The sequence below is a fragment of the Mariniluteicoccus flavus genome, assembly GCF_054776655.1.
The window spans coordinates 1-57671 of sequence record NZ_BAAHBN010000008.1; the positions used below are offsets into that span (position 1 = coordinate 1).

48 protein-coding genes and 2 tRNA genes (1 of these 50 running past the window's edge) are annotated in these 57671 nt (G+C 71.9%); 25 read left to right on the forward strand and 25 right to left on the reverse strand.

Going from position 1 to position 57671, the window contains the following annotated elements; genetic code table 11:
- From ACYVAG_RS13000 to ACYVAG_RS13015, 4 genes are all read right to left on the reverse strand, one after another.
- The coding region (locus ACYVAG_RS13000; protein WP_460770292.1) for a hypothetical protein at window positions 1-707 on the reverse strand (707 nt) is incomplete at its 3' end.
- The gene (locus tag ACYVAG_RS13005; protein ID WP_460770294.1) at window positions 704-1870 is read right to left on the reverse strand and encodes a DUF58 domain-containing protein; all 1167 of its coding nucleotides are present in this window, start codon (window positions 1868-1870) and stop codon (window positions 704-706) included. The genes ACYVAG_RS13000 and ACYVAG_RS13005, both read right to left, overlap by 4 nt.
- Before the next feature lie 13 nt (window positions 1871-1883).
- On the reverse strand, window positions 1884-2855 hold the full coding sequence (locus ACYVAG_RS13010) for an AAA family ATPase (RefSeq protein WP_460770296.1): 972 nt from the start codon (window positions 2853-2855) through the stop codon (window positions 1884-1886).
- A gap of 55 nt (window positions 2856-2910) precedes the next feature.
- Entirely contained in the window at window positions 2911-3528 is a 618-nt protein-coding gene (locus tag ACYVAG_RS13015) for a TetR/AcrR family transcriptional regulator (protein ID WP_460770298.1), read from the reverse strand.
- Between the two features lie 135 nt (window positions 3529-3663).
- Between ACYVAG_RS13015 and ACYVAG_RS13020 the strand changes: the two genes are divergently transcribed.
- Together ACYVAG_RS13020 and ACYVAG_RS13025 are read left to right on the forward strand one after the other, a co-directional pair.
- The gene (locus ACYVAG_RS13020) at window positions 3664-5154 is read left to right on the forward strand and encodes a glycoside hydrolase family 3 N-terminal domain-containing protein (RefSeq protein WP_460770299.1); all 1491 of its coding nucleotides are present in this window, start codon (window positions 3664-3666) and stop codon (window positions 5152-5154) included.
- Window positions 5151-5879, forward strand: a complete 729-nt coding sequence (locus tag ACYVAG_RS13025) for a GDSL-type esterase/lipase family protein (protein ID WP_460770300.1) — start codon at window positions 5151-5153, stop codon at window positions 5877-5879. The genes ACYVAG_RS13020 and ACYVAG_RS13025 overlap by 4 nt, the downstream gene beginning before the upstream one ends.
- Window positions 5880-6040: 161 nt before the next feature.
- Here the strand turns inward: ACYVAG_RS13025 and ACYVAG_RS13030 are convergent, their stop codons facing one another.
- From ACYVAG_RS13030 to ACYVAG_RS13060, 7 genes are all read right to left on the reverse strand, one after another.
- Entirely contained in the window at window positions 6041-12052 is a 6012-nt protein-coding gene (locus ACYVAG_RS13030; protein ID WP_460770302.1) for an Ig-like domain-containing protein, read from the reverse strand.
- Window positions 12053-12132: 80 nt separating this feature from the next.
- Complete coding sequence (locus ACYVAG_RS13035; protein ID WP_460770303.1) at window positions 12133-13887, reverse strand: FHA domain-containing protein; 1755 nt, start codon at window positions 13885-13887, stop codon at window positions 12133-12135.
- A complete protein-coding gene (locus ACYVAG_RS13040; RefSeq protein WP_460770305.1) occupies window positions 13884-14705 on the reverse strand; it encodes a PP2C family protein-serine/threonine phosphatase in 822 nt (273 codons plus the stop codon). The genes ACYVAG_RS13035 and ACYVAG_RS13040 overlap by 4 nt, the downstream gene beginning before the upstream one ends.
- A 29-nt stretch (window positions 14706-14734) precedes the next feature.
- Window positions 14735-15508 carry a siderophore-interacting protein gene (locus tag ACYVAG_RS13045; RefSeq protein ID WP_460770307.1) on the reverse strand — a complete coding sequence of 258 codons (774 nt, stop codon included), beginning with the start codon at window positions 15506-15508 and terminating at the stop codon, window positions 14735-14737.
- Between the two features lie 196 nt (window positions 15509-15704).
- Window positions 15705-16907 carry a globin domain-containing protein gene (locus ACYVAG_RS13050; protein ID WP_460770309.1) on the reverse strand — a complete coding sequence of 401 codons (1203 nt, stop codon included), beginning with the start codon at window positions 16905-16907 and terminating at the stop codon, window positions 15705-15707.
- 518 nt (window positions 16908-17425) lie between these two features.
- Window positions 17426-20074, reverse strand: a complete 2649-nt coding sequence (gene ppdK, locus ACYVAG_RS13055; protein WP_460770311.1) for a pyruvate, phosphate dikinase — start codon at window positions 20072-20074, stop codon at window positions 17426-17428.
- 100 nt (window positions 20075-20174) lie between these two features.
- Complete coding sequence (locus ACYVAG_RS13060; RefSeq protein ID WP_460770313.1) at window positions 20175-21053, reverse strand: pyruvate, water dikinase regulatory protein; 879 nt, start codon at window positions 21051-21053, stop codon at window positions 20175-20177.
- Window positions 21054-21096: 43 nt separating this feature from the next.
- Between ACYVAG_RS13060 and ACYVAG_RS13065 the strand changes: the two genes are divergently transcribed.
- The 3 genes from ACYVAG_RS13065 (at window position 21097) to ACYVAG_RS13075 (ending at window position 26049) form a co-directional block, all read left to right on the forward strand.
- The gene (locus ACYVAG_RS13065; RefSeq protein WP_460770315.1) at window positions 21097-22179 is read left to right on the forward strand and encodes a class I SAM-dependent methyltransferase; all 1083 of its coding nucleotides are present in this window, start codon (window positions 21097-21099) and stop codon (window positions 22177-22179) included.
- Window positions 22180-22303: 124 nt separating this feature from the next.
- Window positions 22304-24757, forward strand: coding sequence for a sodium-translocating pyrophosphatase (locus ACYVAG_RS13070; RefSeq protein WP_460770316.1), 2454 nt, complete (start codon window positions 22304-22306; stop codon window positions 24755-24757).
- A 35-nt stretch (window positions 24758-24792) separates the two neighbouring features.
- On the forward strand, window positions 24793-26049 hold the full coding sequence (locus tag ACYVAG_RS13075) for an amidohydrolase (RefSeq protein WP_460770318.1): 1257 nt from the start codon (window positions 24793-24795) through the stop codon (window positions 26047-26049).
- Between the two features lie 515 nt (window positions 26050-26564).
- On the opposite strand, the gene ACYVAG_RS13080 is transcribed toward ACYVAG_RS13075, so the two are convergent.
- Window positions 26565-26984 carry a DoxX family protein gene (locus tag ACYVAG_RS13080; RefSeq protein WP_460770319.1) on the reverse strand — a complete coding sequence of 140 codons (420 nt, stop codon included), beginning with the start codon at window positions 26982-26984 and terminating at the stop codon, window positions 26565-26567.
- A gap of 16 nt (window positions 26985-27000) precedes the next feature.
- A complete protein-coding gene (locus tag ACYVAG_RS13085) occupies window positions 27001-27468 on the reverse strand; it encodes a class I SAM-dependent methyltransferase (RefSeq protein ID WP_460770321.1) in 468 nt (155 codons plus the stop codon).
- Here ACYVAG_RS13085 and ACYVAG_RS13090 point away from each other — a divergent pair.
- The 6 genes from ACYVAG_RS13090 to ACYVAG_RS13115 all read left to right on the forward strand — a co-directional run bounded on the left by ACYVAG_RS13090 (window position 27445) and on the right by ACYVAG_RS13115 (window position 34777).
- Window positions 27445-28113: a class I SAM-dependent DNA methyltransferase gene (locus ACYVAG_RS13090; protein WP_460770322.1), complete on the forward strand. Its 669-nt coding sequence runs from the start codon at window positions 27445-27447 to the stop codon at window positions 28111-28113. The two genes, ACYVAG_RS13085 and ACYVAG_RS13090, sit on opposite strands and share 24 nt — an antisense overlap.
- Before the next feature lie 37 nt (window positions 28114-28150).
- Window positions 28151-29044 (forward strand): phosphoserine phosphatase SerB, encoded by an 894-nt coding sequence (gene serB / locus ACYVAG_RS13095; protein ID WP_460770324.1) that lies wholly within the window; start codon window positions 28151-28153, stop codon window positions 29042-29044.
- Window positions 29041-32034: an arabinosyltransferase domain-containing protein gene (locus ACYVAG_RS13100; RefSeq protein ID WP_460770326.1), complete on the forward strand. Its 2994-nt coding sequence runs from the start codon at window positions 29041-29043 to the stop codon at window positions 32032-32034. The genes serB and ACYVAG_RS13100 overlap by 4 nt, the downstream gene beginning before the upstream one ends.
- 44 nt (window positions 32035-32078) lie before the next feature.
- Window positions 32079-32972, forward strand: coding sequence for a D-hexose-6-phosphate mutarotase (locus ACYVAG_RS13105; RefSeq protein ID WP_460770328.1), 894 nt, complete (start codon window positions 32079-32081; stop codon window positions 32970-32972).
- Window positions 32973-33008: 36 nt separating this feature from the next.
- On the forward strand, window positions 33009-33659 hold the full coding sequence (locus ACYVAG_RS13110) for a lysoplasmalogenase family protein (RefSeq protein ID WP_460770329.1): 651 nt from the start codon (window positions 33009-33011) through the stop codon (window positions 33657-33659).
- Between the two features lie 110 nt (window positions 33660-33769).
- Entirely contained in the window at window positions 33770-34777 is a 1008-nt protein-coding gene (locus tag ACYVAG_RS13115; protein WP_460770330.1) for a carboxypeptidase-like regulatory domain-containing protein, read from the forward strand.
- Here ACYVAG_RS13115 and ACYVAG_RS13120 read toward each other — a convergent pair.
- From ACYVAG_RS13120 to ACYVAG_RS13135, 4 genes are read right to left on the reverse strand one after another with little or no spacing between them, the layout of a single operon-like run.
- Window positions 34731-35798, reverse strand: a complete 1068-nt coding sequence (locus ACYVAG_RS13120; RefSeq protein ID WP_460770332.1) for an ATP-binding cassette domain-containing protein — start codon at window positions 35796-35798, stop codon at window positions 34731-34733. The genes ACYVAG_RS13115 and ACYVAG_RS13120 overlap by 47 nt on opposite strands.
- Window positions 35795-36586 (reverse strand): ABC transporter permease, encoded by a 792-nt coding sequence (locus ACYVAG_RS13125; RefSeq protein ID WP_460770333.1) that lies wholly within the window; start codon window positions 36584-36586, stop codon window positions 35795-35797. The genes ACYVAG_RS13120 and ACYVAG_RS13125 overlap by 4 nt, the downstream gene beginning before the upstream one ends.
- The gene (gene modA, locus ACYVAG_RS13130; RefSeq protein WP_460770335.1) at window positions 36583-37323 is read right to left on the reverse strand and encodes a molybdate ABC transporter substrate-binding protein; all 741 of its coding nucleotides are present in this window, start codon (window positions 37321-37323) and stop codon (window positions 36583-36585) included. Before modA ends, ACYVAG_RS13125 begins: the two co-directional genes overlap by 4 nt.
- Before the next feature lie 30 nt (window positions 37324-37353).
- Window positions 37354-38139, reverse strand: a complete 786-nt coding sequence (locus tag ACYVAG_RS13135; protein WP_460770337.1) for an SGNH/GDSL hydrolase family protein — start codon at window positions 38137-38139, stop codon at window positions 37354-37356.
- Here ACYVAG_RS13135 and ACYVAG_RS13140 point away from each other — a divergent pair.
- The 3 genes from ACYVAG_RS13140 to ACYVAG_RS13150 all read left to right on the forward strand — a co-directional run bounded on the left by ACYVAG_RS13140 (window position 38138) and on the right by ACYVAG_RS13150 (window position 41117).
- Complete coding sequence (locus tag ACYVAG_RS13140; protein WP_460770338.1) at window positions 38138-38617, forward strand: acyl-CoA thioesterase; 480 nt, start codon at window positions 38138-38140, stop codon at window positions 38615-38617. The two genes, ACYVAG_RS13135 and ACYVAG_RS13140, sit on opposite strands and share 2 nt — an antisense overlap.
- 163 nt (window positions 38618-38780) lie before the next feature.
- Entirely contained in the window at window positions 38781-39986 is a 1206-nt protein-coding gene (locus tag ACYVAG_RS13145) for an ATP-binding protein (protein ID WP_460770340.1), read from the forward strand.
- A gap of 108 nt (window positions 39987-40094) precedes the next feature.
- Window positions 40095-41117, forward strand: a complete 1023-nt coding sequence (locus tag ACYVAG_RS13150) for an alpha/beta hydrolase (RefSeq protein ID WP_460770341.1) — start codon at window positions 40095-40097, stop codon at window positions 41115-41117.
- A gap of 393 nt (window positions 41118-41510) precedes the next feature.
- On the opposite strand, the gene ACYVAG_RS13155 is transcribed toward ACYVAG_RS13150, so the two are convergent.
- From ACYVAG_RS13155 to ACYVAG_RS13175, 5 genes are all read right to left on the reverse strand, one after another.
- The gene (locus ACYVAG_RS13155) at window positions 41511-41699 is read right to left on the reverse strand and encodes a hypothetical protein (RefSeq protein ID WP_460770343.1); all 189 of its coding nucleotides are present in this window, start codon (window positions 41697-41699) and stop codon (window positions 41511-41513) included.
- A 244-nt stretch (window positions 41700-41943) separates the two neighbouring features.
- On the reverse strand, window positions 41944-42888 hold the full coding sequence (locus tag ACYVAG_RS13160; protein WP_460770344.1) for a cation diffusion facilitator family transporter: 945 nt from the start codon (window positions 42886-42888) through the stop codon (window positions 41944-41946).
- On the reverse strand, window positions 42888-43436 hold the full coding sequence (locus ACYVAG_RS13165; protein WP_460770346.1) for a DUF1697 domain-containing protein: 549 nt from the start codon (window positions 43434-43436) through the stop codon (window positions 42888-42890). The genes ACYVAG_RS13160 and ACYVAG_RS13165 overlap by 1 nt, the downstream gene beginning before the upstream one ends.
- 4 nt (window positions 43437-43440) lie before the next feature.
- Window positions 43441-44259, reverse strand: a complete 819-nt coding sequence (locus ACYVAG_RS13170) for an NUDIX hydrolase (protein WP_460770347.1) — start codon at window positions 44257-44259, stop codon at window positions 43441-43443.
- 38 nt (window positions 44260-44297) lie between these two features.
- On the reverse strand, window positions 44298-45482 hold the full coding sequence (locus ACYVAG_RS13175; RefSeq protein WP_460770349.1) for a glucosaminidase domain-containing protein: 1185 nt from the start codon (window positions 45480-45482) through the stop codon (window positions 44298-44300).
- A 276-nt stretch (window positions 45483-45758) separates the two neighbouring features.
- Between ACYVAG_RS13175 and ACYVAG_RS13180 the strand changes: the two genes are divergently transcribed.
- Together ACYVAG_RS13180 and ACYVAG_RS13185 are read left to right on the forward strand one after the other, a co-directional pair.
- Window positions 45759-47219 (forward strand): MFS transporter, encoded by a 1461-nt coding sequence (locus ACYVAG_RS13180; protein WP_460770351.1) that lies wholly within the window; start codon window positions 45759-45761, stop codon window positions 47217-47219.
- Window positions 47185-47697, forward strand: coding sequence for a phosphotransferase (locus ACYVAG_RS13185; RefSeq protein ID WP_460770352.1), 513 nt, complete (start codon window positions 47185-47187; stop codon window positions 47695-47697). Before ACYVAG_RS13180 ends, ACYVAG_RS13185 begins: the two co-directional genes overlap by 35 nt.
- A gap of 61 nt (window positions 47698-47758) precedes the next feature.
- Here the strand turns inward: ACYVAG_RS13185 and ACYVAG_RS13190 are convergent, their stop codons facing one another.
- The 3 genes from ACYVAG_RS13190 to ACYVAG_RS13200 form a co-directional block, all read right to left on the reverse strand.
- On the reverse strand, window positions 47759-48409 hold the full coding sequence (locus ACYVAG_RS13190; protein WP_460770353.1) for an LPXTG cell wall anchor domain-containing protein: 651 nt from the start codon (window positions 48407-48409) through the stop codon (window positions 47759-47761).
- Window positions 48361-49227 (reverse strand): hypothetical protein, encoded by an 867-nt coding sequence (locus ACYVAG_RS13195; protein ID WP_460770355.1) that lies wholly within the window; start codon window positions 49225-49227, stop codon window positions 48361-48363. The genes ACYVAG_RS13190 and ACYVAG_RS13195 overlap by 49 nt, the downstream gene beginning before the upstream one ends.
- A gap of 154 nt (window positions 49228-49381) precedes the next feature.
- A tRNA-Gly gene (locus tag ACYVAG_RS13200) sits at window positions 49382-49452 on the reverse strand.
- A gap of 182 nt (window positions 49453-49634) precedes the next feature.
- On the opposite strand from ACYVAG_RS13200, the gene ACYVAG_RS13205 reads away from it, so the two are divergent.
- From ACYVAG_RS13205 to ACYVAG_RS13245, 9 genes are all read left to right on the forward strand, one after another.
- Window positions 49635-51146 (forward strand): acetyl-CoA hydrolase/transferase family protein, encoded by a 1512-nt coding sequence (locus tag ACYVAG_RS13205; protein ID WP_460770357.1) that lies wholly within the window; start codon window positions 49635-49637, stop codon window positions 51144-51146.
- Window positions 51147-51235: 89 nt separating this feature from the next.
- Complete coding sequence (locus ACYVAG_RS13210) at window positions 51236-51832, forward strand: TetR/AcrR family transcriptional regulator (protein WP_460770358.1); 597 nt, start codon at window positions 51236-51238, stop codon at window positions 51830-51832.
- A 41-nt stretch (window positions 51833-51873) separates the two neighbouring features.
- Window positions 51874-52374: a type II toxin-antitoxin system PemK/MazF family toxin gene (locus ACYVAG_RS13215; RefSeq protein ID WP_460770360.1), complete on the forward strand. Its 501-nt coding sequence runs from the start codon at window positions 51874-51876 to the stop codon at window positions 52372-52374.
- Window positions 52375-52427: 53 nt separating this feature from the next.
- Window positions 52428-52501 (forward strand) — tRNA-Gly (locus tag ACYVAG_RS13220).
- Window positions 52502-52605: 104 nt separating this feature from the next.
- Window positions 52606-53292: a DUF1707 SHOCT-like domain-containing protein gene (locus tag ACYVAG_RS13225; protein ID WP_460770361.1), complete on the forward strand. Its 687-nt coding sequence runs from the start codon at window positions 52606-52608 to the stop codon at window positions 53290-53292.
- 180 nt (window positions 53293-53472) lie between these two features.
- Entirely contained in the window at window positions 53473-53976 is a 504-nt protein-coding gene (locus tag ACYVAG_RS13230) for a PH domain-containing protein (RefSeq protein ID WP_460770363.1), read from the forward strand.
- Complete coding sequence (locus ACYVAG_RS13235) at window positions 53973-55409, forward strand: PH domain-containing protein (protein ID WP_460770365.1); 1437 nt, start codon at window positions 53973-53975, stop codon at window positions 55407-55409. The genes ACYVAG_RS13230 and ACYVAG_RS13235 overlap by 4 nt, the downstream gene beginning before the upstream one ends.
- Window positions 55406-56203 (forward strand): polyphosphate--glucose phosphotransferase, encoded by a 798-nt coding sequence (ppgK, locus tag ACYVAG_RS13240; protein ID WP_460770367.1) that lies wholly within the window; start codon window positions 55406-55408, stop codon window positions 56201-56203. Before ACYVAG_RS13235 ends, ppgK begins: the two co-directional genes overlap by 4 nt.
- Window positions 56204-56341: 138 nt before the next feature.
- A protein-coding gene (locus ACYVAG_RS13245; protein WP_460770369.1) for a cation:dicarboxylate symporter family transporter crosses the window boundary here: on the forward strand, window positions 56342-57671 show its 5' portion. It continues 5 nt past the right edge of the window; 1330 of the gene's 1335 nt are visible here — the first part of the coding sequence; its start codon is at window positions 56342-56344; the stop codon falls past the right edge of the window.

The following is a 57671-nucleotide window of genomic DNA, read 5'->3' on the forward strand; positions in this document are numbered from 1 at the left end:
CCCGCGGCCAGCGCGATGACGGCGGCGCCCGCGGCCGCCCGCAGCCACGTCACGCGCGGCGGCCGGCCGACGAGCGCCTGGCGCAGGAACGAGCGCCGGTACGCCGTCCAGATCGGCACGCCGAGCGCGAAGCCGAGGCCGACGAGCAGGGGGTACGCGGGATCGTGCAGCCCGAGCAGCGTGCCGACGACGGCGGCCCCGGCGAGCGGCGTCCAGGCCAGCGTCGCACGCCGCCGATCAAGCGCGAGGCGGCCGGCGGCAGCGGTCGCGACGAGCAGCACGGCGTACGGGATGGCGAGGAGGGCGCCCAGCTCGCCGATCGGCGGGGCGACGGTCAGCGCGGTCTTCCAACCGGTGACGATGCCCGTCGCGAGGCCGGCCAGCGTGGTCGGGTTGGGCAGCAGCCCGGCGGTCACGGTGGACGGCATGGCGAGGGCGCCGCCGGCCAGGAAATAGACCGCGACGAGGGCGAGGGCCAGCAACCAGACGGGCCAGCGGCGCAGGGCGGCGACGATGCCGAGCGCGGTCCCGAGGGCGGCGCCGCCGAGCGCGGCGCGCCACACCGGACCCCCGTACGCCGGGGCGAACGTCACGGTGGCGAGCGCCGCCATGACCATGATCGCGGCGGCATCGGTGGCGATCCAGAGGTGGCGCGAGGTGCTGCGTACGGGCTGGGGGCGGCGCCGCGACGAGATGACGGTGCTCACCAGGCGGCCGCCCTGCGGACGACCGACGGGAGCTGCGGCAGTCCGCCGAGCACGCCGGTGGTGACGGTGCCGACGGTGCGTACGCCGTCGCCGCGCGCGACGCGGAGCGCGAGCACGCGCACGTCGGGGCCGAACGTGGCGCAGGCGCGGCGGAGTTCGGGCTCGCGGACCTCGCCCCCGGTGACGACCACGACGACCGAGGCGCCCGGGGCGACGCGGTCGACGCGGCGCAGCAGGGGGCCCACCTCGCCGCCGGCGCGCTCACCACGGAGGATGCCGGAGAACCCGTCGAGCACGCGCTGGGGCGTGACGGCGGCGAGGCGCTGCTCGCCGGCGAGGACGACGAGGTCGTTGTCGTCCCGCAGCGCCTGGACCGCGAGCGAGGCCGCGACCTCGACGCCGCGCTCGAACTCGTCGTCGTCGGTCCAGGCGGGGGCGTGGAGGTCCAGCGCCACGGCCACGAGCGAGCGGCGGGTCTCCTCGAACTGGCGCACCATCAGCGAACCGGCGTGGGCGGTCGAGCGCCAGTGGACATAGCGGCGGTCGTCGCCCGAGACATAGTCGCGGAGGGCGTGGAAGCTGACGTCGGAGTTGGAGACCTGGTCGGTGACGCGGCCCTCGAGGTCGCGGACGAAGCCGGCGCCGCTGGAGGGGACGCCGGCCGTCCGCGGATGGACGAACACCTCGGCCGTGCCGGTCCACACGGTCTCGCGGGCGAGCAGGCCGAAGGGGTCGGCGCGGACGGTGCGGGCGGGCCCGATGTCGAGCCGGGCGCGGCGGTCGGTGGGGAGCGCGAAGACCTCGCGGTGGACGCCGCCGCGGGCCAGCGACGGCAGCTCGAAGGTGGCGGTGTCGGGGCCGACGGGGAGGTCCATGCGGGTGGGCAGGACGCGGCGGTCGGACGCGTTGGTGATGGACAGGTCGCCGGTCGCGGGCTCGCCGACGACGACGCGGCGCGTGCCGACGGCGAGGTCGACCGCGAACGAGCGCCGGCCGACGACGAAGGGGATGGCGCAGACCATGATCACCAGCCCAGCGGCGGCCGCGACGAGCAGCTCGACCCAGCCCAGCGCGAGGCCCGCGACGACGCAGCCCACGACGCCCGCGGCGACGGCGAGGCCGGCGGGGGTCAGGCCGAGGGCGGCGGCGCGGCGGAGGATCACGGGCGGCAACGACCTACACCGACGCCCGCTCCGTCGGCGACGCCACGTTCGCCAGCACGCGTGCCAGCACCTGCTCGGCCGTCACGCCGTTGAACTCCGACTCCGGGTCGAGCACCACGCGGTGGGCCAGGCACGGCACGGCCAAGGCCTTGACGTCGTCGGGCACCACGTAGTGGCGGCCCTGCGACGCGGCTCTGATGCGACCGGCCCGGACGAGCGCGAGCCCGCCGCGGACCGACGCGCCCACGCGTACGTCGGGGACCTGGCGGGTCTCCTCGCACAGCCGGGCGATGTAGTCGAGCACCGACCCGTCGACGTGGACGGTCTGACCCAGCACCGCCATCTCCCCCACGGCCTGGTGGGTGATCACGGGTTTCAGCGGCTCCGACTGGGGGCGCGATCCGCCGGACGCGAGGATGCGTACGGTGCCCTCGCGGTCGGGATAGCCCAGCGACGTCTTCATCAGGAAGCGGTCGAGCTGGGCCTCGGGCAGGCGGTAGGTGCCGGCCTGCTCGATCGGGTTCTGGGTCGCGATGACCATGAACGGCGTGGCGACGGGGTGGGAGGTGCCGTCGACCGTGACCCTGCCCTCCTCCATGACCTCGAGCAGCGCCGACTGGGTCTTCGGCGAGGCGCGGTTGATCTCGTCGGCCAGCACGATGGAGGCGAACACCGGGCCTCGGTGGAACTCGAAGTTCTTGGCCTGCTGGTCATAGATCGTGACGCCGGTGACGTCGGACGGCAGCAGGTCGGGGGTGAACTGGATGCGGCTGTGGGAGCCCTGCACCGTCTGGGCCAGCGCCCGCGCGAGCGTGGTCTTGCCCGTGCCGGGCATGTCTTCGAGGAGCAGGTGGCCCTCGGCGAGCAGGCAGGTGACGGCGAGGCGGACGACGTCGGTCTTGCCGATGACGACGCGCTCGAGGTTCGCCACGACGGACGCGAAGGTCTCCGAATACCAGCGCGCCTGCTCGACGGTCATCACCATGGGGGATCTCCTCGGGGGTCGGTGCAGATCAGAATGTACGCGGGGCAGCGTCCACTCACGCGGGCGGCGGCGTCGGCTCCGCGGTGGCGTCGTCGCCGGTGAAGAAGTGGGCCGCGAACGCATCCCACTGGTCGACGATGTCGATCGTCGGGTCGCGCAGCCAGTGCAGCTGCAGGCCGTCGAGGTGGGCGATCACCTGGAGGGCCGCCGCGGGCGGGTCGGCGTGCCAGGCCACGACCTTGGCGGCGAACAGGTCCTGGACGCGACGCTGGCGCGTGCGGAAGTACGCGTACGCGGGGTGGTCGGGCGACAGCGCCTCGGCGGCCAGGATCGTGTAGAGCCGCGTCAGCTCGGGGCGCTCGGCGTTCCAGCGCACGAGCGCGTGCGTGATCTCGCGCGCCTCGGTGGGCGTCCCGGCGGGTGAGTCCCGCTGCAGCGCCTCGAGCGTGTCGCCGTCGCGCCGCGTGAGGACCGCCTCCAGCAGGGCCTCCTTCGAGGGGAAGTGGTGGAGGAGCCCGGGGCGCGAGATCTGGGCAGCCGCCGCGAACTGGTCGATCGTGGTGGCGTTGAACCCGACCGCCGAGATCAACTCGGTCGCCGACGTGAGGATCTCCGAGCGCCGCTCGGCGGGGAGCAGGCGTCGACGCGGGCGGGTGGTGGCGGGGTCGCCCATCACGCCTCCTTCCGACGGTGCGCTCGGTCCATGACTGGCGGCCAGTCAACCAGATGCCGGCTTTCCCTTGCGCTATTTACATTTCTGTCGATAGGGTGTGGGCGTCACCCAACGACGCCGACGGGAAGTGCCCGCATGTCCGCTGCGCAGACGCCGCCCACCCCGGTCAGCGCGCTCACGCTGGCCGAGAAGGTCGCCCTCCTCTCCGGCCGCGACCTCTGGACGACCCAACCGATCGACCACGCGGGCGTCCGCGCCATCGTCATGACCGACGGACCCCATGGCGTCCGGCGCCAGCTCGGGACCACCGACCACCTGGGCCTGGGCGGCAGCGAGCCCGCGACCTGCTTCCCGCCCGCCGTCGCGGTGGGATCGAGCTGGGACCCGGCCGTCGCCGAACGGCTCGGCCGCGCCATCGGCCGCGAGGCGTGCGCCCTGGGGGTAGACGTCGTGCTCGGACCCGGCATCAACCTCAAGCGGTCGCCGCTGTGCGGGCGGAACTTCGAGTACTACTCGGAGGACCCCCTCCTCTCCGGCGCCCTCGGCGCCGCCCACGTCACCGGGCTGGCCGCCGAGGGCGTGGGCGCGTCGGTGAAGCACTTCCCCGCGAACAACCAGGAGACCGAGCGCATGCGCATCAGCGCGGACGTCGACGAGCGCACCCTGCGGGAGCTCTATCTCCCGGCCTTCGAGCACGTCGTCACGCAGGCCCGCCCGGCGATGGTCATGGCCGCGTACAACCGCGTGAACGGAGTGAAGGCCACCGAGAACCGGTGGCTGTTGACCGACGTGCTGCGCGACGAGTGGGCGTACGCCGGTGTCGTCGTCTCCGACTGGGGGGCCGTCGACGACCCCGTCGCCTCGCTGCGCGCGGGTCTCGACCTGGAAATGCCGGGCACGCGGGGACGCAGCGCCCAGGCCGTCATGGCCGCGGTCGAGTGGGGCGCGCTGGACGAAGAGGTCGTCGACGCGGCGGTGCAGCGCGTGCTCGGACTCACCGCGCTGACCTCGCACACGACCGAGGAACCGGGCGACGTCGACCTCGAGGCCCACCATGCCCTGGCCCGTGAGCTCGCGACCGAATGCGCCGTCCTGCTGAAGAACACCGACCGTACGCTCCCCCTCACTCCCGCCGCCCGCGTCGCGGTGATCGGCGAGTTCGCGCGTACGCCGCGCCTGCGCCTCCGGGACACCGCCCAGGTCCAGCCCGCGTCGCTCTACCTCGCGTACCCCATGTTGGAGGCGACCATGGCGCCCGCCACCGACGAGGTCGCCGCGGTCCTGCGTACGCCCGGGCTGCCCACCGACGACTGGATCCGAGACGCGTTCCGGAACTGGGCCGGCGACCTCGCGCTCGATGATCCGCGGGTATCGCCGCCCCACGCGGCGCTCGAGGGGCTGCCGCCCACCTATGTCCTCACGTGCGGGATCGACGTGCTCCGGCGTTCCAGCGAACCGTTCGTCGAGCGCCTTCGTCGGGCCGGCGTGCCGGTCTGGCACGACCTCCGCGCGGGGGCCCGCCACGCCGTGCTCGACAAGCCCGGCTCCGCCGACGGTGAGTACGCGGTGGCCCGCCTCCGCACGTGGCTCACCGAGGGGATCGACCAGATGGTGGACGACGCATGACCGCGCGACGCGGCCGCCGCGCACACCGCGCCCTCAAGGTCCTCGCCGGCGCCACCGCCCTGGCGGTGGGTGCCGCCGCGGCCGCCCTGCTGTTGTTCGCCGGACCTGAGCGCCCCTCCCAGTTCGCCGGCAAGGTGGAGCAGCTCGAGGCGCGTCACATGAACCCGGCGCCGCAGGGGGTGGTGCTGCTCACGGGCAGCTCCTACTTCGAGCTGTGGGACACCTCGGCCCGCGACCTCGCTGGCCTGGAGACGGTCAACGTCGGCATCGGCGGGACGCGCGTCGGCGACCAGATCCACTACCTCGACCGCCTCGTCGTCCCGTTCCGCCCGCGCGCCCTCGTGGTGTACGCCGGCTCCAACGACATCAGCGGCATCCCCTTCTTCAGCAGGACCGCGGACGAGGTCGTGCCCCGGGTCAAGGACTACGTGGCGCGCGTACACGCGCACTTCCCGGGTCTGCCGGTCTACTACGTGGCCATCACTGAGGCGCCGATCCGCCGGGGCGTCCGTGGCGAGATCCAGGAGGCCAACCGCCAGCTCGCAGCCTGGGCCAGGGACACCCGCGAGATCACCTTCATCGACACGGCGCCCGCCCTGCTGACCCCGACCGGTGACATCGACGGCACGCTGTTCCGCGCCGACCGGCTCCACCTCAACGACGCGGGGTACGCGAGGTTCGCGGCGGTCATCCGCGAGGTGCTGGTCGCCGACCTCGGAGGCTGACGCCGAGCAGGGGTGGCTTCGACTCGGCCGCAGGCGGCCTCACTCAGCCAACGTTGGCTGAGCGAGCGCCAGCGAGTCGAAGCCACGCAACGCTGGCTGAGCGACCCCACCCCACGCTGGCTGAGCGAGCGCCAGCGAGTCGAAGCCCCCGACATGGTCGCTCACCACCCGCTCGACCCCAGCCCGTCGCAGACCACGCGTACGTCCGTCGCCCCCGTCGGGGCGTGGCCGACGACCACGCCGTCGAACCGGCCCTGCGACGGGTCCACGGCGATGACCTTCTTGTCCCCACCCGCGGCGCCGATCGCGATCTGGCACTGCACCTGCGTCTTGCCGAACAGGTGGCGCCCCGAGGCCTTCACCTCGGTGCGGTTGCCCGTCACTCCCCCGCGCGCCGCGTCGATGACCGGCGCCGGGTTCTGGATCGTCAGCGGTGCCGACCACTCGCTCCAGTGGCGCCCGTTGAAGACCTTCACCCGCGCGGTCGCGCGCGCCTGGATCGTCGAGCCCGCGATGGCGCTGCCCGTCCCGGCGACCGCCTGCTCCCTGCCGTCCAGGCTGAGCACGGCCTGCGTGATCGTTCCGCCTCCGGTCGCCCCCGGCCGCCACACGACGGTCTGGTGGCCGACGCCATCGGTCCCCCGCGCCAGCTGCGGCGGACCCGGTTTGCCGAGAACCGTCACCTGGTTCGACGGGTCACTCCAGTCGGAACAGCGCGAGCGGGCGCAGGCGCGTACGCGGATCGTCACCCCGCCCACCGCGGCCGGGCCGCTCCAGGTCGCGTCGGCGGTCTCGAACGTGCGGTCGCCGATCCGGACGATCCACTTCGTCACCGGCGCCCCGTTGGTGCGGGTCTGGAAGGGCGTGGTGACGCTGACCGAGTCGACGCCGTCGGTGATGCGCGGGGCGACCGGGCGGTCGGGCGCCCCATAGGGCTTGACCTCGTCCGACGCCTCGCTCGCGGGCGAGCGGCCGGCCTTGTTCTCGGCGACCACGCTGAAGCGATAGGTCTGGCCGAGTGCCAGCGTGACGCGCGCCCGCGGCGTGGATCCCTCGACGGTCGCGACCGTCCGACCCGACTGGTCCAGGACGTGCGACCGCCTGACCGCGTCGCCGTTGGTCCGCGCCGGCGGCTTCCACGTGATGTCGAACTCCTGGCCCAGCGCCGAGGCGGTGTCGACCGCCGACACGGACGAGGGGGCGGACGGCGGGGCGGCCGGCGAGACCGGGTTCGACCAGGGCGACCAGTCCGACGGCGTGGGCGCGAGGTTGAAGGCCCGGATGCGGAACCGATAGCCCTGCCCGTTCACGAGGTTCGGCCACACCAGCGACGTCCCGGTGGCCTTCCGCGCCGACCCGCCGGCCTCGTTGTCGATCTGCACCTCGTAGTGGGTCACGCCCGACCCGCGCGAACGCGCCGGGTCCCACGCCAGCTTCAGCTGGCGGTCGCCGAAGTCGACCCGGGGGGCCGACGGGGCCTCCGGGCGCACGTCCGGGCGTACGCCGCCCGACGCCCCCGAGGGCGCCGACTCGCCGACCTCGTTGGTCGCGGTGACGGTGAACGTGTAGGTCGAGTTGTTCGTCAGCCCGTCGATCGTGCAGGTCGTCGAGGGGCACTCCCTGCTCACCTGCTTGCCGTCGGAGCCGGTGCCCCGCACCGTGTATTGCTGCACCTTCGCCCCGTTGTCAAGTGCCGCAGTCCACTGCAGCACGGCGCGCTGGTCGGACACCTCCGCCGCCCGCGGCACGCCCGGCCTGCCCGGCTTCCCGCGCACCGTCAGGCGTACGCGGCCCTCCGCCCGCCGTTCGGGGTTCAGGGTGGCGTCGGTGACCTGGTAGCGCACCACCATCGACCCGACGAAGTCGGCCGCCGGGGTGACGACGACCTTGTCCCCGTCCATGGCGGCGGTGCCGCGGCCCGACTCCACGAGCGCGCTCGACAGGGTCAGCGGGCCGCGTTCGGGGAACGGGTTGGTGTCGTTGGTGAGCACCGGCACGGCGACCTGCTTGCCCTGCGTCGCCGCCGGGACGAGGTCGTCGATCGCCCGGGCCCGGGGCCGCGCGGACGCCACGACGACGACCTCGATGATCACCTCGCCCCGCCCACCGCGGTCGTCCATCGCCTCGCCCCTGAGCTTCACGACGGTGCCGGGCTTCGTCGTGAGCGCGGCGGCGGCGGTGACGCGGGTGCCGTCGAGGTCGACCTTCACGCCGCTCGGCACGTCGCCCGCCGGCTTGGTGAAGGTGACGGGGTCCTTGTCGGGATCGATGACCAGCCGAAGCAGGTCGATGGTCTTCGGCCCCTCCCCCGCGCCGACCTTGAGCTCGATGGGCTGGGTGAGCGGCGGGCGGTTGAGCTTCTGGGGCGCGGCCGTCGGCTCGCCGGCCTTCGGGCGTGCCAGCACGGTCGTCGGCAGGGTGATGACCGCGCGCTTCCCGTTCGGGTCGGACGAGTTCGCGCCGTCGGTCACCTCGAACGTCACGGCGCTGGGGCCGGCGTACGTCGACAGCGGCCGATAGCGCAGCCTCCGCAGGTCGAGCACCTCGAGGTCGCCGTGGGCGGCCCACACCCGCTTGTCGCTGACGAGCGCGACGTCGCGGCCGCCGGTGCCGACGACATAGCCGGAGATGTCGATGTCGATCGGGTCGCCGGCGGTCACGACGGGGTCCTTCACGTCGGGCAGCCTGGCGGGCACCGAGTCGGCGCGGCCGGGGACGGTGATCATGCCGGTCGCGACCAGCCCGTCGGAGTCCACGACCTCGTAGCGCACCTGCTGCATCGTCGGGCCCACCTTCACCCGCACGCGGTCCCCGTCGGCCACGGCCCGCAGGTTCGGCTCCACGTCGTACGCGGGGACGCGTACCTGCGCGAACCTCAGGTCACCGTCGGGGTCGAGGTCGTTGGCGAGCACGGGGACGTCGATGACGTCCTGCTGGGCGACGCGGTCTGCGCCGACGACGTCGTCGCGCGCGACGGGCGGCTGGAACGGCGCGGTGGGGTCGGGGGTGATGACCAGGGTCCCGGACGCCTCGGCGCCGCGGGCGTCGATGACATGGTAGGTCCCCTGGACCGGCGGGCCCTCGGGCACGGTCAGCTCGACGTGGTCGCGTTCGACCTTCGGGTCGACGGCGCGGTCGATGTCGATGGTCGAGTCGACGAAGCCGAAGCGGTCGCCGTCGGCATCGGTGTCGTTGGCGAGCAGGGGTACGCGGATGCGGCGGCCCGGGCGTACGGTCACGCGGTCGTCGCCCGTCGTGGGCGCGACGTTGGCGGCGTCGCGGGGCACCACGCCGACCCGGATCTCGCCGACCGCGCGGGCGCCCCGGGCGTCGGTGACGGCGTACGTGAACGCGTCGGTGCCGGCCGCGCCGGGGTAGGCCTCGTACTCGATCCACTGCTCGGTCACCGCGACCACGCGGCCGATCCGCGGCGCGGAGTCGAGGCCGAGCAGGCGTACGGCGTCGCCCTGGGGGTCGATGCCCTGCAGCGGGATGAGGATGCGGCCGCGCGAACCGGCGAGGACGCGGCCCTCGACCTTCTTCGGCTGGGGCGGGGTGTTCTCGACCTTGGTGTCGACCACGACGAAGCGCACCTGCGCCGAGGCGGTCTGGCCGAGGTCGTCGCGGACCTCGTAGACGGCGCGGTATTCGCCCGGCACCCGCGGCGCGGTGAAACGCACGGTGTCGCGATCGGTCCACGCGACCGCCGGGGAGGGCTGCTCGACGAGCCTCGGCGACAGGCTGAGCTGGGCGCCGGCCGGCGAGGTGTCGTTGGCGAGGACGTTCACCGCGACCGAGTCGCCGGCCCGCACCACGGCCTCGTCGCCGACGGCGAGCGGCCGCGGATCGGCGACCGCGGGGGCCGGCATGACGATGATCGTGCCGCTCGCCTGGTTCTTGCCGTCGGACACGGTGTAGGGCAGGGTGACCGGGCGCTTGGGGGTCGTCTCGGCGGTGACCTGGAGCCCGCGCCGCTGGCGCATCTCGACCTTGAGGTCGGGGTGCTGCCCCACCGACTGGAGCACCAGGACGTCGCCGTCGGCGTCCTCGTCGTTCAGCAGGGGATCGACCTGGATCGTGCCACCGGCCGGCAGCAGGGCGACGTCGCGGGCAGCCACGGGGGGCCGGTTCTCGACCGTCGATTCGGCGACCTCGACGCGGACGAGGCCGGTGGAGCGGGGGCCGTTGGAGATCGTGTAGGCCACGTAATAGGTGCCGGGGCGGCTGGCCCGGAACGCGAATGCGCCGCCGGCGTAGTCGGCGGTGACCGTCGCGTTCTGGGCGCGCTCGAGGTTGACGGCGGCCAGCGTGAGGCGCTCGCCGACGTCGTTGAGCATCGGCCGGACAGTGACCTCCTGGTCGACCGCGGCCGCGACGAAGTCGCCGTTGGCGCGCGGCGGCGCCTCCCCCTGCTTGCGGGAGTTGACCACGACGACGCCCCTGGTGATCGCGACCCCGTCGGAGATGTCGACCTCGATCTCCTTGCGGCCGGTCACGTTGCCGACATCGGTGAACGTCAGCGTGCCGTCGGGGGTGAACACGACCTCGTCGTCGCCGGGCGCGCGGGCCCCGACGAGGATCAGGTCGTCTCCGTCGGGATCGGTCCAGTCGAGCAGGACCCGCCGCGTCTCGCGGCCGCCCGAGGCGATCTCGAGCGGCTCGTCGTGGCGGGGCCGGCGTACGGGGGGCTGGTTCGACTCGTTCTGGTCGGCGGGCAGCACCTGGACGCGTACGCGGGCGCTCGCCCTGCCGCCGCGGCCGTCGGTGATGGTGTACGCGAACGCGAGTTCGCGGCCGCCGTCGGGCGGGACCGTGAGCTGCAGCGCGGTGCCGCCGCGGACCAGCCCGAGGGTGCCGCCGGTGACGTCGGGCGGCTCCTCGACGGTGACGATGTCGCCGTCGGGGTCCGAGTCGTTGTCGAGCACGGGGATCGCCGTCGTGCGGCCCGCGCGGACGGCGATCTGGTCGTCCTTGGCGACGGGAGGGCGGTTCTGGGGGCTGCGCCGCGGCGTGTCCGACTCGGTCCGGGACTTCGTGGGGTCACCGCCCTCCTGGGGGACGGGCTCGACGGCGGGTTCCCACTCGGTGACCTTCTTCAGGCCCTTGTCGAGCAGCCAGACCGTCCCGGAGCGGGTGTCGTTGAGGACCGGGACGTCCCGGTTGCGGCGCAGGGCCAGTTGGGCGCCGGGGGCGATGCCCGGGACGTTCTGGGTGGCCGGTTCGCCGGCGCGACAGGCGGAGACGACCGTGGCGCCGACGCCCTCGAAGGCCCCCCAGGCGCAGCCGGCGACGACGACGGGCCGCACCGGGCGACCCGCCGCCCCCTGGCCCAGGGGTACGACCGAACCGCCGGTGACACCGAACAGTCCGGTGGCGGTCGCATAGACCGCGTCGAGGGTCGTGCGTCCCGGGAGTACGCCGGCCCGCTCGATCGATGCCTGTTCGTCGGCGCCGGACGGCTGCTGGAGGAGGGCGCGGTCGGCCTCGGGCAGGGCCGTCGCCTCGCCGCGTCCCTCGATCCAGATCTGGCGGGTCGCGAGGCTCAGGACGACGGCCCTCTCCCCGACCGCGCTGATCTGGAGGCCGTCGCCCGGACGCATCGCGATCGGCACCCGGACCGGGGCCGCGTCGGTGCCGGGGCGGACGATCTCGGCGCGCTCGACGGAGAGCCCGATGGCCTGGCCGGTGGTGGTGACCGTGGCCGTGGCGCCGGGACCGAGGTCGAGGTCGGACTTCGCGCGGAGGGTGTCGAGGGAGGCGACCTGGGCGAGGGGCCGGGCCCACATGCGACCGTTGGTGGGGTTGACGATGGCCACGGTGTCGCGGCCCAGGGCGACCGTGGCGTTCGCGGGGACGAAGACGGGCTGCCCGAGCGTTCCGGTGGCCGGGTCGAGCTGGGTCAACTGGTTCGAGCGGAGGTCGAGCGTGAGCACGCTGGACCCGTCCTGGATCACGTCGTGCTCGGCGTTGTTCTGACGGACCGTCGTGGTGAACCGGTCGATCTGGTGGTTCAGGCGACCGACGCGGCCGAGGCTCGAGCTGGTGACCCAGACCGAGCCGTCGTGGAGGCGCACCTCGGCGGCGGGCGAGCCGGGGACGACGACGGCGGCGATGACGAGGGCCAGGGCGCAGACGAGCACGACGAGGGTCGGCGCGTGACGCACCCTTCGCATCGCTCACCTCCGTCCGGCCCCGCTCGTCCGTGCACCCGGGCCGCTCCCGGCCACCCGGGCGAGCCTAGGCCGCCGCGGGCTCAGGCGGGGTGGTCGACCCGAACCGTGACACCGTCGCCCAGGTCGAGCACACATCCCGGGAACACCGGCACTGGCTCGCCCGGCGTGAGCCGTTCGGGCTCGGCGGCGCCCGGACGCAGGAGCGCGGTGCCGTTGGTCGAATGGAGGTCGGTCGCCATCAGGTCCCACCCCTCGGGGCTGATCTGGAGGTGGGTGCGGCTGATGTCATGGCTCGGGCTCGGCACCGTCAGCAGCTTCGGCAGCTGCTCGCGCGCCACCCGCGTCGCGGTGGGCGAGCGGCCGATCAGCACGCCGCGGTCGACATCGACCGGCTGGCCGACCGAGGGACGCAGCGTCGCCATGACGGGCCGGGTGACGAGCTGGGGCGAGCCCTGCACGGGGTTGCCACACCGGCGGCAGCGCTGGGCCTCGGGCGGGTTCGGATGGCCCATGGTGCACATGACGGCCAGGACGAGCGACTCCCCGTCATCGACGCCGGAGGCCGACGCGGGGGCCGAGGCCGACTGCTGGCCCTGCGAGCCCGGGCCGCCTGCCTGTCCACCCTGGGGACCCCAGGCGGCGTGCTGCTGGCCGGCGTACTGGCCCTGCTGTGGGCCGGGCTGGGGCGGCTGCTGCTGGCCGGGCTGGGGCTGGCCGCCGAACTGGTGGCCCGGACCGGGCTGCTGACCGGGCCCCTGCGGCTGGCGCGGCGCGAACGGGCCGGTCTGGCCGGCGAAACCCGGGGCGTACGCGGGGTTCTGCGGCGACGACTGCGCGAAGCCGGGCGGATAGGGCTGGCCCTGGGACGGACCGCCCTGCGGGGGCTGCGCCTGCGGCTGGCCGCCGTAGGGGCCCGGGCCACCGAAGCCCGGCTGTCCCGGACCCTGCTGGCCCGGACCCTGCTGGCCCTGACCCGGGTGGCCCGGGCCCTTGAACGACGAAGGTCCGGACTGCCCGGGCTGCGCACCCAGCGGCGGCGGGGCCTGGGGTACGTTGGGTCGCTCGGCGCCGAGCGCCGTGGCGCCCGCCAGGCCAGCGGCGACGCCAGCCGCACCAGCGGCGGCGCCCCCGAATCCGGGCACCTCGCGGATGGCCGGCTCCTCGGCGGGCCGACCCTGCTCGGGGCGCCCCTGCTCCGGTGAGGCATCGGCCGTCCGGCCACCGTGGATGCTGTTGACGCGCGCCTCGACCTCCTCGGCCGAGGGCTCGCCCGACTCGCGGGCGTCCTGGTCACCGGCATCCTTCGACCCCGCGGCACCGGAACCCTTGACGGCCGGCGCGGCCACAGGCTTCTGGGGGCTCGAGACCACGGCCTCGTCGGTGGCGTCGACCACGATCGCCGACGCGGACACCGCGCCCACCACGAGCGGCAACTGGAGGACGGACTCCTGGTCGACGTCCTCCATGTCGACGCGGACCCTGCGTACGTCACCGAAGCCGCGCTCCGACCACGTCTGGACCCCGTCGCCGTCGGCGACCACGTCGCCGGTCGCGAGGTCGACGACCTTCACCGAGCCACGCACGAGCGAGCGCATCTCCCCGTTGGCCCAGAACAGGGCCGCGAAGTTCGGCATGCGGTCGACGCCCATGGTCGCGAGCGTCGCGACGACCGCGTCGAGGCTGTCCGACTCGACCACCGTGTCCCACAGGCTGTTGATGATCTGCGAGGCCGACGCCTTGGCCGGGCTCATGATCACCAACGAGGTGGGGCCGCCGAGCACGATCCATTCGCCCGGCGTGTAGGTCGCCCGCCACAGGCCCGTACGGTCGCTCATGTCGTCCCCTCCCACGCGGCGCCCACGCGGGGAATCGCCACGGTGTGTTCCTCGGATTCGGTCAGTGCACGTTCTCGTTCGTCGCCCCGGTCGCCCGGCACGACGTCGACCACGATGATCGAGACATTGTCGCGGGCCCCGTTGTCGAGGGCCAGTTCCATCAATTGTCCCACGGCGCGTTCGGGGTCGCGGACGAGGCGTACGACGTCGGACACATCGCCCAGCGGCGTCTCGCGCAGCAGTCCGTCGCTGCAGACCAGCAGGCGGTCGCCCGCGACCATGGGGACCAGCCAGAAATCGGGCTGGAACTGCTCGTCGGCGCCGACGGCGCGGGTGATGACGTTCTTCTCGGGATGGGTCTCGGCCTGCTCCGCGGTGATGATGCCCGCGTCCATCAACTCCTGCACGTGGGAGTGGTCGACGCTGATCTGGGTGAGGTGGCGGGCGTGGCCGGTGATGCGATAGATGCGGGAGTCACCGACGTTGAACATGATCCAGTAGGCCGCATCGCCCAGGCTCATGCCGACCGCGCCGCAGGCGGTCGTGGCGGAGTCGTGTCCGTCGCGGTGTTGGGCCCGCAGGACATCGGCGTGGCTGCGGTGGAGGGTGGCCGCGACGACCTCGGGGGTCAGCGTGTGGCCCTCCTGGGCCAGGCGGGCGAAGGCCTCGGTGACCATGCCGCTGGCGATGTCGCCGTGGTGGCTGCCGGAGATGCCGTCGGCGACGACGAACACGGGCGACTCGGCGCAGATGGCGTCCTCATTGACCCTCTTGACCATGCCGGGATGGGTGGCCGCGGCGTAGTCGAGAGTGTCCACCGGCGCAGGATACAAGGCCGTGGGCCGACTCAGCGGCGCGCTTCCTCCGCCTCCATCTGGGCGTTGAATTCCTTCTTCGTCGCGCGCCACGCCTCGTCGGACAGGCCATAGCGCCAATAGCCCGAGATCGACACGCGCTCCTTCGGCACGCCATGATCGACGAACAGCCACCGGCGTACGTCCTTGATCATGTCGGCGTTGCCATGGACGAACGCCCCGAAGCGCTGCCAGTCGTCGGGGAAGTCCGCGTACGCCTGGGCCGCGTGGGCCAGGGCCATGCCGGGCGCCGCGGTGAGGCCGTGGTCGCGGCGGTGGACCCAGGTGACGTCGGCGTGGGTCGCGGGGAGGGGTACGCGGTGCTCGGCGTCGTCGACCTCGAGGAAGACCGCGGCCGAGGTGGTGGGATCGACGAGCTCGAGCGCGCGGGCGATCGCGGGGATCGCCGACTCGTCGCCGACCAGCAGCAGGTGGCTGAGGCCAGGCTCGGGGGCCCACTTCCCGCCGGGACCCCTGAGTTCGATCGTCGCGCCGGGCTCGGCGTCGCGCGCCCACGGACCGGCGAGGCCCTCGTCGCCGTGGACGACGAAGTCGAGGGTCATCTCGTGGGTGGCGGCGTCCCACGCCCGGATCGTGTAGGTCCGCGTGCAGTCGCCGAACACCAGCTTCACGTAGTGGTCGGAGTGGGGCAGGTCGGGATCGAGATCGGGGACGTGGAGCACGAGCCGCCGCATGCCGGGGCACAGGTCCCCGGCAGCGACGACCGTGCCCCGGCGGGCGGGACGCTCGGGCTTGGCGTTGGTCACCGGCCGATCACATCACATCCGGCGGGAAAGTGGTAAGGCTGCCCTAAGATCAGGCCCTGCCGCGGGCTGAGCGGGCGCAGCCACCACGTTGGCTGAGCGAGCGCGCCCACCACGTTGGCTGAGCGAGCGCGCCCACGACGTTGGCTGAGCGAGCGCGCCCACCACGTTGGCTGAGCGAGCGCAGCGAGTCGAAGCCTCAGGCCGCGTTCGCCACGTTCTGCGCCCACAGGTCCGGCCCGAACACCTCATAGCGGATTCGCTCGTCGGACACGCCCTTGGCCATCAGGGCACGGCGTGCAGCCTGCATGAACGGCAGCGGGCCGCACATGAACACGCGCGCGTCGGCGGGGATGTCGGCGTCGGCGAGGTCCATCAGCCCCTTGCGGTCACCCTCGAGCAGCTCGCCGTCCTCATACCAGTGCTGGGCCACGAGGTCGGACATGTTGGCCGCATAGCCCGTGACCGACTCGACGAGGGCGTGCGTACCCCGCTCGCGGTCGGCGTGGAACAGGCGTACGCGGCGACCCGGGGCGCGCTGGGACAGGTCTTCGAGGATCGCGGCCATCGGCGTGATGCCGATGCCGGCCGAGACGAGCACGAGCGGGGCGTCGGAGTCGTCGAGGACGACGTCACCGCACGGCAGCGACACGTCCAGGCGCGTCCCGGGGTGGGCGTTGTCGGCGAGCCAGTTGGAGACCTGGCCGTCGGGTACGCCGCCGTCGCCGTAGACGCGCTTGATCGTCAGGCGGAAGGCCTCGCCGCCGGGGACGCCGGAGATCGTGTACTGGCGCGGCTGGCGCTCACCGTTCGGGAGGTCGATGCCGAGGGCGACGTACTGGCCGGTGCGGTGGGCCGGAAGCTCGCCCTCGACGGGCTTGATCACGAGCGAGAACGCGTCGCGCGACTCGTCGGTGCGGTCGATGACCTCATATTTGCGCCACGGGTTGGCGGGGTCGGTGCCGCCGAGGGCGTACAGCTTGGCCTCTTCGGCGATGAGTTGGGCGCCGAACAGCCAATAGACCTCGTCCCACGCGGCGGCGACCTCGGGGGTGACGGCGTCGCCGAGCACCTCGCCGATGGCCCACATGAGGTGGTGGCCGACGATCGTGTATTCGGTCGCGCGGATGCCGAGCGACACGTGTTTGTGGGCGATGCGCTGCATCACGGGGGTGAAGTCGGGCGCGTCCGGGTCGATGAGGTTCACGGCGTACGCGACGACGGACGCCGCGAGGGCCTTGGGCTGCTCGCCGATGGCCTGGTTCGCCTTGTTGAACACCCGCATGAGCTCGGGGTGGGCGGCGAACATGTGGGGATAGAAGGTCTTCGTGATCGTCTCGGCGTTCTCGGCGACGACGCCGGCGGTGGCGCGGACGATGGCAGCGGACTCGGGGGACAGCATGGCGAAAGGACTCCTTAGTCACGGGATTTCAGGATCTATTCGACCCTAACAGCCCCGCGGAGTCGGTCCGCCCGCTTCGGGTGTGAGACATCCCACGTTGGAGTGCGGAGCGGGCAGCCCCACGCTGGCGGAGCGAGCGCCAGGCAGTCGAAGCCACCTTGGCCGACCGAGCCAGATCCACCTTGGCCGAGCGAGCGCGCGGGCCCACGTTGGCTGAGCGAGCGCGCAGGCCCACGTTGGCTGAGCGAGCGCCAGCGAGTCGAAGCCACCTTGGCCGAGCGAGCCAGATCCACGTTGGCTGAGCGAGCGCCAGCGAGTCGAAGCCACCTTCGACTCGGCCGCAGGCGGCCTCGCTCAGGCAACGGTGAAGCCGAGGGTTCCAAGTCGCCAACCAGGCTCACTGGGAACCCGCGTACGCACCCCGAACCCCACATGCAGGCCGTCAAGGGACTGCGCGGGTTCCGAGTCGCCGACCAGGCCCACTGGGAACCCCCCGGCTCACTCGGAACCCGCCGGGCTCACTCCTTGTCCAGCACCGCCCTCGCTGCCGCGAAGCGCGCGATCGGCACGCGGTAGGGCGAGCAGCTCACATAGTCGAGCCCGATCTCCTCGAACAGCGTGATCGACTCGGGGTCGCCGCCGTGCTCGCCGCACACACCGGTCTTCAGGTTCGCCTTCACCGAGCGCCCGCGCTCGACGCCCAGCCGCACCAGGCCCCCCACGCCGTCACGGTCGATCGACTCGAACGGGTTGCGCGGCATGACCTCGTCGGCCACGTATTGACCAAGGAATCCCTGCTCGGCGTCGTCGCGCGAGATGCCGATGCCGGTCTGGGTGAGGTCGTTGGTGCCGAACGAGAAGAAGTCGCCGTGCTCGGCGATCTGGTCGGCACAGATGGCCGCGCGCGGGAGTTCGATCATGGTCCCGACGGTGAACTCGAGCTCCTGGCCGGCACGCTCGAGCTCCTCGGCGGCGGTCTCCTCGACGACGGCGCGCTGGCGCTTGAGCTCCTCGGCGTACGCCACCAGCGGAATCATGATCTCGACCCCGACGGTTTCGCCGCGGCGCTCGCGTACGGCCAGCGCGGCCCGCACGATCGCCCGGGTCTGCATCTCGGGGATCTCGGGATACAGCATGCCGAGCCGGCAGCCGCGCGTGCCGAGCATGGGGTTCTGCTCGTGCAGCTTCTTGACCTGGCCGAGCAGGTGGCGCTCGCGGTCGAGCTCGGCCGCGTCGCCGCCGGTCAGCTCGAGCTTCTGCACCTTGAGCGACTGGTCGACGAGGTTGGGCAGGAACTCGTGCAGGGGCGGGTCGAGCAGGCGTACGGTCACCGGCAGGCCAGCCATGGCCTCGAAAATGCCCTCGAAGTCCTGCTGCTGCATCGGCAGGATCTCGGCGAGGGCGGCGGCGCGCTGCTCCTCGTCCTCGGCGAGGATCATGCGGCGGACGGCCGGAAGGCGGTCGGCGGCCATGAACATGTGCTCGGTGCGGCACAGGCCGATGCCCTCGGCACCGAGCTCGCGCGCCTTGGCGGCGTCCTCGGCGTTGTCGGCGTTCGCGCGTACGCCGAGCCGGCGTACCTCGTCGGCCCAGGTGACGACCTTCTCGAAGTCGGCGTTGATCTGCGGCGGCACCAGCGGGATCTCGCCGGCGAACACATCACCGGTCGACCCGTCCAGGGTGAGCGCATCGCCTTCCCCATAGGCCTTTCCGTCGATCGTGACGGTCTTGCCGACCGGGTCGATCTTGATGCCGTGGGCGCCGGCGACACAGGGCTTGCCCATGCCGCGGGCGACGACGGCGGCATGGGACGTCATGCCGCCGTGGGCGGTCAGCACGCCCTGGGCCTGGATGACGCCGGCGATATCGTCGGGCGTGGTCTCGAAACGGACCAGGATCACGCTCTGGCCGGCGGCGCCGAGGTAGTGGGCGGTCTCGGCGTCGAACACCAGCGTGCCGACGGCGGCGCCGGGTGAGGCGGGCAGACCCTTCGTGATGGCCTTCTGCCCGTGCTCGGGGTCGATCGCCGGGTGGAGCAGCTGGTCGAGCTGGCCCGGTTCGATGCGGTGGAGCGCCTCCTCGCGGGTGAGGATGCCCTCGTCGACCATGTCGGCGGCGACCTTCAGGGCGGCCGCCGCGGTGCGCTTGCCGTTGCGGGTCTGGAGCAGATAGAGCTTGCCGCCCTCGATCGTGAACTCCATGTCCTGCATGTCCTTGTAGTGCTGCTCCATCTTGTGCATCGTCGCGATCAGCTCGTCGTACGCCTCGGGCAGCACCTCCTTCATCTCGCCGAGGGGACGCGGCGTACGAATGCCGGCGACGACGTCCTCGCCCTGGGCGTTGACGAGGAACTCGCCATAGAGCTCGGCGGCGCCGGTCGAGGGGTTGCGGGTGAAGCAGACGCCCGTCGCGGAGTCGTCGCCGCGGTTGCCGAACACCATCTGCATGACGTTGACGGCAGTGCCGAGCTCGGCGGAGATGTTGTTGGCGCGGCGATAGACGTCGGCGCGCGGGTTGAGCCACGAGCGGAACACGGCGTCGATGGCGCGGCGCAACTGCTCGCGGGGGTCGGTGGTCCAGTGGCCGCCGAGGGCGTCGGACGACAGCTGCTTGAACGTCGCCACGAGCTGCTGGAGGTCGTCGGTGGTCAGGTCGGTGTCGTGCTCGACGCCGCGTTCGGCCTTGAGCGCGGTGAGCGCGTCCTCATAGACGTGGGGGGCGATGCCCTCGACGACCTCGCCATACATCTGGATGAAGCGGCGATAGGAGTCCCAGGCGAACCGATCGTTGCCGCCCTCGCGCGCCAGGGCGGGGACGGTCTCGTCGGAGACGCCGAGGTTGAGGATCGTGTCCATCATGCCGGGCATCGACTGGACCGCGCCGGAGCGCACCGACAGCAGGAGGGGGGCCTCGGTCGAGCCGAGCCCGCGGCCCGTGCGCTCCTCAAGGCGGGCGAGGCCCTCGAGCACCTGGTCCCACAGCCCATCGGGCCACTCGCCCTTCCGCTTCATCGTGTCGACGCACGCGGTGGTGGTGACGGTGAACGCGTCGGGCACGGGCACGCCGAGCCGGTTCATCTCGGCCACGCCGGCACCCTTGCCGCCGAGCAGCTTCTTCATCGTCGCGTCGCCGTCGGCCAGGTCGTAGACGTAGTCGGTGTGGCTCATCGGAATCTCCTTTGATTCGTCGGGCTCGTGGCCCCTGTGGTCCCGCTGTTTCCTTGATCAGGTTCCATGGTCAGGATTCCTTGATCATGCGTACGCCGGGTCACGGCGTCACGATCATTTCCCCGGCGGGGCGGCGCAGCCGCTTCCCGTTCACGCGGGCACGGTCGTCGACCACGTCGATGACGCGGGCGGCGGCCTCCTCGAGCGCCGTCGTCGTGGTGTTGAGCACCGGGCAGCCGAGGCGGCGCTGCACGGCAGTGATCTCGTCGAGCTCGTCATAGATCTTGACGAGGTCGTCATAGCCGTCGGACCGGCGGTGGGCGCCGAGGCCCTTGACGCGCTTCTCACGGATGGCCGCGAGGCGGTCGGCGTCGAGGGTGAGGCCCACGATGCGCCAGCGGTCGAGGGTGAACAGCTCCTCCGGGGCGGGGATGCCGGCGACGAGCGGCACGTTGGCCGTCTTGTAGCCGAGGTAGCCGAGATACATCGACAGCGGCGTCTTGCCACACCGGCTGGCGCCGACGAGCACGATGTCGGCGTCCTTGAGCCCGGACAGCATCTGGCCGTCGTCGTGGCGCACCGCGTACTCCATGGCGGCGATGCGGGTGAAATAGTCCGCCTCCACGCCGACGGGGCGCTGGGGGACGCGCTCGGCCTCGTCACCGGTGGCCACCTCGAGCAGCTGGAGGGTCGGGCCGAGCAGGTCGCAGTGGACGACGCCGAGCTCGGCGCACGCGTCGTCGACGAGGTCGCGCAGGACCTGGTTGACGAGCGTCGACAGGACGGCGACGGGGTGGTCGTGGTGGTTGCGGATGTCGTCGAAGATCAGGAACAGGCCCTCGGGCGTCGTGATGCGCGGGTGGCGCACGATGCGGAAGGGATGGGACGGGAATTGGGCCTGGGCGGCGCGCGCGAGCCGCGCTGCGGTCTCGCCCGTGGAGTCCGCGATCACGTGGATCTCCAGCACTGTCCCTGACACGTGGTTCACCCTAAGCCCGGGTGCGGCTGCCTAGACTGCGGGGGTGGACCCCGTCGACGCGCTCATCCTGGCCGAGGCCGAGGGTGTCGCTCCACGGGCTCATCGGGTGGTGACGATCGACGACGCGACGGGAGAGCTCACGCGGGCGGCGGTCGCCGCCGAGGACGTGGCGGCGTACGCGGACTCGCTGGCAGCGGAGCAGGACCTGGCCTCGACGCTGGCTGCGCGAGGCCGCCCCGACCCCACGCTGGCTGAGCGAGGCCGCCCGCGGCCGAGTCGAAGCCCCCTCCACTCGCTCGACGCCCACACCCTCGCCGGCGTCGACCTCGTGCTGATGCGCCTGCCCAAGTCGCTGGCCGCCCTGGACGAGTACGCGGGGCTGGTCGCCACCCACGCCGACCCCGACGTACGCGTGGTCGCGGGTGGCCGGGTCAAGCACATGACGCGCGGCATGAACGAGGTGCTGGCGCGCCACTTCAGCGAGGTGAGGGCGAGCCTCGGCGTACGCAAGGCCCGCGTGCTCCACGCGGCGTCGCCGATTCCGGGCCAGGGGCAGTCCTGGCCGCAGCGGCAGGAGCATGCTGATCATGGTCTGGTGCTGTGTGCGCACGGAGCGTGCTTCGGCGGGACCAAGATCGATCCGGGCACGCGCCTGCTGCTGGACGCGCTCCGCTCGAGCCTCGGTGGAACGAGGACCGGCGACGAGACGAGGAGCCTCGACCTCGGCTCCGGCAACGGCACCCTCACCGTCGCCCTGGCTCGCCTCGGGTTCCGGGTCACCGCCATCGACGAGTCGCGCGCCGCCGTCCGCTCCACCGCCGCCACGGCCGCCGCCAACGGCGTCGAGGTCGAGGTCCGTCGCGCCGACGGCCTGGCCGACACGCCGGACGCGTCGGTCGACCTGATCGCCTGCAACCCCCCGTTCCACCTCGGCACCGCCAAGGACTCGTCGGTCGCGCTCGCGATGATCGCCGACGCGGGCCGCGTACTCGCTCCCGGTGGCGAGCTGTGGCTCGTCTGGAACGCGCATCTGCCTTACCTGCCAGCACTTCGCCGCGCGGTGGGCCCGACCGACATCGTCGCGCGCAACCCGAAGTTCATCGTGACGCGGTCGCGGCGCGGCTGACCCGCCTGCCCGCCGCCCCACTGGGTACGCCCCGTTCGCACAACCCCTGTTTTTACCCGGGGTCGGCGTGACATACTCCGGCACATCACGGGCCACCCCAGCCCGCCCATTCACTGGAGGATCAATGGCGTCCCTGCAGGTAGACCTTTCCGGCGGCAGCCTCACCATCGTCGTGGTCATCGCGGCGATCGCGTGTGTCGCGGTCGCGATGTCACTCGTGTTCCGCGCCGAGGTGCTGAAGGCCCACGACGGCACCGAGAACATGAAGCGGATCGGCCTGGCCGTCCAGGAGGGCGCCTCCGCGTACCTGGGTCGCCAGTTCCGCACCCTCGGTGTCTTCGCGGCGATCGCGTTCGTGCTGCTGTTCCTGCTGCCGGCCCACAGCGACTCAGGGGCCAACCCGTGGGTGCTGCGCGGCGCCCGATCGATCGCATTCCTCGTGGGGGCAGGGTTCTCGGCGATGATCGGCTATCTCGGCATGTGGCTGGCCGTCCGCGCGAACGTCCGCGTGGCCTCGGCCGCGCGCGACCAGGGTCGCGACCCGGCGATGAAGATCGCGTTCCGGACCGGCGCCGCCGTGGGCATGGCCACCGTCGGCCTTGGCCTGCTGGGCGCCGCCGCGGTCGTGCTCCTGTTCCGCAGCGATGCCCCGACCGTGCTCGAGGGCTTCGGCTTCGGCGCCGCGATGCTGGCGATGTTCATGCGCGTCGGCGGCGGCATCTTCACCAAGGCGGCCGACGTCGGCGCCGACCTCGTGGGCAAGGTCGAGAACAACATCCCCGAGGACGACCCGCGCAACGCCGCGACGATCGCCGACAACGTGGGCGACAACGTCGGCGACTGCGCCGGCATGGCGGCCGACCTGTTCGAGTCGTACGCCGTGACGCTCGTGGCGTCGCTGATCCTGGGCAAGGCGGCGTTCGGCGAGGCCGGCCTTATCTTCCCCCTGGTGGTGCCGGCGATCGGTGTGATCACGGCGCTCATCGGGGTCTTCCTGACCAAGCCGAAGGCGAGCGAGAACGGCCTCGCGACGATGAACCGCGCGTTCTATGTCTCGGCCGCCATCTCGGCGGTGCTGAGCGCCATCGCGGCGTTCGTGTTCCTGCCGGGCAGCTTCGCCGAGCTGAACACCGGCCGGCCCTTCGTCGGCCCGATCGACGACCCGCGCATCGTCGCGATCGGCGCGGTCGTCATCGGCATCGTCCTGGCGGCGGCGATCCTCGCGCTGACCGGCTACTACACCGGCACCGAGCACCGCCCCGTGCAGGACGTGGGGCGCACCTCGCTGACCGGGGCCGCGACCGTCGTGCTGTCCGGCATGTCGCTCGGCCTCGAGTCGGCGGTCTACACCGCGCTGGTGATCGCGGCCGCGGTGTTCGGGGCGTTCCTGCTGGGCGGCGCGGGCGTGGTCGGCCTGTTCGCGATCGCGCTGGCGGGCTGTGGCCTGCTGACCACGGTCGGAGTCATCGTGGCCATGGACACCTTCGGACCCGTGTCGGACAACGCGCAGGGCATCGCTGAGATGTCGGGCGACGTCGACGGCGAGGGAGCCCAGATCCTCACCGAGCTCGACGCGGTGGGCAACACCACGAAGGCCATCACGAAGGGCATCGCGATCGCGACGGCCGTCCTGGCCGCGACCGCGCTGTTCGGCTCCTACACCGACGCGATCGCGGCGGTCCTGCGCGACGGCTATGCGCAGTTCGTCGAGCAGTCGGTGGTCTTCGCCCCGACCGTGCTGGTGGGCCTCATCGTGGGCGCCTCGGTCGTGTTCCTCTTCTCGGGCCTGGCGATCAGCGCAGTGGGACGTACGGCCGGTGCGGTCGTGTTCGAGGTCCGCCGCCAGTTCCGCGAGATCCCGGGGATCATGGACGGCACCGGGCGGCCGGAATACGGCAAGGTCGTCGACATCTGTACGCGCGACTCCCTGCGCGAGCTCGCGACGCCCGGCATCCTGGCGATCTTCGCGCCGATCGCGGTGGGCTTCGGCCTCGGTACGCCGGCGCTGGCCGGGTTCCTCGCCGGGGCGATCGCGTGCGGCACGCTGATGGCGGTGTTCCTCGCGAACGCCGGCGGCGCGTGGGACAACGCGAAGAAGCTGGTCGAGGACGGCCACCACGGCGGCAAGGGGTCGGAGGCCCACGAGGCGACGATCATCGGCGACACCGTGGGCGACCCGTTCAAGGACACCGCAGGCCCCGCCATCAACCCGCTCATCAAGGTGATGAACCTGGTGGCGGTGCTGATCGCTCCGGCGGCGGTGTCGATGAGCTCGCTGAACCAGTCGAACTCGCCGGTGCGCTATCTCATCGCACTGGTGGCAACGGGTGTCGTCGTCGGCGCCGTGGTCGTGTCGTCGCGGCGTGACATCGCGGTGGCGGACCCGGAGCCGAACGCGGGGCTGGACGGTCTGCCGGGCAACCCGGACTGGGAGTCGGCGGGTCACCACGCCCCCGATCGCACCGGCCCGCTGTCGGAGCTGGAGCTCGAGCACGAGCACTATCAGTCGCAGCCCCACTTCCACCTGCCGCACGGCCACCGCGAGGGGTCGTCGCGCGTGGAGGAGGACGGGCGCTGACCGGCGGCACGGCGGGACCTGCCGGGGAGGTCAGGATGTCGGTCGACGCGGTGCTCGCCGGGCTCGGCTCGGTGCGTGACCTCGTCGAGCGGACCTATCGCGATCTGCATGAGAACCCGGAGTTGTCCCACCTGGAGACGCGTACCGCGGCCCTCGTCGCGCGGGAGTTGGGTGAAGCCGGCTTCGAGGTGACCGAGGCCGTGGGCGGCACGGGCGTCGTCGGACGGTTGGTGAACGGCGCCGGGCCTACGGTCCTTCTCCGGGCCGACATGGATGCGCTGCCGGTCGAGGAGCAGACGGGGCTGGCGTACGCGAGTCGGCGGCGTGGGGTCGATCCGCAGGGGGCCGAGGTGCCGGTGATGCACGCGTGCGCCCATGACATGCACGTGGCGATGCTGCTGGGGGCTGCGCGGTTGCTGGCGCAGGGTCGCGCCCACTGGAGCGGCACGGTGGTCGCCCTGTTCCAGCCGGCGGAGGAGTTGGGGGACGGAGCCCTGGGCATGGTCGAGGACGGGCTCGCCGAGGTGGTGGGGCCGTTGGACGTGGCGCTCGGGCAGCACGTCATGCCGCTGCCCGCGGGCGTCGTGACCACGCGGTCGGGGCCGACGATGGCGGCGGCGGACAGCATGCGCGTCACGGTGTTCGGGCGCGGATCGCACGGATCCATGCCGCAGAACGGGATCGACCCGGTCGTGATGGCCGCGATGATCGTGGTCCGGCTGCAGACGATCGTGTCCCGCGAGGTCGCGCCGACCGAGCCGGCGGTCGTCACCGTCGGCAGCCTGCACGCCGGCACGAAGAGCAACATCATCAGCGATCGCGCGGTGTTGGAGCTGAACGTGCGTACCTATGACGAGGGGACGCGTACGCGGGTCCTCGACGCGATCAAGCGCATTGTGCGCGCCGAGTGCGCGGCGTCGGGGGCGACGCGGGAGCCGGAGTTCGAACTGCACGCGGGATTCCCGGTGACCGACAACGATCCGGAGGTGACCTCGGCGGTCACCGCTGCGTTCCGGGAGCGGTTCGGAGACCGGCTCCAGCCCGGCGAGCTGCAGACGGGGAGTGAGGACTTCGGGGTGATCCCGCGGGCCCTCGGGGCGCCGTACTGCTATTGGTTCATCGGCGGGACGGATCCCGCGGTGTACGCGGCGGCGGAGGCCGCGGGTCGCGTGGCGGAGGACGTGCCGGTGAACCACTCGCCGTTCTTCGCGCCCGTGGCACAGCCGACGCTCGACACGGGAGTGGAGGCGCTGGTGGCGGGAGCGATGGCACATTTGGGCGCGGGTCACTGACGTACTTCGAGCGAGCACCGCGACGAGAAGCAGGTCCCACGCTCGCTGAGCGACGAAGGAGTCGAAGCAACCGACGGAGGAGGAGCAGGTCCCACGCTCGCTGAGCGACGCAGGAGTCGAAGCGACCCCGGAACGTTCTCCGAGCGAGCGCCAGCGAGACGAGGAGCCGGGTGACGTTCTCCGAGCGAGCGCCAGCGAGACGAGGAGCGGGTCTATCCGTCCGGGTCATCGGCCTCCCTGCCGCGGTGTGGTCGCGGGTCGCTTCGACTCCTTCGTCGCTCAGCGAGCGTGGGGTCGGCGGTGTGGTCGCGGGTCGCTTCGACTCCTTCGTCGGTCAGCGAGCGTGGGGTCGGCTCCTCGGGTCGCTTCGGCTCCTTCGTCGCTCAGCGAGCGTGGGGTCGGCTCCTCGGGTCGCTTCGGCTCCTTCGTCGCTCAGCGAGCGTGGGGTCGGCTCCTCGTCTCGCTGGCGCTCGCTCGGAGAACGTGGCGCCGGGTTCCCCTCGACTCCCGCTCGCTCAGCCCGCGTGGGTCTGCGTACCCCGCCGGTCGAACCAGCCTCCCGCGAACAGCGCCGCCGCCACCAATACCGGCTGGAAGAACAGCCGCACCAGCCGTTTGGTGTCGGTGTCCAGGCCGAACCCGTCCACACCCTCTACGTATTGCCCGATGTTCCCCGGGAAGATCGCCACATAGAACGCGCCCAGTGCCAGACCGGTCCACCGCCGATGCTTCGGCAGGGCCAGCATGCCGAGCCCCAGCGCGATCTCAGCCACCCCCGAGCCCACCACGACCACGTCCTCCGACACCGGCACCCAGGAGGGCACCTGCGCACGGAACTCCTCGCGCGCGAACGACAGGTGGGACACGCCGGCGAAGGTCATGACACCCCCCAACGCCAGCCTGGTCGCGTGCTGAAAGAGCCGATTCAGATTCATGCAGCGACCCTACGCGTCACCCGGACGCCTCCACACCACCAGGTAGCGGCCGAGCGCCAGTCGCCGGAATCGAGACCCCGCAAGCCTTTCCCGGGCAACGCGGCCCACGTCCCCAAATGTCAGCGGACGGCGGCCACGACTGCGGCGCCGAGTGCTCCCACTTCCGCCGCACCGCGTTCAGAACGATCAACACCGCCTGGCCGACCCCTGCGTGCGGCCAGTCCCACCACGCGTTCCGTGCGAACCCGACCACGGCCACGACCCCGCCCGGCCGCACCAACGCGCCCAACCGCGCGAACGCCTCGCCCGTGTCGGGCAGGTGGTGCAGTGTCGCGTTCGACACCACCGCGTCGAACGGCCCCAGCTCGGCCGCCATCACGTCGCCCTGCCGCCACTCCACGGCCGCGTCCGGCCAACGCGTACGCGCCCGCGCGAGCCCCGCGTACGCCAGACTCGGCCCATGACCCACCCCGGCCCCAGCCATGAGCACGACCACGACCGCGACGTCCGCCACGCCTACGACCAGGTCGCCGAGGACTACGCCGCCCACTTCCCCGGCACCGAGCCCGAGCAACCCATCGAGCTCGCCTTCCTCGACCACTTCCTGTCGCTGCTCCCCGACGACCCCGACATCCTCGACGCCGGCTCCGGAACCGGCCGCATGTCCCGCCTGCTCAGCGATCGCGGCTGCCGCGTACGCGCGGTCGACGTGTCCCCCGGCATGGTCACCGTCGCCCGGCGCAACCATCCCGACATCCCCGCAGAGGTCGCCTCGATCACCGCAATCCCCTTCCCCAACAGCACTTTCGACGGCATCCTCGCCTGGTATTCCACCATTCACCTCGCCGACGCCGACCTCCCCCAGGCGATCCGCGAGATCACCCGCGTCCTGAAACCAGGCGGCCTCACCCTGATCGCTTTCCAAGCAGGCCAAGGATCCCGCGAGGTCGGCGAGGGCTATCGCCGCCTCGGTCACGACGTGACCCTCGTCCGTCACCACCGCACCGCCGACGACGTCGCCCACCTGCTCGAAGAACACGGCCTCACCCAGACCGCCCGCCTCGTCCGAGCCCCGGCCCCCGGATTCGAGCGCGAGGACCAGGCGTTCCTCATCGCCGGGCGGGCGTGACGAAAGTCGTGTCGGTCCTCCGCACTACCCTGACACCGTGATCGACGTACGCCTCGGCCTCGCCGCGCCCGCGCCCATCCCCGACGACCTCATCGACGGCATGTGCGTGCTGCTCGGCGACCTCGACGAGCTCCCCCTCGACCTCCCTGCTCCCGACGCGTTCCACGCCGCCGCGTACGCCGCCCGCGTCGCCCCCGAACGCCTCGACGAGGTCCGCATCCGCGTCCGCGCCCTCGCCGACTTCAACCGCTGCTCCGCCGCCCTCGTCGCTGGCCCACTCGCCACCGAGCCGCCCGGCCTCGTCGTCATGGACGTCGACTCGACCCTCGTCACCGCCGAGGTCATCGAGCTGATCGCCGAGCGCGCCGGCACCCGGGCCGCGGTCGCCGAGATCACCGAGCGCGCGATGCGCGGCGAGCTCGACTTCGCCGCCAGCCTCCGCGAGCGCGTCGCCACGCTCGCCGGCGTCCCCGACACCGTCTTCGACGACGTCCGCGCCGAGCTCGAGCTCGCCCCCGGCGCCCGCGAGCTGATCGCCCACCTCCACGCCCGCGGAACCCACGTCGGCCTGGTCTCCGGCGGCTTCGCCGAGGTCGTACGCCCCCTCGCGGCGACCCTCGACCTCGAGCCCGAGCTGGTCGAGGCCAACCGCCTCGAGGTCGCCGACGGCCGCCTGACGGGGCGTACGACCGGCCCCGTCGTCGACCGCGACGCCAAGGCCCGCCACCTCGCCGCCTATGCCGACCGCGTCGGTGTCCCCCTCAGCCACACCGTCGCCATCGGCGACGGCGCCAACGACCTCGCGATACTGGCCGCCGCCGGCCTCGGCGTCGCCTACTGCGCCAAGCCGATCACCCGCGAGGCCGCCGACGCGGCCATCCTGTTCCCCCGCCTCGACGCCGTGCTCGCGTTCGTCGCCAGCGCCCCATGAGCACCGCGGCCACGGCCCCGCCCCAGCCCCACCCGGCCCCCGCAGAACCCACCCCCACAGGACATCGCGCCCTCTGGGTCGTCACCCTCGTCCTCGCGCTGCTCGCCGGCCTGGCCATGGCCGCCGTCCCGTTCGCCCCCGTCACCCAACACACCGCGACCTACCGCTGGGACTCCCAGAAGGAGGTCGCCCTGCCCCTGAGCCCCCACCGCCCCGAGCGCGTCCGCCTCACCCTCGAGTGCGCGAAGTTCGCGAGCGCCGGCCAGGGTCACCTCCTCACCACCTCGCGCTCCGTCGACCCCGACCTCGCGGCCAAACGCCTCGACCTCACCGTCCGCGGCACCGACCTGGAGGTCCGCAGCAACGGGCACACGATGGTCTGGCGCGACGTCATGCCCTGCACCCGCCTCGACCTCGACCTCGCCGAGGACGCGACTCGCCTCTGGAGCCGCGGCGAGCCCCGCCAGACCTTCCCGGGCGACCACCGCCCGACCGTCGACGGCTTCTCCTACCCCGCCCGCGACCTCGAATCCCGCGACCAGTCCCCGCCCGGCAGCTGGGTCGCCACCCCCACCCACGGCGCCAACCTCGACGGCTTCAGCGCCGTGGTCGTCGCCGACACCCAGTGGGACACGTCGCCGACCCCCCTCAAGCTGGCCCTGATGGGCCTGTCCGGCGCCCTGCTCGCCGCGGCGATCGCCTGCGCGCTGATCGCTGACCCGCGTACGCGCGCCCCCGCCCCCACCCGAGCCCCACGCGCCAGGCCCCGCCCCACCCCCGACGACGCCGTCCTCGCCGCCCTGGTCGCGACCGGCGTCGTGATCGGCGGTGCGAACGACGACGACGGCTTCATCAGCCAGATCATCCGCACGCGCGAGATGAGCGGCTACATCGGCAACTACGCGCGCTGGGCCAATGCCCCCGAGGCCCCGTTCGGCTGGTTCTATGAACTCCTGTCCCGCTGGGGCGCGGTCTCGATGGAGCCCGTCTGGCTCCGCCTCCTCCCCGCCGCGGTCGCCCTCGTCGGCTGGGTCGTCCTGCGCCACGGCCTGTTCCCGCGCCTCGTGCCGCGGCCGAGCCGCGCGTCCCGCGCCGTTCTCGTGACCGCGTACGCCGGGGTCTGGCTGGTGTTCGGGAACTCGCTGCGTCCCGAGGTCTGGTATGCCACCGGGCTCGGCGTCGTCCTCCTCTGCGTCCTCGTCGCACTCGAGCGGCGCGCGGTCTGGCCCCTGCTCGTCGGCGCCCTCGTCGCCGGCCTCAGCGTCGGCACGAACCCCACCGGCGTCGTCGCCCTCGCCACGTTCGTCCTCCTCGCCCGCCCCCTGGCGCGCTGGCTGCGGACGCTGCCGCTGCGCGGTGTCCCCGTCGTCGCGGCCTGCCTCGCCTGCGTGGGCGCCATCGTCCCGATCGCGTTCGCCGACCAGAGTTTCGCCGCCGTCATCTCGGCCGCCCATGCCCGCGCGGCGTTCGGCCCGATCTTCCCGTGGTGGCAGGATTCCCGCCGCTACTGGATGCTGTGGCAGTCCCTCGCCGCCCGCCAGGTCGCGGTGTTCCTGCCCGCGGTCGCGATGGCCGCGCTCGGCTGGTTCTGGTGGCGTACGCGACGCGCCGGCCAGGTCGTTCCCGACGGCGTCCAGCGCACCCTCGCCGGTGTCGTCGCCGCCTGCGCCCCCGCGCTCGCCCTCGCCATGCTGCTCGGCCCCACGAAGCTGCCCCACCACTTCGGCGGGCTCATGCTCGTCGGCCCGCTGGCGATGGCGGCGGCGACCCATCTGCTCAGATCCAACGCTCTCCGAGCGAGCGCCAGCGAGACGAGGAGCGCTCGCTTCCTGGCTCCCCTCCTCCTCGGCGGCTCGCTCATCGCCCTCGGCGCCGCCCTCCACGGCAACAACATCTGGTGGAAGCTCTCCAGCCTCGGCATGGTCGCCGACCGCCGCCCCCTCGCCCTGGGCCCGGTCCCCCTCTGGGCGGTCGTCGTCCTCGCCGGGATCGCCCTGACCATCGCCCTCGCCCTGGCCCGCAGACCGCTGCGCCACGCGGCCACCGCGTACGCCGTGGTCCTCGCGCTCGTCCTCGCCGGCCAGCTCGCCAACTTCGCCCAGGCCGCCGTGCGCCGTGGCCCCGACCGCTACACGCTGGGCTCGGCCGCGCTCGCCGCGATCGCCGGCGACGGCTGCCGCCTCGAGCGCTCGCTCCACGTCGAATCGGGGCCGCCCGCCCAGAGCGTCCTGACCGCCGACGGACCGAACCCCTTCCAGGCCGCCACCCCCGCGGACCTCCCGACCTGGCAGACCGACGGTCCGGCCACCATGACCACCGGCTGGTACGCCCTGCCCACTCGCGTGACCAAGCAGCGCTGGCCCGTCGTCATCCGAGCCACCGGGCTCGACATCGCTCATCGCGTCCGGGTCGAGTTCGACAGGGGGGTCGCCCGCGACCTCCCCGTCCCCCGTCAGACCGAGGTCGTCCGACCCGAGGCCAGCGACATCCCGGTGACCCCGCCCGCCGGCGCCACCCGCCTGCGCCTGGTCGCCACGGCCGACACCGCCGTGGCGTCCGACCCGGCCACCGGCCTGCCGCGCACGTTCCGGGTCGGCCAGCCGCGCGTACCCCGGACCGAGCCCCTGCTCGACCTCGCCCGCAACAGCAGGGTGGCGATCGCCTGGAACCTCGCGTTCTTCGCGCCCTGCCTCCAGACCCCGCGGCAGGCCCACGGCGCGGTGGAACTCCCGCGCCACCTCCTGTCCGACTCCGTCCGCCCCGGCAACATGAGCTACACGGCGCGCGACGGGGGCCCCTTCGCCGCGGCCCGCGGGCTGACGACGGCCGTACGCGTGCCCGTCTATTCGGCCGGCGACAACACCGAGCCGACCATCACGTCGCTCGAGCTCGTCCGCCTCGACCGCGCGCTCGGCGACGACACCATCGAGCCCCCCGAGGTCGGCACCCGCGTACGCCAGGGCTGGTCCCGACTCCCCGCCGTTCCCTGACGCCCCGCCCACGGCGGCGACCCCCGATCCGGCAGGATGGGCCCATGTTCGAACGGATCGAAGAAACGGTCACCCAGCTCGGGCACTGCCAGGGGACCGTCCCGGCGACCCCGAACGGTGACGACTCCGCGAGCGCCGGCCGGTTCAAGGTGTTCGACCACGGAGCCCACATCACCACCTGGTCGCCCGACGCGACGCCCGTGCTGTTCCTCAGCGGTGAGGCGCTCTTCCAGGCCGGAAAGGCGATCCGGGGCGGCATCCCGATCTGCTTCCCCTGGTTCGCCGACGGCCGCGACGGCCACGCGAAACCCGCCCACGGTCCGGCCCGCCTCGCCCGCTGGCGCCTCGACCACGTCGACGAGGTCGACGGCGTCACCAGCCTCGAGTGGCGCCTGGACGAGGCCGACCTCGTCGGCCTCCCCGGGGCCGACGCCGCGCCGCGCCATTTCGAGGCCATCTGCCGGCAGCGCTTCGGCGACCGCCTCGAGGTCGCGTTCAGTGTGCGCAACACCGGCGAGGCGTCGTTCGGGTTCGAGACCGCCCTGCACACCTATTTCCACGTCGGCGACGTGGAGCGCGTCTCGCTCGACGGCCTGGCCGGCAGCGACTTCCTCGACAAGGTCACCGGCGCCACCGACACCCAGCGCGGTGCGGTCACGTTCACCGGCGAGACCGATCGCGTCTATGACTCGACCGCCACCGTGACCATCGTCGACCCGGCGTTGGGTCGGCGGATCGTCGTGGAGAAGGAGAACTCCGCCACCACCGTCGTGTGGAACCCGGGGGCCGAGAAGGCCCGCGGCATCGCCGACCTGGCGGACGCCGAGTGGCGACAGTTCGTCTGCGTCGAGACGGCCAACGCGGGCGAGGCGGCGATCCGCCTCACGCCCGGCGAGTCCCACGTCATGCGCCTGGTCGTGGGCGTCGAAGCACTCTGACCGATGCCGATGCGCCTCAGGCCTCGCCTCCACTGGATGCCGTATGTCCTGATGTGCGCCGTCCACCTCGTCCTCCTCGCCGGCGCCCACCCGTGGGCCCACTGGACGCAGATGCTCCTGATGCCGGCCCTCGTGTGGGCCGCGACCCGCGTACGCCGGCCCCTGCGGGCGTGGGTCCTCGGTGCCCTGTTCTTCGCGTGGGTGGGCGACTCCGCGCCGCGGCTGGTCGAGGAGCCGACCCGCTTCCTGGTCATGGCTGGTGGCTTCCTGCTCGCCCAGCTGTGCTGGGTCTGCGGCCTCGGCAACCGCTGGTCGCTGACGATTCCCGCGCGCCGCCGCGCCACCGGCGTCCTCTATGTCGTCGCGGCCATCGCGATCGCCGGTTTCACTGTCCCGTTCGCCGGGTCGCTGGCCCCCGCCGTGGCCGTGTATGCCTTGGCACTCACCGCCGCGGCCATGCTCGCCACGTCCATGGGCGAACTCGGAACGTGGGGCGGCCTGCTGTCCATGACCGCCGGCGGACTCATCGCGCTCGACTCGTTCTTCCCCCGCTTCGGTTTCGGGGGCCTCGACGTGCTCATCATGTTCACCTATGTGGTCGCCCAGGGCCTGCTCGTCGCCGGAGCCGCGCGCATCAGGGACCCGCGTACGCCTCGCCTCGGCGACACCCGCCACGTCCCGGCCTGAACCCCGGCCGTCCACGCGCGCGACGCGCGGGACCGCAAAGGCGGCCATCCAAGGCGTCGCGGTGTCACCATGGACCGACATCCAGGCTTCCCCGTCCACTGGAGTTCACCATGACCATCCGTCGCGCCCTGGCCACAGCCGCCGTGGCCTGTGCCCTCGCCGGCGCACCCTGTTCCGTCGCCCCGCTCACCGCCGCGTACGCGTCCCCGGGCGCGCCCACCCCGGCGCCCTCCGGTCCCACCGTGACCGTCGCGCCGACCCGGCCCACCTTCCAGCTCGGCGAACCCGTCGAGCTGGCCGGCCGGGTGACCGACGCGACCGGACTACCGATCGCCGACGCCCCGGTCATCGTGACGATCGACCACGACAGCGAGGGTGCCCTGACCGCCACCACGGACGCCTCCGGGGAATGGCGCCTGACAGTGCAGCCCAGGCCGGGCTGGGGTGCGGGACTCGTCGACGTCAACGCCGTGTTCGTGAGCGGCCCCGACGCCCCCAGCGCCCAGCAGCGCGGCACGTTCAGCCTCACCATCCCCGGCGCGCCGGTCGCGCTGCACGTCGACCCTGTCGCAGGGCCGGTGTCGCAGGGCCGGGAGGTCGAACTGTCGGGCCGCCTCGTCCTCGCCGACGGGCGACCGGTCGCGCGGCAGAGCGTCTACGTCGTCGCCGACCCGAGTGGCGACGCGGCCGCGTTCGCGTCCACCGACGAGCAGGGGGCCTGGCGCACGCGGTTCACGGTCCCCGACCTCGCCGGGACGTTCGACGGGGCCTTCCCTGCCTACACCGTGAAGGTGAACTTCGACGGCGACACGGGTGTCGGCTATGACGGCGGGCTTGCCCTCGCACCCGCATCCGCGCCGGTGGGCCTGACCCTGACCGGCCCGCCGATCACCCGGCCGACACCGGCTGTGTCCACCGCGCCCCCGCCGGCGGCAGCCGCCGCGGGCGTGGGCCAGCGTGACGCTCCGCCCATGCCGAGGCCGACCGCCGGGGCCCGTGCGGCCTACGTGCAGATGCCCAGCGCGACCTCGCCCGGCATCCTGCTGTTGGGCGCGGGAGCCGGCCTTACCGTCATGGGTGCGGCGATGCTGTCCCATGCCCGGCGCCTGCGGAGCTGACGAGCTCCACCTCCTGCGCCTTCACGGCCAGCCACGCGTGTCCCCCGGGGCGCAGCTCGAGCTCGGCGGCCGCCGCGGCGGTGATGTCGGCGGCAACACGGCCGAGGTCGGCGTGGGACGTGACCACGCGTACACCCGACCCGTGGGCCTCGAGCGCCGTGACCGTGACGGCAAAGGCGTTTCGCGGGCTGCCCCCGGGATGATCGCCGTGGACGGCGACGGCGGCGGGGCGGAAGAGCGCGACGGCCCGGCCTGTGGTGTCGCCGAGCCCGTGGAGGCTCGTCCCGCCGGCGATGAGTACGCCGTCGCGCGCGGTGCCGGACACGAGGTTGACCCCGGCGAAGCGCGCCCCGAAGGCGCTCGTGGGCCGGGCCAGCACGTCGGTGGCGGGGCCGCGCTCGACGACGCGGCCGGCCTCGACGACCGCCACCTCGTCGGCGAGCGCGAGGGCGTCGAGGAGGTCGTGGGTGACGACGACGGCCGTACGCCCGGCCAGGACCGGTCGGAGCACCTGGCGCAGCGCGGGGGCGACCTCGGCGTCGAGGGCGGCCAGCGGCTCGTCGAGCAACAGCAGGTCGGGCTCGGTGGCCAGCGCCCGGGCGAGGGCGGCGCGCTGGGCCTGGCCGCCCGAGACCTCGCAGGGACGGCGGGACGCGAGCTCGGCGATGCCGACGAGATCGAGCAGCCCGGCGGCGACGGCGCGGGCCTCGGGGACGCGTACGCCGGCCGCGCGCGGCCCGAACGCGACGTTGTCGAGCAGGGTGAGGTGGGGGAAGAGCAGGGGGTCCTGGCCGAGCAGGGCGATGCGGCGGCGGTGGACGGGGACCGCGGTCACGTCGCGGCCGCCCAGGGTGACCACGGACGCGGGGTCGGGCGGCACGGTGCCGACGATGCCGCCGAGGACCGTCGACTTGCCGGCCCCATTGGGGCCGACGATCGCCAGGGTGTGGCCGGCCGGGACGTCGACCTCGACGTCGACGCCGCGGGCTTTGTGGACCAGGTGGGCGCGCAGGTCGGTCACCGCTCGGCCCTCGCCGGACGGTGGGTGGCTGCGACGATGGCCCCGGCGACGACGACGAGCAGCAGCGACAGCGCGATGGCCGCGTCGGGGTCGGCCTCGCGCTGGAGATAGATCTCGAGCGGCAGCGTGCGCGTGACGCCCTGCAGGGAGCCGGCGAACGTCAGCGTCGCGCCGAACTCCCCCAGCGCGCGGGCGAACGCGAGCACCGCGCCCGACGCGAGGCCGGGTGCGACCAGTGGCAGGGTGACGCGGCGCAGGACGGTCGACGGAGTGGCGCCGAGGGTCGCGGCGACGTTCTCGAAGCGGGCGTCGGCGGTGCGCAGCGCCCCCTCGAGGGCCAGCACGAGGAACGGCAACGACACGAACGCCTGGCTCAGGACGACCGCGGTGGTGGAGAAGGCGATGCGAACGCCGATCGCCTCGAATCCCTGCCCCAGCAGGCCCTGGCGGCCGAAGGCGCTGAGCAGGGCGATGCCGCCGACGACGGGCGGGAGCACGAGCGGAAGCAGCACGAGGGTGCGCCAGAACCTCAACCCGGGCAGGTTTCCGCGGGCCAGCAGGAGCGCCAGCGGGACCCCGAGGACGATGCAGATGAGGGTGGAGGCGAGGGCCGTACGCAGGCTCAACCCCAACGCGGCAAGGGATGCGGGGCTCGCGAGGAGGGACGGGAGGCGCGGCCAGTCGACCTGGCCGAGGAGGGCGACGAGGGGCAGCACGACGAGGAGGGCACCGGCGATCGCCGGAAGGAGGATCCACCGGGGCGGGCTGATGGTGGTGGGTCGCCTCATGGTTGGCCGAACCCGGCGCGGGCGAACGTCTGGCGACCCTTCGGCCCGGCGACGAACGCGGCGAAGGCCTTGCTGCGCGCGGAATCATGCGATGCGGCGAGCGGGGCGATCGGATAGCGGTTGACGACGCCGGCGGCCTCGGGGAACCGCACGGCCTCGGCCTTCCCCTGCGACCGCGCGACGTCGGTCGCATAGACCAGGCCCGCGTCGGCCTGGCCGGAGGTGACCTTGCCGAGGACGTCGGACACGGAATTCTCTTCCGACACAGGCTTCGTGGCGACCCCAGCGGCCAACTCGGCCTTCGCGGCCGCCGCTCCGCAGGGAACCTGGGGCGCGCAGCGGACGAGGGCGAGGCCGGGGCGGGCGAGGTCGGCGTACGCGCGGACACCGCGCGGATTCCCCGGCTGCACAGCGATCACGAGCGTGTTGGTGGCGACGACAACAGGTTCGTCGGTGACGAGCTTCGCGGTGCGCGCCCTGCCCATGGTGGACTCGTCGGCGGTGGCGAGCACGTCGCCGGGGGCGCCGTTGGTGAGCTGGGTCAGCAGGTCGGCGGATCCGCCGAAGGACAGTTCGACGGACGTGCCGGTCTCCCGGCTGTAGAGCTCGGCGAGCTCGGTGAACACCTGCTGGAGCGAGGCCGCGGCGTACACGCGAAGGGAGGTGGCGGGAGCCGGCGTACAGGCGGAGGCGAGCAGCGCGACCACGCAGGCGAGCAGGAGGACGGGGGTGCGCATGGATCGGAGTCTAGGTGGCGTACGCGTGGCTCACCGCCGATCCGCGACCCTGGCCGCCAGCACCTCCGCGATCGCCGCCATGCCCTCGCCGGTGATGTGGAACGAGGCGGGCAACGCGCTCGGCGGCCACAGGCGCAGCGGCATGATCCAGGAGTCGGCGGTGCCGAACTCGTGGCCGGCCAGCGCGGAGGCGGGGACGAGGTCCGCGCCGGTCGCCTCGGCCGCGTCCGCGTATGACGCCGAAAGCGCGTCCGCGACCGCGAGGAGGTGCGTCACCGCGGCCGGTGAGAGGTCCGCGACCGCGCGGCGCGGCGTGGGCGGCAGGAACGGCGGGTAGTCCACGAGCACGACCCGCGCTCGGGGGGCGCGTACGCGCACGGCCCGCACGATCCGGGCCAGCCCATCGGCGGGAACCGAGGGGTCCGGCGCGGGACGGCGCGCGAGCAGGCGGTCCTGGACGCGCTCCGCCACGGTCCGAGGAAGCAGCCGACCGAGCATCGCCCACTGCATCGCGGTCCCGATGTAGCCGAGGTCGTTGCCCCCGGCCGTCACGGTGACGAGGTCGACGTCGCGGGGCAGCCCCTCGATCTGCGGGCGGAACACAGTGCGGGCCAGGCGTTGCGGCTCGTCGAGGATCGTCGCGGTCGTGGCCCCCGAGACCGTGAGGTCGGTGAGCTCGGCGCCCAGGATCTCCGCGAGCACGTGCGGGTAGTTGCGCGCGGACCGCATCGCCGCGCGGTCGGCCATCGGCTCGATGCCGGGGCCGGCCGCGTACGAGCTGCCGAGGGAGGCCATGCGGCGAATGGGTTCGGTCATGGCCCCATCATCGCGGCACCGCGTGGCGACGCGGGCCCGGCGTACGCTCGGTGTCGTGGACCGCATGAACTTTCACACCCGCAAATGGGTGAAGCCCGAGGATCTGAACGCGAACGGCACCCTGTTCGGCGGCTCGCTGCTGCGCTGGATCGACGAGGAGGCGGCGATCTACGCCATCATCCAACTGGGCAACGAGCGCTGCGTCACGAAGTTCATGTCCGAGATCAACTTCGTGTCCTCCGCCTGGCAGGGCGACCTGATCGAGATGGGCCTGCAGCCGGTGAAGTTCGGGCGCACCTCGCTGACCTTGCGCTGCGAGGTGCGCAACATCTTCACGCGGGCGTCGATCCTGACGATCGACACGATCGTGTTCGTGAGCCTGGACGAGAACGGGGCGCCGATGGAGCACGGCTACACCGACATCACGTTCGACCGGGACCGGGTGCCGCGGCGGTTCGGACCGATCCCGCCCCCGTGATCGGGCTGTCTTGGGGATTCTGGCGAGCCGCCTAGATTCGCAAAGATTCGACCAGACCGTTCTCCGAGCGAGCGCCAGCGAGACGAGGAGCTGCCCGTCCGACACGCTCGCCCTCTATCCCGATGTCTGCCGATCCCGCTAGACGGTCCCATAGAGTGCCATCGTGGATCCGATCAACAACCCGTACGCCCCCGGCGCCGGCCAGCGCCCGCCCGAGCTCGCCGGCCGAGACGAGCAGCTCCGCGCCTTCGACGTCGTGCTGGAGCGCGTCGCCAAGGGCCGCCCCGAGCGCTCCATCGTGCTCACCGGACTGCGCGGCGTCGGCAAGACCGTCCTGCTGAACACGCTCCGCTCCGCCGCCGTGCGCGCGGGATGGGGCTCCGGCAAGTTCGAGGCGCGCCCCGACCAGGGCCTCCGCCGCCCCGTCAGCGCCGCGCTGCACACGGCGATCCGCGAACTCGGCCACCCCTCGGCCGACGACGTCGCCCACGTCCTCGGCGTCGTGAAGTCCTTCGCCCTCAAGGATTCGCCGTCGAACGCCAAGCTGAAGGACCGCTGGCAGCCCGGCATCGAGGTCCCCCTCACCCCCGGCCGCGCCGACTCCGGCGACATCGAGATCGACCTCGTGGAACTGCTGTCCGACGCGGGCGGCCTGGCCCAGGACGTCGGCCGCGGCATCGCGATCTTCATCGACGAGATGCAGGACCTCGCGGCGCCCGACGTGTCGGCGCTGTGCGCCGCCTGCCACGAGCTGTCCCAGAACGGCCTGCCCGTCATCGTCGTCGGCGCCGGACTCCCCCACGTCCCGGCCGTGCTGTCGGCGTCGAAGTCCTATTCCGAGCGGCTGTTCCGCTATCAGCGCATCGACCGTCTCGGCGTCGAGGCCGCCAACCGCGCCCTCCAGGCGCCGGCGCGCGACGAAGGGGCCGAGTTCAACGACGAGGCGCTCCAGGCGCTGTACGCGGCCACCGGCGGCTATCCGTACTTCATCCAGGCGTACGGCAAGGCCACGTGGGACGCCGCTCCCGAATCGCCGATCACGGCCCACGACGTCGAGATCGGCTCGCCCGAGGCCGAGGAGGAACTGGCCGTCGGCTTCTTCGGCTCCCGGTTCGAGCGGGCGACGCCGGGAGAGCGCGAATATCTCCACGCGATCGCCGAGGTCGCGTACGCCCAGGCCGGCGACGACGGCCACCCCGCCGAGTCGGTGACGACCGCCGACGTGGCGACCGCACTGGATCGCAAACCCCAGTCACTGTCGCCGGCGCGCGACGCGCTGCTGAAGAAGGGGCTGATCTATTCGGGCGAGCGCGGGCGGATCGCGTTCACGGTGCCACACTTCGGGAAATACCTCCGCGCCAACGCATGATGTGGTGACTTTGTCCCTCATCGCGAGATTCTGAGGTCTTTTCTCAGGAACCCTGCAGATGCGTGTTCGGCTGGGACCACTCGTCCCATCCCCAGCCGAGGAGTTTCGATGATCCGCACCACCCGTCCGGCCGCCGTAGTCGCCGCCCTGGCGCTGTCGCTGACCGGCCTCACCCTGACCAGCGCGCCCGCCGAGGCCGCGACCACACCGACGTTCGCGTCCAGGAACGGCATCACCGTGCACTCGGTGAAGCCCATCACCTCCCGCACCCTCGAGCTCGACCTCTCGACCGACGCCGTCGATCCGAGCACGACCCATGCGCGCGCCATCCGCGTACGCGTCACCCTGCCCAAGACGTACGCCGGCTCCGGCGCGAAGCGCTATCCCACCCTGTTCCTGTTCCACGGGCAGGACGGCTCCTACAGCGACTGGACCAAGGAGGACGGCACCGGCGGCGACCTCGAGACCATCGTCGGCGGCCGGGACCTGATCGTCGTCACCCCCGAGGGCGGCCGCGCCGGCTGGTACACCGACTGGGTCAACCAGTCCAGCGGCCGCCAGAACTGGGAGCGATTCCACACCGAGCAGCTGGTCCCGTTCATCGACGCGAACCTGCGTACCAGGGCCGATCGCGACCACCGCGGTGTCGCGGGACTGTCGATGGGCGGATTCGGGGCGGCCCACTACGCGACGCGCCACCCGCAGCTATTCTCCTACCTGGGCACGTTCTCCGGCGGCATCGACCTCGAGAACCAGGCCATCCGCACGGCGGTCATCGGGTCGACGCTGCTCCAGCGCCTCTCGCCCGGCGACGGTGCCTTCGGACCGGTGGTGTGGCCGAACGACGGCAACTGGATCGCCCGCAATCCCGTCCGCAATGCCGTGCGTGCGAAGGGAATGACGGTCTCGATCTATGCCGGATCGCACCCCCACCCGATCGAGGCCAACGCGGGCTGGTCGTCGTACACGTTCTCGAACGCGCTGACCGCGGCGGGCGTCCCGAACCGCTGGGACATGTATGGGCAGCCGGGCCAGGTCGGCAAGTACTTCTGCGACGGCGGCCACAACTTCGGATGCTGGAACATGGCGCTGAACAAGGAGATGCCGAGGTTGATGGACGCGCTGGGCTGAGCTGGCGGGTCTTTCGCTTGGTCAGTGCGGTTGGGGCGGGGGTCGGACTCCGCGAGCTTCGTCTCGCGGCTGGGACCGTACACATTGCACCGCTCCGCGGCGCGATCGGCCTCGCGGTGACCGGCCATGGACGTTCTCCGAGCGAGCGCCAGCGAGTCGAGGAGCCAAGACTGACCCGCCGACTCCTCCACGCTCTCCGAGCGAACGAAGCGAGACGAGGAGCCCGGCCCTCCCGCGTTTGAGTCCCGAAAAGTCGTTTGAGACTGTTCGAACCGACTCGAACAACCTTTCGGGACTCAAACGGGCGAGTCGGAATCGCGTAAGGGAGCGGTGCACCCTTCTCTGGGACAACCAGGGTTCGCCAACGACCTGCGAGGCCGTCATTCGGGGCCGTCATTCGCCTGACGGCCGCGTACGCGTGTGGCAGCCCGCATGCAGGCCGTCATCGGTACGCGGGGCCGCCATGTCGATGACGGCCTGGAATGACGGCCTGTGGGGCTCCTCGTCTCGCTGGCGCTCGCTCGGAGAACGTTCCTCCAGCGGGCAGAAAGTTCGCCCCGTCTGGTCTCGCAGCGCTCGCACGAAGAACGTCCTGACCAGCCATGCCTGGACTCGCGCGCCCGGCGTCTGGAGGACCGATGAGCGGCGCGGCCCCCTACGCAGACGAGAGCCATCCCACCGAGTCGGGCCGCGTCGCGAAGAGCGTCCGAAGACGCCGGATTGTGCGGGCGAGGCCGATCGCGCCGCGGAGCGGCGCAATGTACACAGTCCCAGCCGCGAGAAGCTCGCGGAGCCCACACCACCCCAACCGCGCACTACCGCCCCGTCAGAGCGCGCACTGAGCTTCCGTCGATGCGTGACCCGGCGGTTCCAGCTGGAACGTCGAGTGAACCACTGACACCGGGAAGTGTGTCGCCACACACGCCTGGAGCTCCGCCAGCATCTCGCCCGAATGCCCGTCTTCGAAGCATTCCTGCTCCAGCACCACGTGCGCCGACAGCACCGGCGTGCTCGTGTCGATCCGCGACGCGTGCAGGTCGTGCACGTCGACCACGTGCGGCTGTGCGAGCAGGTGGGCGCGTACGGCGTCAAGGTCCAGGCCCGTCGGCGTCGTCTCCAGCAGCACGCTGCTGGCCTCCTTCAGGATCACCAGCGCCCGCGGGATGATCAGCAGCGCGATCACCATGCCGGCCACCGCGTCGGCGCGCGTCCATCCCGTGAACCGCACCACCAGCGCGGCCGCGATCACCGCGACCGAGCCGAGGGCGTCATTGACGACCTCGAGGAACGCCGCGCGCAGGTTCAACGACGCGTCGCGGCCGGACGCCAGCACGCCCATGGCGATGAGGTTTCCGACCAGCCCGATCACGCCGAACACCAGCAGTCCGGTGCCGCTCACCTCGGCCGGCTCGTGAAGCCGGCGCACGCCCTCGACCAGCGCGTACGCCCCCACGGCCAGCAGGATGGTCGCCTGTGCCCCGGCCGACAGCACCTCGGCGCGCCGGAAACCCCACGTACGCCGGGAATCCGCAGGTCGGAGCGTCAGCTGGGCCGCCGTCAGGGCGAGCAGAAGCCCGGCCGCGTCGGTGACCATGTGGCCCGCGTCGACCAGCAGCGCGAGGCTCCCCGTCCACCACGCGCCGGCCACCTCGGCGACGAGGATCGCCAGGGTGATGGCGAATGCGAGGGCCAGACGCGTACGCGAGGCTCCGGCGCCGTGGTCGTGGGCGTGACCCACACCGTGCCCGTGGCCCCCGTGACCGGCTGCCATCACTCCACCTTCGCTGTTCCACACCACTTCGCAGCGATCGCCGCAATCACTGTCCTGTTGCGGTTCGTCGCCACCCCGAGCAGCTTCTCCACCGTCGCGTTCGACACCGCGGCGGAGCGATAGTCGTCGTCGACCAGCAGGTGCACCGCACGATCGCGCACGACCACGCGGCAGCCCGCGACCGACTTCCCCTCCAACGCGGAGGCGGCCGCCGCCGTCGGCGCGTCCCGGACCAGCGACACGTAGTGCTTGCCCGCGTGGCCCGCGGCCACGTCATCGAGAGAGTCGGCGATCGCCGCGACCTCGTCGGGCGCCATCAGCACGACCGGCACCTCGAAGCCGCGGTCGGCGGCGTACGCCTGCTCCAGCGCGTCCGCGATCCGTTGCGGAGAACGCATCGTCGTCGAGAACCGCACGTTGCCGGTGTTGATGTGCGTCGCGACGTCGGTGAAGCCGGCCGCTTCGGTCGCCGCCACGACCTGGGCCGGGGAGAACTTGCGCTTCGCCCCGAGGTTGATGGCGCGGAGGAACGCGATCCAGGTGGCCATGGCGTCAGGAATCCCTGCCCAAGTGAGGATCGACGTCCCCGACGAACAGGTCCAGCGACGTCGCGTGGTCGACGGGGTCGAGCACGACCGCGACGGAGCAACGGGGCCGATCGAGTTCGAGCTCGACCTCGCTGTCGGCGTCGCCGATCACCAGGCTCCGTGAGGGAAGGTCCAGCATCCCTGTCCACGTGGGGTTTGCGGGCATGGGCTCGTCGACGTGCACACGCATCGCCACCTGGGCGGGCGGCACGACGTCGTCCGGCCCAAGCGCCTGCGGCACCTCCACGTCCGACGCGTGGCGGACTCGGACGAGGAGCCCGTGTCCGGCCGGCGTCACCGGCCCGTCGACCAGATCGCCCGGAACATCGGTCGCCTCCGGGTCGCTGATGGCGACGACGCCCCACCCGAACGAGCGCGAGAACCCGAACGAGCGCGGCGATTCCAACACGGGAAGGAGGTCCAACAACAGCGGCGCCAGGTCGTCCGGCAGCGGTGCCGACCGGTCGAGCCAGCGGACCTCATCGATCTCGCCGGCCCGCGCGACCGACGTCGGGGCCGCATGGGAGAACACCTCGGCCTCGACCCGATGGTCGGACTCGTTGGCCGCATCGCTCGTGTAGCGGCCGAGGTGCCGCAGCGCCGCCGGGTCGAGCACAGCACCGACCTCCTCGCGGCACTCGCGCGCCGCACACTCGGCTGCCGACTCCCCCGCCTCGGGCTTGCCGCCCGGCAGCATGAAGCGGTGGGTGCCGCGCTTGCGGACGGTGAGGATGCGCCCGTCGTCATCGACAAGGACCACGGCGCTGACACGGATGAGGCTCATGGCCTCAGGCTACCCGCGTGGCGTCGGGTCCCGGCGGGTCAGTGACCCGTCTTCGCCAGGCCTCCCGAGCCCTCCTTCGCGCCCAGGTCCGCGTCCTGGTCACCGACAGGTGCCGAGACCGGCACCGCGACGACGTCCTTGCGCTTCGGGATCTCCAGGACGTTGGGATCCTTCGGCTGCGTCGGCGTCACGGGTGCCGACTCGGGCAGCGCCGTGCGCGACGGTGTCGCGGTGCGGGACGGCGTGGCGGTCGCCGACGGGCTCGCGCTCGCGGTGGTGCGCGGGGCGAAGGTGACCGACGGCGTACGCGTGGGCGTCGCGGTCGCGGAAGGCGTCACCGTGCGCGAGGGGGTCACCGTCGCAGTCGGCGTCGCCGTGCGCGAGGGCGTCGCCGTGCGAGAAGGCGTTGCCGTGCGCGACGGCGTTGCCGAGGGCGTCACGGTCGGGGTCGCCGTGCGGGAGGGCGTCACGGTCGGCGTCGCCGAGGCAGTCGTCGGGGCGGCAGTCGTCGGGGCAGCCGTCGTGGGGAGTGCGGTCGCGGTCGTCGGCGCTGCGCTGGTCGGCCTCCCCGTGGTCGGAGCAGCGGTCGTCGGCTTCGCGCTCGGCGACGTCGTCGTGCCCTCGTCGTACGCGTACAGGTTGTAATCGCGCATGATCCCGATCACCATCGACGAGTACGTCGGGTCGGTGGCATAGCCCGCTCTGTGCACCTCGCGCAGGAACTGGTTCGCGTCGCCCTGATAGCGGAAGGCGGCCGCGTACCTGCTGTTGATGCGCAGGAACTCGCCGTGGTCGAGGAACGAGTCGATCGGCTTCGCGTAGGTCCGGAACCCGTCGGTGATGTAGGTCGGCTGGCCGTCGAAGACCTCACGCGTACGCATGCTCACGCACCCGACCGCATAGCTCCCGGACTTCGAGCACTTGATGCCGAAGTAGGCGTTGTGGTCGGTCGTCAGCGACGACCTGCCCCAGCCCGACTCGAGGATCGACTGGGCGATCGACACCGACGCGGGGACGCCGTACTTCGTGTGGGCGGCCTGCGCCATGGGGGCGACGGACCGGATGTACGCGCGCTGGCTCGACGTGTCGACGCCGTTGGCGGCGTACGCGTTGGTGTCGAGCTGCACCTGGCTCAGGGGAAGGGCGATGCCGAAGGCACCGACCACGAGGGCGGCGGCGGTCGCAAGGACCGCCGAACGGGGGAACTGCTGGGGCGGCCTCATGGGGACCTCCTCTCGCCGCGAACACGCCTCGTCGTGCGCATGCGGCTCGGGGAAGGTCGAGGCGGTTCATGCATGCGCTGAGGCTGAACCTAGGAACGGGGGGCGCCACGGGCCAGCGATTCAGCCAATTCTTCGCGAAAGCGCGTCAAGGCTCGATCGAGGGTTGAGAGTCGGGTCGCGTGTCCCACACCTCGATCCGGGGGTGGCGACCCGTCACCGTGTGCGAGACGATCACTCATCGGTCGAACCACCGGCCGCACAGTCGAGGAGCTGCCCGTGGCGGAACACCGCCTGGCCGACCAGCAGGCTGCTTACCGGTGGGTCGTGCTCGCCGTCACCTTCGCCGTGAACGCCACGATCCAGCTGATCTGGGTGTCGTACGCCTCGGTCACCCTGGACGCCCAGCGCTTCTTCGGCGTCGGCACGACCGCGATCGGCGCGTTCTCGATGATCTTCATGGCGGCATTCCTGCCGCTGTCGCTGCCCGCGTCGTGGCTCATCGACCGGGTCGGCGTACGCCGGGCCGTCGGCGCCGCGGCCGCCGCCACCGCCGCCGGAGCGCTGCTCCGCGGCCTGGCCGGGGACGCGTACGCGGCCGCCCTCCTCGCCACCCTCCCTCCAGCCATCGCCCAACCGGTCATCATGAACGCGTGGACCGCGACCGTGCACCCGTGGTTCGCGCCGCGCCACCGGACGACAGCCGTCAGCGTGGTCACGCTGGCGGGACTGATCGGCACGGTCGTGCTCGTCGCGACGCCGATGCTGCTGGAAACGATGACTCTGGGCGCGATCCAGCTCGTCCACGGAGCCGCCGCCCTCGCCTCCGCCGCCGCTTTCCTGGCGCTGATGCGTGACCGACCCTCGGGCGGGCCGGCGTACGCGGACGACGCGGAGATGCACGCCGCGCGTCTCGGCACGGCCTTCCGCGAGACTCTCGCGTTGACCGGCCGTCGTCCGATGCCGATGCTGCTGGTCATGACGTTCGTGGCCTATGGCACGTTCAACGGGGTGACCACCTGGGTCGAACCGATCGTGGCCACCGCCGGCCTCGACGCGGCGGGGGCCGGCCTGTTCGGGGCACTGATGCTGCTGGGGGGTCTGGTGGGCGCCGTGGTCGTGTCCGCGATCTGCGACCGCACCGGGCGACGCGAGCCGGCCCTCGTGACCTGCATGGCCCTGTCGGCCCTCGCGCTGGTGGTGGTCTCGGTGGCGCGGACTCCGGTCGTGGAGCTCGTCGGCGGGGTGGTGCTGGGGTTCTTCCTCATCAGTTGCCTGCCGGTCGCCGTCGAATATCGACCGAGATCGCCCACCCCACGTCACCGGCGATGGCCAACGGCCTGGTGCAGCTGTGCGGACAGGCGTCGGTCGTGCTCGTGCTCGCCAGCGGTGCGATCGGCGAGTCGCTCGGGACGTTCCGCCCCGTGCTGTACGCGGGAGCGGCGTACCTCGCGCTCTGCGCGGTGGCCGGGTCCCTGCTTCGTCGGGGCCGGCAGGCGGCGGCCCGGTGAGTGTCGAGCGGCCGGCCGACTGGACCGGGATCGAACGGTACCAGCTGCCCGAGTTCGTCCGCGGCATCGTCGGCGACGCTCCGAAGGCGGTGTGGCACAACGGGATCGGCGGCGTCACGTACGCCCTCCCCGGCGCCTTCTGCAAGATCGGCCCGCCCCACCCCGAGTGGGATCCGATCGGGGAGGGCGCGCGCATGGCCTGGGTGGCCCGCCGGCTGTCGGCGCCTGAGGTGCTGTCGGCCGGCGTGCGGGACGGCGTGGGCTGGCTCCACACCGCCGCGCTGCCGGGCCGGTCGGCCATCGAGCTGCCTGCCGAGGTGGCCGTTCCGGCGCTGGGTCGGGCGCTGCGAGCTTTCCACGACGCGCTCCGGATCGCGGACTGCCCGTGGACCAGGGCTGCCGAGGACCGGCTGGCCGCTGTGTCGGGGGGCCACGACCTGGGTACGCCGCCTCCCGTCGACCGGCTCGTCGTCTGCCACGGTGATCCGTGCAACCCGAACTTCCTGCTCGACGACCGCGGCGCCTGCACGGGCTATGTGGACCTCGCGCGCGTCGGCGTCGCCGACCGCTGGGCCGACCTGGCACAGGCGGTGCTGAGCCTGGGGTGGAACTTCGGCCCCGGCCACGAGGGGGCGTTCCTGGAGGCGTACGGGGTGGGGCGGGACGCGCGCCTCGGGTGGTACCAGCGACTCTGGCAGGCGGAATAGCGGCCTGCGAACGCAGAAGCGGCCGGGACGGGTGTCCGTTCCGGCCGCTCCGCGATGGGCGTCAGCTGCGGCGGCGTCCCAGGAGCAGCGAGGCCGCTCCGGCCAGGAGTCCACCGAGCGCCAGTGCCGGGGTCAGGCTGTCGTCCACACCGGTGTCAGCCAGACCGCCACCCGGAGCGGGCTGGGTCGGCGCAGGCCCGGTCGGAACCACCGTCGGGGTCGGCGTCGGCGTCGGCTTCGGCGTGACTCTCACCGACGCCTCGTCGTCGTTGTCCGTCGGCGACGCCGAGGTGTTCGTCGACGTCGTCGGGGGCGTACCCAGCGGGTTGGTCTCCGGCGAGTCGTTCGGTGCCGGCTTCACGTACGCGACGTTCTTCGCCGTTCCCGTGAAGCCGTCGGCCAGCTTCGCCGTCACCGAGATCGGCCCGGCTGTCGCCTTCGGCGCCAGCGCGGATCCGTTGGTGCAGGTCAGCGCCGCCACGTCACAGGTGTAGCCCGGACCGGACATCGCGGTGATGGTCAGGCCCGGCGGCGGGACCTCGACGACCGACAAGCCCGCGGCGGCCTGCGTGTCACCCGAGTTCGACGGCGTCAGCGTCCACGTGACCGTCGACCCCGCGGTCGTCGTCGCCGGCGACGTGAGCGCCTTGTTCAACACCAGGTTCATCGGCAGGTTGCCGTTTCCGTCGCCGCCGCCCTCGAAATAGCGCACGGCGTCGCTGCGTTCCCGAGGTCGGCACCGTCCGCCGTGGTGTTGGCGGTGTTGGAATACACCTGACCATCCGGGGCGGACGCGTCGACCCGCGTGATGAGGTGGACGACGTTGTAGCTCCCCCTGGCGAGCTTCGGCGCTGTGAGCGTGAAGGAGGCCAGCTTGCCGTCCTGGAGGTTCTGCACCACGGCGTAGGTGCTCGGGTCGGCGTCCTGATAGTCGGGCCAGGTGCCGAGGTCGTTCAGCCTGGTGGTCGTCTTCAATCGCGGCGCCTGCACGAGCGTCATCGGCGGCGAGAAGGTGTCGGTGACGACGAGGTTGAGGTAGTCGGTCTCCAGACCGTTCCTGCCGGCGGGAATGTAGACATACCACTCCACCGTGCCGTCGGGATTGATCACGCCGTTCTTGTAGTAGGTGACCTGCGAGAACGGTTCAGCCGGGCGCGGCGACCACGTGTACGGATCGGCCTCGTCGGTGTCGGAGAACCGCACCGTGACCGGCGCCCCCTGCTTCACATCCGTTTGCCGCGCCAACGCACGCAGGCTGCCCCGGAGGTTGCCGGGGTTGGTTTCGACATAGTCGGTGGAGGTGCAGGTGATGACACCGGACCCCGAGGTCCCGCCGGCATTGGCGACGCAGTTGGCGATGGTCCTGCTGGGTGTGTCCGTCGAATCGATGGTGAACGGTGCGGTGAACGGCTCCAGGTGAGCATCCCAGGCCAGCGCGAACGTGTCTCCCGACGGTGCCACGCCCGGTGATTGGGAGACCGCGCGCATCAACGCCGACTGAGCGGCCCACGCCGCCCAGGTCCCGGTCACGTGGACGAACGTGAGTCAAGCAGCATTGGTCAGACATTGAAACCCGATTGGGACGGGTGATCCAGATATCGCCCGCGCGGGTGACGTCATCACTTCGAGAAACGCAGAAAAGGCCCCGTCGGGCCTTCTCGACGGAGCCGTTTCCCCTAGCCAGAGCGAATGACGGGAATCGAACCCGCGTATTCAGCTTGGGAAGCTGATGTTCTACCATTGAACTACATTCGCACGACCCGTACGCCGGGTCGGTGACCCAGTGTAGCCGAACCGCCACGGGTCAGCCACAGCACAGGCCACGGGACAGCGTACGCCACCCCGAGACCACAATCACAGCGGATACCCTCTCGGCGACATGCGCCAGTGACTAGCGTGGACACCGAATCCTGCTGGCCCGTCGAGGGAGACCGCCCATGTCCAACCGCATCAAGCATCCCGCCTTCCAGTCCAAGGTGATGTCGGCCCACGACGCCGCCGCCCTGATCCGGCCGGGCATGAACGTCGGCATGAGCGGGTTCACCGGTGCCGGCTATCCGAAGGAGGTGCCGGTCGCGCTCGCCCAGCACATCCGGGAAGCGACGGCACGCGGCGAGTCGTTCCGGGTCGGCGTCTGGACCGGGGCATCGACCGCGCCCGAGCTCGACGGCGCACTGGCGGAGGCCGACGGCATCGAACTCCGACTTCCTTACCAGTCCGATCCCGTGACGCGGGCGAAGATCAACGCCGGCCAGATGGAATACATCGACCAACACCTGAGCCACGTCGCCCAGCAGGTGTGGGAGGGGTTCCTCGGCAAGCTCGACACCGCCCTCATCGAGGTCGCCGGCATCACGGAGGACGGCGAACTGATCCCCTCGTCCTCGGTCGGCAACAACAAGACGTGGATCGACTGCGCCGAGCAGGTCATCCTCGAGGTCAACGAGTGGCAGTCCGAGGACCTCTTCGGCATGCACGACATCTACTACGGCACCGCCCTGCCCCCCAACCGCAGGCCCGTGCAGATCACCAAGACCTCCGACCGCATCGGCCAGCCGACCTATCGCGTCGACCCCGCGAAGGTCGTCGCCGTCGTCGAGACCAACGACCCCGACCGCAACTCGCCCTTCAAGCCCATCGACGAGGACTCGAAGATGATCGCGGGCCACCTGCTGGACTTCCTCCAGCACGAGGTCACCATCGGCCGCCTGCCGAAGAACCTGCTGCCGCTGCAGTCCGGCGTCGGCAACATCGCCAACGCCGTGCTCGCAGGGCTCGCCGAGGGGCCGTTCGAGAACCTCACGTCCTACACCGAGGTGATCCAGGACGGCATGGTCCACCTCATCGACTCCGGCAAGCTCACCGTGGCCTCGGCGACGGCGTTCTCGCTGTCGCCCACGGCGGCCGAGCGCATGAACACCATGGCGGCCCACTATCGCGACAAGATCATCCTGCGCACGCAGGAGATCTCCAACCACCCCGAGGTCATCCGCCGCCTGGGCGTCATCTCGTGCAACGGGCTGATCGAGGCCGACATCTACGGTCACGTGAACTCGACCCACGTCATGGGCTCGAAGATCCAGAACGGCATCGGCGGCTCGGGCGACTTCACGCGCAACGCGTACATCTCGACCTTCGTGTCACCCTCGACCGCCAAGGGCGGCGCCATCTCGGCAATCGTGCCCATGGTTTCCCACGTCGACCACACCGAACACGACGTGCAGGTCATCATCACGGAGCAGGGCCTCGCCGACCTGCGGGGACTGGCACCCCGCAAGCGCGCCAAGGTCATCATCGAGAAGTGCGCCCACCCTGACTATCGCGACGCCCTGCTCGACTACACCGAGCGCGCGGCGAAGCTCGCCAACGGCCTCCAGACCCCCCACGACCTCGCGACCGCCCTGTCGTGGCACCAGAATTTCCTCACGAACGGAACCATGAAGGCCTGACCACCGGGACGAGCGACCGTGTCAGAATCACACCGCCCGCCACGCTGGGTCGCTCGTCCAAACGCGAGGTAAGGGCGTAATCTTCTCGGGTGACCAAACGAGGCCCCCGCTCGGGTGAAGACACACGCGGCCTGATTCTGACCGCCGCCCGCCAGCGCTTTGCTGAGGACGGCTATTCCGCCGTATCGCTGCGGGCCATCGCCCGCGACGCCGGCGTCGACCCCGCCCTGGTGCATCACTATTTTGCGGGAAAGGAGGATCTCTTCAATGCGGCAGTCAATGCGGCGGCCGCGCCGGGCGATCCCGTCAAGGTCGTTGACGCACTCTTGGCGACCCCCCGCGAACACATCGGGCGCGCCGCCCTGCGCTCGTATCTCACCGCGTGGGAGGACCCTGCGGGCGTCGAGCGCTATCTCGCGATCGTCCGCGCCTCCACGTCGACCGACGGGGCCGAAGCCGCATCGCAGTACCTCGGCGGCACGATCTTGGCCGACCTCACCGAGCGCCTGGGCGCCGACCAACCCGAGCGTCGCGCCGCGACGGCAGCGACGATCCTGATGGGCGTCGGTTTCATGCGCCACGTCGTACGCCGCCCCGGCATCGTCGACGCGACCCTCGACGAGCTCCTCGACATGTTCGGGCCGGCCGTCGACGACGCGCTCGTGGGCGCCCTCCCCGCTGCCTGACCCCAGCCCGTCGGGCCAGCATCACCCGGCAGACTGGGCCCATGGTGAAGCGATTCCTGCGCGCGATCGGCTCGTTGGTGCGGCCACGCCCGCGCCCCCGGACCGATACCGCGCGTACGCCCGCCCCTCCCGCCGCCGGCTATCCCGGCGACTTCCGCGGCCGCCCCCCGATCGAGTACGCGCCGGTCGAGGGGAAGCTGCCGGACCCCGGCGAGATCGTGTGGGCGTGGGTGCCGTACGAGGAGGACCACACGCGCGGCAAGGAGCGCCCGGTGCTGCTCATCGGCCGCGACGACCCGTGGCTGCTCGCCGTGCCCCTCACCAGCAAGGACCATGACCGCGACCGCGACCAGGAGGCGTCGCAGGGCCGGTTCTGGATCGACGTCGGCACCGGCGCCTGGGACCGCTCCGGCCGACCGAGCGAGGCCCGCACCAACCGCGTGATCCGCGTCGAGCCGGGCGCGGTCCGCCGGGCCGGCGTACGGCTGGACCGCCGGCGCTTCGACGCCGTGGCCGGTGAGATCCGCCAACATCTGACCTGACCGCGCGTCGGAACCGGCGGCGATCGGCCCGACACGGTAGAGTCGGTGTCTCTGCGGGCGTAGTTCAATAGAAGAACGTCACCCTTCCCGGGTGAAGACGCGAGTGCGATCCTTGCCGCCCGCTCCACTCACCAGCCGTGCGGAGTGCGCCATCAGGGCTCCCCCTGACCGCCCCCTCAACCCCGCCCCGGCCCCCTGACATGGGCCCCGTCCGCGTCCTACGGTGGATTCATGAGCACTCCCGAACCCCTCGACGTCGGACCGGCGGCCGGCGGCGACCTGCGCGCCAGTGATGCCGACCGCAACCAGGTGATCGACCTGCTCTCGGCCGCGTACGCGGAGGGGAGACTGACCGCCGACGAGCACGGCGACCGCGTCTCCATGGCCACGCGCGCGCGGACGTTCGACGACCTCGTCCCCCTGACGCGCGACCTGGTGCCGATCGGCGTCCCCCTTCCGGCGGCGACGACCCCGACCGCGACCCACGCGCCGGTCCCGGCCACCCAGGCGCCCCGGATGAACCGGGTCGCCACCCGGCCCCTCACCCTGGTCGGCGTCCTGGGCGGCGCGAGCCGCAAGGGCCACTGGCGAGTGCCGAGCGAGATCACCGCGTACTCGCTCATGGGCGGCGTCGAGCTCGACCTCACCGACGCCGAGTTCACCTCCGACACCGTCACGATCACGTCGTACGCCTGCATGGGCGGCATGGAGATCAAAGTTCCGGCCGGCGTCGACGTGCGCGACGAGACGATCGGCATCCTCGGGGGCTCCGAGGTCAAGCACATCGTCAACGGACCCGGGCCGGTCATCGTGCTCAAGGGCATCGCCATGATGGGCGGCGTCGAGATCACCGGTCCAGGCAAGCAGCTGGCCCGGGAACGCCGCCGCGAGCAACGGCGGCTGCAGCGCGGGCGCTGACCTCCGGCTTCGACTCGCTGCGCTCGCTCAGCCAACGCCGACCTGCGGCTTCGACTCGCTGCGCTCGCTCAGCCAACGCTGACCTGCGGCTTCGACTCGCTGCGCTCGCTCAGCCATCGGTTCGACTCGCTGCGCTCGCTCAGCCAACGCCGAGGTTCGCCCCCTGCGTACGCTGGGCCCATGCCTGACGCGCACGACGCCCTGTTCGCCCCACCCGGCGTCGCCTGGCGACCGATCTCCCCGCGCTGGCGCGACCTCAAACGCGTGAGCACGCCGCTGTCGTGGCTCATCGTGTTCGCCATCCCCGCAGTCACGCTCTGGCTGATCACGGCCGACTGGCGCTGGACCGCCCCCTTCGTCGTGGCCGGCCTCGCCCTCGCGGTCTGGCGATGCCTCGCGATGGGCGCGCTCTGGCGGTCCTGGGGGTACGCCGAGCTCGACGACGACCTGTGGGTCACCCGCGGGGTCATGTTCCGTCGGCTGACCGCCGTGCCCTACGGCCGCATGCAGGTCGTCGAGGTCGAGTCGGGACCCCTCGAGCGCGCGCTCGGGCTCGCCACCGTCAAGCTCGTCACGGCGTCGTCGTCGACCGACGCCACGATCCCGGGCCTGCCGCCGGACGAGGCCGCCGCGCTGCGCGACCGACTGACCGAGCGAGCCGAGACCCGGACGTCGGGCCTGTGAGCGAGCACCTGCCCGCGCCACCACCGGGTGGACTGGAGCCCCCGGGCCCACCCGGCCCACCCGGCCCATCCGGCCCGCCCGTCGCCAAGCAGACCGAGCGCCCCCACCCGCTGACGCCGCTCATCCGGGGCTGGGTGCTGCTGGTCGCCATCGCGATCGGCTTCGGCCGCGAGTTCCTGCCGAACCGCCAGTCGCGCGGCTCGCTTCCCGCCTGGGTGATCGTGGCCGGCATCATCGCCATCGCGGTCCTCGCCGCCCTGGCCTCGCTGGTGACCTGGTGGACGACCCGCTTCGTCATCGACGACGACGAGCTGCGCATCGAGACCGGCCTGCTCAACCGCTCCTCCAAGCGCATCGGCTTTCGCCGCGTGCAGTCGATCGACGTCATCCAGCCGCTCGCGGCGCGCATCTTCGGCCTCTGCGAGCTGCGCATCGAGGCCGGGGCCGGCGAGTCGGGGCTCACGCTGCGCTACCTCTCGCGCGCCAAGGCGTACGCCATCCGCGACTATCTCCTCCAACGGGCCCACGGCGTCGCGATCACCCGCGCCGAGTCGGAGGCCGGACCGCAGGCGTCGGCGTACGACGACCTCGCCGCCCACGACGAGATCCTCGTGCGTCTCACGCCGCAGCAGCTGATCCTGGGCCTGCTCACCTCGAGCGAGTTCCTGTGGTCGGCCGGGTTCCTCGCGGCCGCGCTCACCGCCTCGATCTGGTGGGACCAGGTGCTCGTCGCGGCCGGCGGTCTGATCCCGCTCGTGATCGGCGTGGTCACCCTGGTCAGCCGGCGGGTGATCGCGCAATACAACTACACGCTGGCGCGCACCGGTCGCGGACTGCGCATCACCCGCGGGCTGACCAACCTCACGAGCCAGTCCATCCCGGTCGACCGGGTGCAGGGCGTACGCATCCACCAGTCGTGGCTCTGGCGCGCCCTCGGGTTCCACCGGGTCGACATCGACGTGCTCGGCTACCAGGGCAACGACGACACCGACAACAGCTCGGCCGCGTCCAGCATGCTGTTCCCGGTCGCAAGCGCCGACCAGGTCCGCATCGCTCTGGCCCAGCTCCTCCCCGGCGTCGACACCGAGGCGATCTTCCTGCTCCAGGCGCCCGGCCGCGCCCGCTGGGTCGCGCCGATCGGCTGGTCGGCGCTGCGCCACGGCTTCGACGACCGCGTCCTCATCGCCGACTCCGGCCGCCTCGGCCACCAGCGCCTGATCGTGCCCCACGCGAAGACCCAGTCCGTACGCCTGGTCCAGGGCCCGATCCAGCGCCGGCTCCGCCTCGCCGACGTGTACGTCGACACGACCAACGGACCCGTACGCCTCCTCGCGGAACACCTGGACGCCGGAGTCGCGCGCGCTCTGATGGACGGACAGCTGCCGAGGGCCGCGTACGCACGGCGCCTCGAGGGCGATATCCTGCCGCAATGAACGACACCGTGGTCCTTGGCATCGACATCGGCGGCTCCGGCATCAAGGGGGCTCCGGTCGACCTCACGAAGGGCGACTTCGCGGCCGATCGCCTCCGCATCGACACCCCCTCCAAGTCGACCCCGAAGAACGTCGCGAAGGTCGTCAAGCAGATCGTCGAGCACTTCGGCGAGCTCTCGGCGACCGGCCCGATCGGCATCACGATCCCGGCGGTCGTGACCCACGGGCGTACGCGGTCGGCCGCCAACATCGACAAGTCGTGGATCGACTGCGAGGCCGAGAAGGTGTTCGAGGACGCGCTCGGCCGCGACGTCATGCTGGTCAACGACGCCGACGCCGCCGGCATGTGCGAGGTGAAATACGGAGCCGCGAAGGATCATCCGGGTCTGGTGCTGATGACCACGCTCGGCACCGGCATCGGCTCGGCGCTGATCTACAAGGGCGTGCTCGTGCCGAACTCCGAGCTCGGCCACCTCGAGATCGACGGCCACGACGCCGAGACCCAGGCGAGCTCGGGCGTGAAGGACAAGCTCGGCCTGTCCTACAAGGAGTGGGTGCCGCGCCTGCAGCGCTATTACGAGACGGTCGAGAAGCTGCTGTGGCCCGACCTGATCGTCGTCGGCGGCGGCGTGAGCAAGGACTCCGACAAATACCTGCCCCAGTTGAAGCTGAACGCGCCGATCATCCCGGCGGTCCACCGCAACAAAGCCGGCATCATCGGCGCGGCCTGGCTGGCGGAGGATCGTGCGGCGACGAGCACGTACGCGGGAACGGGGCTCGACCCCACGATCTGAGTCGGCGCGCGTGATCTGCGCCTCAATTCCTGACGAAACGGTAATCAGCCCCCGGCGTGACCCTTAGGATGTGCGCAGCGCCGCCGGGGTCGTCTTCTCCGTGGCGCGTGCCCAGACACCTGACCAGGGACGAGAGCCATGAGCACCAGCGTCGACAACGACAACGAGCTGTACCCCACGAATCCCCACGGACACGACATCCGCGGCGACCAGCCCCACCCGGCGAAGCCGAAGAAGGACCGCACCCACTTCCTCTACATCGCCGTGATCGCCGCCGTCGTCCTCGGCGTGATCTTCGGCCTCGTCGCCCCCCAGGCGGCCCAGGCCTGGAAGCCCGTCGGCGACGGCTTCGTGAACCTGATCAAGATGATCATCGCCCCGGTCATCTTCTGCACCATCGTGCTCGGCATCGGCTCGATCGCCAAGGCCGCGACAGTCGGCAAGGTGGGCGGCCTCGCCCTCGCGTACTTCATCGCGATGTCGACGTTCGCGCTGGCCATCGGCCTCGTCGTCGGCAACCTCGTCCACCCGGGCGAGGGCCTGGCGCCGAAGCCCTACACGCCGTCGAAGGGCGGCGCGGCGAACTCGACGGTCGACTTCATCCTCCACATCATCCCGCCGTCCATCCCGGTGCTGCCGACGCTGTTCGTCGCGCTGCTCGTGGGCTTCGCCATCCAGTCGATGGGTGAGCGCGGCAAGCCGATCCTCGAGTTCGTCGGCCACCTCCAGGCCGTGGTGTTCCGCATCCTCACGATGATCATGTGGGTCGCACCGCTGGGCGCGTTCGGCGCCATCGCGGCGGTCGTGGGCGCGACCGGCTGGGCCGCGGTGTCGGCGATGCTGGTGCTGATGGGCGGCTTCTATGCGACCTGCATCCTGTTCATCGTCGTCATCCTCGGCGGCCTGCTGAAGATGGTGACGGGGCTGAACATCTTCAAGCTGCTGCGCTACCTCGGCAAGGAATACCTGCTGATCTTCTCGACGTCGTCGTCCGAGACCGCGCTCCCGCGCCTCATCGCGAAGATGGAGCACGCGGGCGTCGGCAAGTCGGTCGTCGGCATCACCGTCCCCACCGGCTATTCGTTCAACCTCGACGGCACCGCGATCTATCTGACGATGTCGGCGCTGTTCGTGTCGAACGCCATGAAGATGCCGATGAGCATCAGCCAGCAGATCGGCCTGCTGCTGTTCATGATCATCGCCTCGAAGGGCGCGGCGGGCGTCACGGGCGCCGGTCTGGCGACGCTCGCGGCCGGCCTCCAGGCCCACAAGCCCGCTCTGCTGGGCGGCATGGGCGTCATCGTCGGCATCGACAAGTTCATGTCGGAGGCCCGCGCCCTGACGAACTTCACGGGCAACGCGGTGGCGACGCTGCTCATCGGCAAGTGGGTCGGGGAGTTCGACCGCGAGCGCGCCAATGACGTGCTGGACAAGAAGATCCCGTTCGACGAGACGACGATGCAGGCCC

Excerpts from the sequence above, each read along its gene's own strand:
- ACYVAG_RS13150 (WP_460770341.1), top strand. The coding sequence starts at position 40,095 with ATGATCCGCACCACCCGTCCGGCCGCCGTAGTCGCCGCCCTGGCGCTG.
- ACYVAG_RS13010 (WP_460770296.1), bottom strand. The coding sequence starts at position 2,855 with ATGGTGATGACCGTCGAGCAGGCGCGCTGGTATTCGGAGACCTTCGCG.
- ACYVAG_RS13225 (WP_460770361.1), top strand. The coding sequence starts at position 52,606 with ATGAGCACTCCCGAACCCCTCGACGTCGGACCGGCGGCCGGCGGCGAC.
- ACYVAG_RS13135 (WP_460770337.1), bottom strand. The coding sequence starts at position 38,139 with ATGACCGAACCCATTCGCCGCATGGCCTCCCTCGGCAGCTCGTACGCG.
- ACYVAG_RS13025 (WP_460770300.1), top strand. The coding sequence starts at position 5,151 with ATGACCGCGCGACGCGGCCGCCGCGCACACCGCGCCCTCAAGGTCCTC.
- ACYVAG_RS13105 (WP_460770328.1), top strand. The coding sequence starts at position 32,079 with ATGTTCGAACGGATCGAAGAAACGGTCACCCAGCTCGGGCACTGCCAG.
- ACYVAG_RS13160 (WP_460770344.1), bottom strand. The coding sequence starts at position 42,888 with ATGGCAGCCGGTCACGGGGGCCACGGGCACGGTGTGGGTCACGCCCAC.
- ACYVAG_RS13170 (WP_460770347.1), bottom strand. The coding sequence starts at position 44,259 with ATGAGCCTCATCCGTGTCAGCGCCGTGGTCCTTGTCGATGACGACGGG.
- ACYVAG_RS13205 (WP_460770357.1), top strand. The coding sequence starts at position 49,635 with ATGTCCAACCGCATCAAGCATCCCGCCTTCCAGTCCAAGGTGATGTCG.
- ACYVAG_RS13185 (WP_460770352.1), top strand. The coding sequence starts at position 47,185 with ATGGCCTGGGTGGCCCGCCGGCTGTCGGCGCCTGAGGTGCTGTCGGCC.
- ACYVAG_RS13020 (WP_460770299.1), top strand. The coding sequence starts at position 3,664 with ATGTCCGCTGCGCAGACGCCGCCCACCCCGGTCAGCGCGCTCACGCTG.
- ACYVAG_RS13230 (WP_460770363.1), top strand. The coding sequence starts at position 53,473 with ATGCCTGACGCGCACGACGCCCTGTTCGCCCCACCCGGCGTCGCCTGG.
- ppdK (WP_460770311.1), bottom strand. The coding sequence starts at position 20,074 with ATGAGCCACACCGACTACGTCTACGACCTGGCCGACGGCGACGCGACG.
- ACYVAG_RS13070 (WP_460770316.1), top strand. The coding sequence starts at position 22,304 with ATGGCGTCCCTGCAGGTAGACCTTTCCGGCGGCAGCCTCACCATCGTC.
- ACYVAG_RS13165 (WP_460770346.1), bottom strand. The coding sequence starts at position 43,436 with ATGGCCACCTGGATCGCGTTCCTCCGCGCCATCAACCTCGGGGCGAAG.
- ACYVAG_RS13115 (WP_460770330.1), top strand. The coding sequence starts at position 33,770 with ATGACCATCCGTCGCGCCCTGGCCACAGCCGCCGTGGCCTGTGCCCTC.
- ACYVAG_RS13085 (WP_460770321.1), bottom strand. The coding sequence starts at position 27,468 with ATGGCTGGGGCCGGGGTGGGTCATGGGCCGAGTCTGGCGTACGCGGGG.
- ACYVAG_RS13035 (WP_460770303.1), bottom strand. The coding sequence starts at position 13,887 with ATGAGCGACCGTACGGGCCTGTGGCGGGCGACCTACACGCCGGGCGAA.
- ACYVAG_RS13125 (WP_460770333.1), bottom strand. The coding sequence starts at position 36,586 with ATGAGGCGACCCACCACCATCAGCCCGCCCCGGTGGATCCTCCTTCCG.
- ACYVAG_RS13015 (WP_460770298.1), bottom strand. The coding sequence starts at position 3,528 with ATGGGCGACCCCGCCACCACCCGCCCGCGTCGACGCCTGCTCCCCGCC.
- ACYVAG_RS13215 (WP_460770360.1), top strand. The coding sequence starts at position 51,874 with ATGGTGAAGCGATTCCTGCGCGCGATCGGCTCGTTGGTGCGGCCACGC.
- ACYVAG_RS13110 (WP_460770329.1), top strand. The coding sequence starts at position 33,009 with ATGCCGTATGTCCTGATGTGCGCCGTCCACCTCGTCCTCCTCGCCGGC.
- modA (WP_460770335.1), bottom strand. The coding sequence starts at position 37,323 with ATGCGCACCCCCGTCCTCCTGCTCGCCTGCGTGGTCGCGCTGCTCGCC.
- ACYVAG_RS13175 (WP_460770349.1), bottom strand. The coding sequence starts at position 45,482 with ATGAGGCCGCCCCAGCAGTTCCCCCGTTCGGCGGTCCTTGCGACCGCC.
- ppgK (WP_460770367.1), top strand. The coding sequence starts at position 55,406 with ATGAACGACACCGTGGTCCTTGGCATCGACATCGGCGGCTCCGGCATC.
- ACYVAG_RS13030 (WP_460770302.1), bottom strand. The coding sequence starts at position 12,052 with ATGCGAAGGGTGCGTCACGCGCCGACCCTCGTCGTGCTCGTCTGCGCC.
- ACYVAG_RS13080 (WP_460770319.1), bottom strand. The coding sequence starts at position 26,984 with ATGAATCTGAATCGGCTCTTTCAGCACGCGACCAGGCTGGCGTTGGGG.
- ACYVAG_RS13050 (WP_460770309.1), bottom strand. The coding sequence starts at position 16,907 with ATGCTGTCCCCCGAGTCCGCTGCCATCGTCCGCGCCACCGCCGGCGTC.
- ACYVAG_RS13100 (WP_460770326.1), top strand. The coding sequence starts at position 29,041 with ATGAGCACCGCGGCCACGGCCCCGCCCCAGCCCCACCCGGCCCCCGCA.
- ACYVAG_RS13075 (WP_460770318.1), top strand. The coding sequence starts at position 24,793 with ATGTCGGTCGACGCGGTGCTCGCCGGGCTCGGCTCGGTGCGTGACCTC.
- ACYVAG_RS13140 (WP_460770338.1), top strand. The coding sequence starts at position 38,138 with ATGGCCCCATCATCGCGGCACCGCGTGGCGACGCGGGCCCGGCGTACG.
- ACYVAG_RS13090 (WP_460770322.1), top strand. The coding sequence starts at position 27,445 with ATGACCCACCCCGGCCCCAGCCATGAGCACGACCACGACCGCGACGTC.